The 57,214-nt window shown below is 62.7% G+C and carries 53 protein-coding genes and 2 pseudogenes (2 of these 55 only partly in view); 23 read left to right on the forward strand and 32 right to left on the reverse strand.

Translation table 11 applies throughout. The features are described from left to right. Positions 1-842, forward strand: the 3' end of a protein-coding gene (locus QN219_RS18460) for an amylo-alpha-1,6-glucosidase (RefSeq protein WP_284001267.1). 1,354 nt of this gene lie to the left of the window's left edge; 842 of the gene's 2,196 nt are visible here — the last part of the coding sequence; its start codon lies off the left edge, out of view; it ends in the stop codon at positions 840-842. A 65-nt stretch (positions 843-907) separates the two neighbouring features. On the opposite strand, the gene QN219_RS18465 is transcribed toward QN219_RS18460, so the two are convergent. The 7 genes and pseudogenes from QN219_RS18465 to QN219_RS18495 all read right to left on the reverse strand — a co-directional run bounded on the left by QN219_RS18465 (position 908) and on the right by QN219_RS18495 (position 8,206). Continuing rightward, complete coding sequence (locus QN219_RS18465; protein ID WP_284001268.1) at positions 908-1,687, reverse strand: ATP-dependent Clp protease proteolytic subunit; 780 nt, start codon at positions 1,685-1,687, stop codon at positions 908-910. Beyond that, positions 1,674-2,981, reverse strand: a complete 1,308-nt coding sequence (locus tag QN219_RS18470; protein ID WP_284001269.1) for a hypothetical protein — start codon at positions 2,979-2,981, stop codon at positions 1,674-1,676. The genes QN219_RS18465 and QN219_RS18470 overlap by 14 nt, the downstream gene beginning before the upstream one ends. A gap of 296 nt (positions 2,982-3,277) precedes the next feature. After that, entirely contained in the window at positions 3,278-3,628 is a 351-nt protein-coding gene (locus QN219_RS18475) for a cyclophilin-like fold protein (RefSeq protein ID WP_405052168.1), read from the reverse strand. A 98-nt stretch (positions 3,629-3,726) separates the two neighbouring features. Beyond that, positions 3,727-4,916, reverse strand: a pseudogene (locus QN219_RS18480) (MFS transporter). A gap of 91 nt (positions 4,917-5,007) precedes the next feature. Continuing rightward, the gene (locus QN219_RS18485; protein ID WP_284001271.1) at positions 5,008-5,505 is read right to left on the reverse strand and encodes a cytochrome c family protein; all 498 of its coding nucleotides are present in this window, start codon (positions 5,503-5,505) and stop codon (positions 5,008-5,010) included. Continuing rightward, complete coding sequence (locus QN219_RS18490; RefSeq protein WP_284001272.1) at positions 5,502-7,745, reverse strand: xanthine dehydrogenase family protein molybdopterin-binding subunit; 2,244 nt, start codon at positions 7,743-7,745, stop codon at positions 5,502-5,504. Before QN219_RS18490 ends, QN219_RS18485 begins: the two co-directional genes overlap by 4 nt. Positions 7,746-7,759: 14 nt before the next feature. Continuing rightward, the gene (locus QN219_RS18495) at positions 7,760-8,206 is read right to left on the reverse strand and encodes a (2Fe-2S)-binding protein (protein ID WP_284001273.1); all 447 of its coding nucleotides are present in this window, start codon (positions 8,204-8,206) and stop codon (positions 7,760-7,762) included. A 165-nt stretch (positions 8,207-8,371) separates the two neighbouring features. Between QN219_RS18495 and QN219_RS18500 the strand changes: the two genes are divergently transcribed. Next, complete coding sequence (locus QN219_RS18500; RefSeq protein WP_284001275.1) at positions 8,372-9,271, forward strand: LysR family transcriptional regulator; 900 nt, start codon at positions 8,372-8,374, stop codon at positions 9,269-9,271. A 29-nt stretch (positions 9,272-9,300) separates the two neighbouring features. On the opposite strand, the gene QN219_RS18505 is transcribed toward QN219_RS18500, so the two are convergent. Continuing rightward, the gene (locus tag QN219_RS18505) at positions 9,301-9,801 is read right to left on the reverse strand and encodes an NUDIX domain-containing protein (RefSeq protein WP_284001276.1); all 501 of its coding nucleotides are present in this window, start codon (positions 9,799-9,801) and stop codon (positions 9,301-9,303) included. A 165-nt stretch (positions 9,802-9,966) separates the two neighbouring features. Here QN219_RS18505 and QN219_RS18510 point away from each other — a divergent pair, with 165 nt between their 5' ends. Next, positions 9,967-10,950 carry a zinc-dependent alcohol dehydrogenase family protein gene (locus QN219_RS18510; RefSeq protein ID WP_284001277.1) on the forward strand — a complete coding sequence of 328 codons (984 nt, stop codon included), beginning with the start codon at positions 9,967-9,969 and terminating at the stop codon, positions 10,948-10,950. 55 nt (positions 10,951-11,005) lie between these two features. Here QN219_RS18510 and QN219_RS18515 read toward each other — a convergent pair whose 3' ends face one another. Continuing rightward, positions 11,006-11,668, reverse strand: coding sequence for a TetR/AcrR family transcriptional regulator (locus QN219_RS18515; protein ID WP_284001278.1), 663 nt, complete (start codon positions 11,666-11,668; stop codon positions 11,006-11,008). 378 nt (positions 11,669-12,046) lie between these two features. On the opposite strand from QN219_RS18515, the gene QN219_RS18520 reads away from it, so the two are divergent. The 5 genes from QN219_RS18520 (at position 12,047) to QN219_RS18540 (ending at position 17,860) form a co-directional block, all read left to right on the forward strand. Next, entirely contained in the window at positions 12,047-12,610 is a 564-nt protein-coding gene (locus QN219_RS18520) for a TRAP transporter small permease (protein ID WP_284001279.1), read from the forward strand. A gap of 10 nt (positions 12,611-12,620) precedes the next feature. Then, positions 12,621-13,901, forward strand: coding sequence for a TRAP transporter large permease subunit (locus QN219_RS18525; protein ID WP_284001281.1), 1,281 nt, complete (start codon positions 12,621-12,623; stop codon positions 13,899-13,901). 62 nt (positions 13,902-13,963) lie between these two features. Continuing rightward, entirely contained in the window at positions 13,964-14,980 is a 1,017-nt protein-coding gene (locus QN219_RS18530; RefSeq protein WP_284001283.1) for a TRAP transporter substrate-binding protein, read from the forward strand. A gap of 87 nt (positions 14,981-15,067) precedes the next feature. Further along, the gene (locus tag QN219_RS18535) at positions 15,068-15,928 is read left to right on the forward strand and encodes a shikimate dehydrogenase (RefSeq protein ID WP_284001284.1); all 861 of its coding nucleotides are present in this window, start codon (positions 15,068-15,070) and stop codon (positions 15,926-15,928) included. 42 nt (positions 15,929-15,970) lie between these two features. Next, on the forward strand, positions 15,971-17,860 hold the full coding sequence (locus QN219_RS18540) for a bifunctional sugar phosphate isomerase/epimerase/4-hydroxyphenylpyruvate dioxygenase family protein (protein ID WP_284001286.1): 1,890 nt from the start codon (positions 15,971-15,973) through the stop codon (positions 17,858-17,860). Between the two features lie 21 nt (positions 17,861-17,881). On the opposite strand, the gene QN219_RS18545 is transcribed toward QN219_RS18540, so the two are convergent. Next, entirely contained in the window at positions 17,882-18,655 is a 774-nt protein-coding gene (locus QN219_RS18545; protein WP_284001288.1) for a slipin family protein, read from the reverse strand. A gap of 128 nt (positions 18,656-18,783) precedes the next feature. Next, positions 18,784-20,151, reverse strand: coding sequence for a nodulation protein NfeD (locus tag QN219_RS18550; protein WP_284001289.1), 1,368 nt, complete (start codon positions 20,149-20,151; stop codon positions 18,784-18,786). 382 nt (positions 20,152-20,533) lie between these two features. Between QN219_RS18550 and QN219_RS18555 the strand changes: the two genes are divergently transcribed. Beyond that, positions 20,534-21,706 carry a Gfo/Idh/MocA family oxidoreductase gene (locus QN219_RS18555; protein ID WP_284001290.1) on the forward strand — a complete coding sequence of 391 codons (1,173 nt, stop codon included), beginning with the start codon at positions 20,534-20,536 and terminating at the stop codon, positions 21,704-21,706. 92 nt (positions 21,707-21,798) lie between these two features. Here the strand turns inward: QN219_RS18555 and QN219_RS18560 are convergent, their stop codons facing one another. The 3 genes and pseudogenes from QN219_RS18560 to QN219_RS18570 all read right to left on the reverse strand — a co-directional run bounded on the left by QN219_RS18560 (position 21,799) and on the right by QN219_RS18570 (position 24,657). Then, positions 21,799-23,262 carry an FAD/NAD(P)-binding protein gene (locus tag QN219_RS18560; RefSeq protein WP_405052169.1) on the reverse strand — a complete coding sequence of 488 codons (1,464 nt, stop codon included), beginning with the start codon at positions 23,260-23,262 and terminating at the stop codon, positions 21,799-21,801. A gap of 498 nt (positions 23,263-23,760) precedes the next feature. Further along, a pseudogene (locus QN219_RS34185) lies at positions 23,761-23,859 on the reverse strand (shikimate kinase); the annotation flags it as partial. Between the two features lie 30 nt (positions 23,860-23,889). Next, the gene (locus QN219_RS18570) at positions 23,890-24,657 is read right to left on the reverse strand and encodes an SDR family oxidoreductase (RefSeq protein ID WP_284001292.1); all 768 of its coding nucleotides are present in this window, start codon (positions 24,655-24,657) and stop codon (positions 23,890-23,892) included. A 385-nt stretch (positions 24,658-25,042) separates the two neighbouring features. Between QN219_RS18570 and QN219_RS18575 the strand changes: the two genes are divergently transcribed. Beyond that, complete coding sequence (locus tag QN219_RS18575; protein WP_284001293.1) at positions 25,043-25,714, forward strand: protein-L-isoaspartate(D-aspartate) O-methyltransferase; 672 nt, start codon at positions 25,043-25,045, stop codon at positions 25,712-25,714. Positions 25,715-25,964: 250 nt separating this feature from the next. Here QN219_RS18575 and QN219_RS18580 read toward each other — a convergent pair whose 3' ends face one another. Next, complete coding sequence (locus QN219_RS18580; RefSeq protein WP_284001294.1) at positions 25,965-26,972, reverse strand: MBL fold metallo-hydrolase; 1,008 nt, start codon at positions 26,970-26,972, stop codon at positions 25,965-25,967. A gap of 295 nt (positions 26,973-27,267) precedes the next feature. Here QN219_RS18580 and QN219_RS18585 point away from each other — a divergent pair, with 295 nt between their 5' ends. The 3 genes from QN219_RS18585 (at position 27,268) to QN219_RS18595 (ending at position 28,989) form a co-directional block, all read left to right on the forward strand. Further along, the gene (locus QN219_RS18585; RefSeq protein ID WP_284001386.1) at positions 27,268-27,816 is read left to right on the forward strand and encodes a GXWXG domain-containing protein; all 549 of its coding nucleotides are present in this window, start codon (positions 27,268-27,270) and stop codon (positions 27,814-27,816) included. Between the two features lie 249 nt (positions 27,817-28,065). Then, positions 28,066-28,344: a hypothetical protein gene (locus tag QN219_RS18590; protein ID WP_284001295.1), complete on the forward strand. Its 279-nt coding sequence runs from the start codon at positions 28,066-28,068 to the stop codon at positions 28,342-28,344. A 366-nt stretch (positions 28,345-28,710) separates the two neighbouring features. Beyond that, entirely contained in the window at positions 28,711-28,989 is a 279-nt protein-coding gene (locus QN219_RS18595; protein WP_284001296.1) for a hypothetical protein, read from the forward strand. A gap of 325 nt (positions 28,990-29,314) precedes the next feature. Here the strand turns inward: QN219_RS18595 and QN219_RS18600 are convergent, their stop codons facing one another. Then, positions 29,315-30,046 carry a GntR family transcriptional regulator gene (locus QN219_RS18600; protein WP_284001297.1) on the reverse strand — a complete coding sequence of 244 codons (732 nt, stop codon included), beginning with the start codon at positions 30,044-30,046 and terminating at the stop codon, positions 29,315-29,317. A 218-nt stretch (positions 30,047-30,264) separates the two neighbouring features. On the opposite strand from QN219_RS18600, the gene QN219_RS18605 reads away from it, so the two are divergent. Both QN219_RS18605 and QN219_RS18610 read left to right on the forward strand, forming a co-directional pair. After that, on the forward strand, positions 30,265-31,278 hold the full coding sequence (locus tag QN219_RS18605; protein WP_284001388.1) for an SIS domain-containing protein: 1,014 nt from the start codon (positions 30,265-30,267) through the stop codon (positions 31,276-31,278). Positions 31,279-31,460: 182 nt separating this feature from the next. Continuing rightward, positions 31,461-32,273 (forward strand): PfkB family carbohydrate kinase, encoded by an 813-nt coding sequence (locus QN219_RS18610; protein ID WP_284001298.1) that lies wholly within the window; start codon positions 31,461-31,463, stop codon positions 32,271-32,273. Between the two features lie 24 nt (positions 32,274-32,297). Here the strand turns inward: QN219_RS18610 and QN219_RS18615 are convergent, their stop codons facing one another. The 10 genes from QN219_RS18615 to QN219_RS18660 form a co-directional block, all read right to left on the reverse strand. Next, positions 32,298-33,050: an amino acid ABC transporter ATP-binding protein gene (locus QN219_RS18615; protein ID WP_284001299.1), complete on the reverse strand. Its 753-nt coding sequence runs from the start codon at positions 33,048-33,050 to the stop codon at positions 32,298-32,300. Between the two features lie 15 nt (positions 33,051-33,065). Next, positions 33,066-33,953, reverse strand: a complete 888-nt coding sequence (locus QN219_RS18620; protein ID WP_284001300.1) for a DMT family transporter — start codon at positions 33,951-33,953, stop codon at positions 33,066-33,068. Next, the gene (locus QN219_RS18625; RefSeq protein ID WP_283976527.1) at positions 33,943-34,914 is read right to left on the reverse strand and encodes an amino acid ABC transporter permease; all 972 of its coding nucleotides are present in this window, start codon (positions 34,912-34,914) and stop codon (positions 33,943-33,945) included. The genes QN219_RS18620 and QN219_RS18625 overlap by 11 nt, the downstream gene beginning before the upstream one ends. Positions 34,915-34,933: 19 nt before the next feature. Further along, positions 34,934-36,214 (reverse strand): FAD-binding oxidoreductase, encoded by a 1,281-nt coding sequence (locus tag QN219_RS18630; protein WP_284001302.1) that lies wholly within the window; start codon positions 36,212-36,214, stop codon positions 34,934-34,936. Between the two features lie 59 nt (positions 36,215-36,273). Further along, positions 36,274-37,101: a transporter substrate-binding domain-containing protein gene (locus QN219_RS18635; protein WP_284001303.1), complete on the reverse strand. Its 828-nt coding sequence runs from the start codon at positions 37,099-37,101 to the stop codon at positions 36,274-36,276. A gap of 301 nt (positions 37,102-37,402) precedes the next feature. Next, the gene (locus QN219_RS18640) at positions 37,403-37,768 is read right to left on the reverse strand and encodes a DUF2188 domain-containing protein (protein ID WP_284001304.1); all 366 of its coding nucleotides are present in this window, start codon (positions 37,766-37,768) and stop codon (positions 37,403-37,405) included. 196 nt (positions 37,769-37,964) lie between these two features. Then, the gene (locus QN219_RS18645; protein ID WP_284001306.1) at positions 37,965-38,615 is read right to left on the reverse strand and encodes a hypothetical protein; all 651 of its coding nucleotides are present in this window, start codon (positions 38,613-38,615) and stop codon (positions 37,965-37,967) included. Positions 38,616-38,770: 155 nt separating this feature from the next. Beyond that, entirely contained in the window at positions 38,771-39,139 is a 369-nt protein-coding gene (locus QN219_RS18650; RefSeq protein WP_284001307.1) for a PRC-barrel domain-containing protein, read from the reverse strand. A gap of 123 nt (positions 39,140-39,262) precedes the next feature. Then, the gene (locus QN219_RS18655; RefSeq protein WP_284001390.1) at positions 39,263-41,260 is read right to left on the reverse strand and encodes a glycosyltransferase; all 1,998 of its coding nucleotides are present in this window, start codon (positions 41,258-41,260) and stop codon (positions 39,263-39,265) included. Next, on the reverse strand, positions 41,242-42,474 hold the full coding sequence (locus tag QN219_RS18660) for an efflux RND transporter periplasmic adaptor subunit (protein ID WP_284001308.1): 1,233 nt from the start codon (positions 42,472-42,474) through the stop codon (positions 41,242-41,244). The genes QN219_RS18655 and QN219_RS18660 overlap by 19 nt, the downstream gene beginning before the upstream one ends. A 437-nt stretch (positions 42,475-42,911) precedes the next feature. Here QN219_RS18660 and QN219_RS18665 point away from each other — a divergent pair, with 437 nt between their 5' ends. The 5 genes from QN219_RS18665 (at position 42,912) to QN219_RS18685 (ending at position 47,811) form a co-directional block, all read left to right on the forward strand. Beyond that, entirely contained in the window at positions 42,912-43,712 is an 801-nt protein-coding gene (locus QN219_RS18665) for a class I SAM-dependent methyltransferase (RefSeq protein WP_284001309.1), read from the forward strand. A 418-nt stretch (positions 43,713-44,130) separates the two neighbouring features. Beyond that, positions 44,131-44,874 carry an SDR family oxidoreductase gene (locus QN219_RS18670; protein ID WP_284001310.1) on the forward strand — a complete coding sequence of 248 codons (744 nt, stop codon included), beginning with the start codon at positions 44,131-44,133 and terminating at the stop codon, positions 44,872-44,874. A gap of 29 nt (positions 44,875-44,903) precedes the next feature. Continuing rightward, positions 44,904-45,746, forward strand: coding sequence for a fumarylacetoacetate hydrolase family protein (locus QN219_RS18675; RefSeq protein ID WP_284001311.1), 843 nt, complete (start codon positions 44,904-44,906; stop codon positions 45,744-45,746). A gap of 125 nt (positions 45,747-45,871) precedes the next feature. Next, the gene (locus tag QN219_RS18680; RefSeq protein ID WP_284001312.1) at positions 45,872-46,588 is read left to right on the forward strand and encodes a FadR/GntR family transcriptional regulator; all 717 of its coding nucleotides are present in this window, start codon (positions 45,872-45,874) and stop codon (positions 46,586-46,588) included. A 20-nt stretch (positions 46,589-46,608) separates the two neighbouring features. Beyond that, positions 46,609-47,811 (forward strand): mandelate racemase/muconate lactonizing enzyme family protein, encoded by a 1,203-nt coding sequence (locus tag QN219_RS18685; RefSeq protein WP_284001313.1) that lies wholly within the window; start codon positions 46,609-46,611, stop codon positions 47,809-47,811. A gap of 131 nt (positions 47,812-47,942) precedes the next feature. Here the strand turns inward: QN219_RS18685 and QN219_RS18690 are convergent, their stop codons facing one another. The 6 genes from QN219_RS18690 to QN219_RS18715 form a co-directional block, all read right to left on the reverse strand. Further along, positions 47,943-48,947, reverse strand: a complete 1,005-nt coding sequence (locus QN219_RS18690; protein WP_284001314.1) for a TRAP transporter substrate-binding protein — start codon at positions 48,945-48,947, stop codon at positions 47,943-47,945. A gap of 47 nt (positions 48,948-48,994) precedes the next feature. Then, positions 48,995-50,272, reverse strand: coding sequence for a TRAP transporter large permease subunit (locus QN219_RS18695; RefSeq protein ID WP_284001316.1), 1,278 nt, complete (start codon positions 50,270-50,272; stop codon positions 48,995-48,997). Next, positions 50,272-50,805, reverse strand: coding sequence for a TRAP transporter small permease (locus tag QN219_RS18700; RefSeq protein ID WP_284001317.1), 534 nt, complete (start codon positions 50,803-50,805; stop codon positions 50,272-50,274). The genes QN219_RS18695 and QN219_RS18700 overlap by 1 nt, the downstream gene beginning before the upstream one ends. Positions 50,806-50,827: 22 nt before the next feature. Further along, on the reverse strand, positions 50,828-51,994 hold the full coding sequence (locus tag QN219_RS18705) for a fumarylacetoacetate hydrolase family protein (protein WP_284001318.1): 1,167 nt from the start codon (positions 51,992-51,994) through the stop codon (positions 50,828-50,830). 217 nt (positions 51,995-52,211) lie between these two features. Then, the gene (locus QN219_RS18710) at positions 52,212-52,919 is read right to left on the reverse strand and encodes a FadR/GntR family transcriptional regulator (protein WP_284001320.1); all 708 of its coding nucleotides are present in this window, start codon (positions 52,917-52,919) and stop codon (positions 52,212-52,214) included. A 44-nt stretch (positions 52,920-52,963) separates the two neighbouring features. Beyond that, positions 52,964-54,355 (reverse strand): FAD-binding oxidoreductase, encoded by a 1,392-nt coding sequence (locus QN219_RS18715; RefSeq protein ID WP_284001392.1) that lies wholly within the window; start codon positions 54,353-54,355, stop codon positions 52,964-52,966. A 201-nt stretch (positions 54,356-54,556) separates the two neighbouring features. On the opposite strand from QN219_RS18715, the gene denD reads away from it, so the two are divergent. The 3 genes in view from denD to QN219_RS18730 are tightly spaced (each overlapping or abutting the next) and all read left to right on the forward strand, a layout consistent with a single transcriptional unit that may run on beyond the window. Continuing rightward, entirely contained in the window at positions 54,557-55,540 is a 984-nt protein-coding gene (denD, locus tag QN219_RS18720) for a D-erythronate dehydrogenase (protein ID WP_284001321.1), read from the forward strand. Then, on the forward strand, positions 55,540-56,451 hold the full coding sequence (locus QN219_RS18725) for an NAD(P)-dependent oxidoreductase (protein WP_284001322.1): 912 nt from the start codon (positions 55,540-55,542) through the stop codon (positions 56,449-56,451). Before denD ends, QN219_RS18725 begins: the two co-directional genes overlap by 1 nt. Beyond that, positions 56,448-57,214, forward strand: the 5' end (the start) of a protein-coding gene (locus QN219_RS18730) for an IlvD/Edd family dehydratase (protein WP_284001323.1). Its footprint extends 1,018 nt past the window's final position; only the first 767 of its 1,785 coding nucleotides appear in the window; its start codon is at positions 56,448-56,450; its stop codon lies off the right edge, out of view. Before QN219_RS18725 ends, QN219_RS18730 begins: the two co-directional genes overlap by 4 nt.

Consider the following 57,214-nt stretch of genomic DNA (forward strand, 5'->3'; position numbering starts at 1 on the left):
CCGATGGGAGATTGGCCGAGGGGCCGATCGCGCTTGCCGAGGTACAGGCCTATGTCTTCGGCGCCTGGCAGGCGGCCGCTGGCCTTTCGCGGAAGCTCGGCCATGACGGGGACGCGATGAGGTTCGAGCAACGAGCGGAAGATCTGCGCATCCGCTTCGACAAGGCGTTCTTCGACGACGAGCTCGCGACCTATGTGCTGGCTCTCGACGGCGATAAGAATCCTTGCCGCGTCCGTTCCTCCAACGCGGGCCACGCGCTCTTCACCGGCATCGCCCTCCCCGAGCGCGCCGGAAAGGTCGTGTCGACCTTGATGGCGCAATCCTCCTTCTGCGGCTGGGGCGTGCGCACGATCGCTGCCTCGGAGGCCCGGTACAATCCGATGAGCTATCACAACGGCTCCGTCTGGCCGCACGACAACGCGCTGATTGCATCAGGCTTCGTGCGCTATGGGTTCCGTACCGAAGCGGCCAGCATCTTCGAAGGGCTATTCGCGGCATCGACCTATATAGACCTCAGACGCCTGCCGGAGCTCTTCTGCGGCTTCGCCCGCCAGCGGGCACGCGGTCCGACTTTCTACCCGGTTTCCTGTGTGCCACAGGCTTGGGCGGCAGCAGCACCGATCCATCTGCTTCAATCGATGATCGGCCTCGGTTTCGATCCCGACAGGGGACATGTGACCCTGAACGAGCCGACGCTCCCACCGTTTCTCGACGAGGTCGTGCTGACACGCCTGCGGACCAGTTCGGGGCTCGTCGACGTAGCGCTGAGGCGCGCGAGATCCCAGGTCGTTGTCGATGTACTGGAACGGAAGGGACAAGTGAAGGTAACGACGACGCACTGACGCCGCACAAGGCGCCGAGATTGTGTCAGTGAAATGATCTAAGCCGCGGCGGACTGCGGGAAGGCTTAACTCTTCTTCTTGGCAGTTGCGACCGGCTCGGTGGTCAGCTTGAAATCGGCCATCTCCTTCGCCGTCAGGTAATAGAGTCGGTCCGGCGGCGTTTCGAGGGCATTGATCCAGAGCCCGGCGCCAATGCCCATTGCATCGAAATGGCGGGCGACCCGGGCGGTGGTGGATTGCGCGGTTGACATGGCCTGTTCTGATGTCGACCGGTTCTTGCTGCCGTTGAAAAACTGGTGCACGCCGACCACCGCATCCTTTTCAGCCAGGCGCCCCACGCCGCCGGCAAAGACGATCGGGCAGGAGGAGGCGCAGAGGGCTTTTGACGCCACTTTGGTGTTGAGCTTCATTTCGCGGATCAGTTTCGAAATGGCCAGCGCGTCTTCCACCGAGCCGCCCGGGGAATTGAGCGCCACCGTCTTTACATATTCGCCGCGCGCCTCGATCTCCCGGGCGAAGCGCGCTCCTGCCCCAAGGTCGATGGTGCCTTCGGCGAGCAAGACGCCGCCGGATGTGAGCTCGAACCTCATCGGCTGGCGCAGCACTTCATGGGAGCTTGCCGGTTGTACCGATGGAGCGTTGGGCATGCCCTCCGTCAGGGCCGGAGGCAGGATGGGCTCATGCATCGGGCCGAAACCCGGCAGTTCGGCGTTCATTGCCGTGATGTCGCGCATGTCGATCAGCAGGAAGACCGCCGCAGCCGACAGCAAGATGAAAAAAGCGCCGCGCATCAGCACACCGTCGTCGAGCCGCATCAGCGCCTTGAACGGCTCATCGATCCTCATGCGGCCGATCCTTGACACGCGTTCTCGGGTCGAGACTGGTTATATTGCTCGGCTCCTCGATGTTGCTTTCGGTTTTCGTCTGAGCACCGATCTCCGCGAGGTCTATCCCGTTTGCCGTTACCGCTCGCTGCACTTGCAGCGCTTGCAGAAGTTCGGCAGCCGTGATGCGCTCGGCAAAGGGCAACCTCTCCTCCTGTTTGCGGATGGCCCCGTGCACGGCGGCGAGAATGAAGACCAACACGCCCGGCAGCAGGTCGATGGAAATGGCACCAGCCCAAGCGGGAATAAAATCAGTCGCATAGCGCAACACGGCTTCGGCCGAAGACAGTGGAACGAAGCGTCGCTCCGCCACCGGGGCCCGGGTAAGGATTTCGTCGGCCGCTTCGGAGAGCACCTTGGACTGGGCTGCAACCGAAGTCCGCACCGTCTCCATCACCGTGTCCTGCCGGTTGATGAGATCGGCATCACCGCCGTCAGCCACCGGTGCGATAAAGCCGAGGGACAGGTCGTCTGCGGCGCGACGGATCGAGGGCGCGATGGAAGTCTGTCCCAGCGAGGCTATTACGCCTGTGAGCGCCACCACTTCGGAGGAAAACTGGTCGGCACGCGGTTCGATAGCACCCGGCGCGGAGACCAGCGTGCGCATGGTTTCGAGCCGCTTCTGCCCTTCGTTGAACAGCATCGTGAGCTGTTCGCGGGAGGCGTTGATGCCATTTTCGAGCTCTTTCATCTGCGCCGACATTTGCGACAGAAGCTGCACCACGCTTCCCGATCCGGTCGTGCCGGTGAGCGCTCCCGATTGCCGCTCCGAGGCGGCAAGCTGGGCGAAGCGCTCGGATGCCCGCTGGATATCGGGCAGCAGGCTCTGGGCCGCAAGCGCATTCTGGTGCGCCTGGTCGAGGTCGGCGGTATAATCCTCCACAGTTTCGGCGAGATGCTGTTCGAGCGCGGCCGAGCCTGCCAGCGCCGCCGCATTGAGCCAGCTCGACATCGCAATGATCATGGCCGCGCCCAGGGCCATCACGCCCAACATGGCGGCCCGGCCCGTGTGGGTGGTCACATGCGGATAGAAGCGGGCCATGTAGGACCAGAAGGCATAGATGCCGACGGAGACCGAGGCCGAGTAGATGATCGCCGCGAAGAAGACCGCAGTCGGCGAGCCGTCGAGAATGCTGCGTACGCCGAGATAGGTATAGACTCCCGAGGCGAGCGCCAGCACTGCAAGCGCAAAACGCGTCATGGTTTCGACGGCCGCAACGCCGTCATGCAAACGTTGGGATGCGCCGAGCGCCATGGACAAGATCTCCGCAAAGGAATGTATTCCTTAACAGAAGATGAAGAAGCGGGCGGAATAAAGGCCGCCTTTCGGTGCATTGGACCGAACATCCGCGTTCGACCTGCTGCGTTAAGATGCGCGGCGCTGTAGAGCCGCATCAAACACGGGCAGCGTTTTGATCGCGCGGCGCTCGTCCATGGCATGGTAGTCTTCCGCCACATCGATGAACGGCACTCCGCCGCGTCCTCGCAGCGGATGTCGCCCCTGCCGTGCAGGACGGTCGCTCGGACGATTTCTGCTCTTTTCAACGGATCTCAGGACTGGCGCTCGATGCGAAGCGGAAACTCGCCGCGCGTGAGCAAGGGTTCGAAGACGCCATCCAGATGGCCAAGGCGGATCAGGTCGCTTGAAGAGCGGTAGTTCCCGTAGAAGAAGGCAAGGTTGCCCCACGGGATATAGTAGCAGAGGTCGCCGGGAGCCGCATCGGGGAACGGTCCTCTGGCCTCCTCTTTGAGCTTGCGTGGAAGGTAAGCGATCTTTTCGTTGTTTGAGAAATCCGAGATCGTGAGATCGAGCGGCAGCATCGAGGTGAAGTCGCGGGCTGACGGGTTGTCGTATAGCGTCGCCGTGAAATCTTGATCGGCAAAAGCGATGCGTATCTTCATGTTCGTCTCCTTCTGAGCCCATGCAAGACGAGGCATGACCGCACCGGCGACGGCAGCTCCGATGAGAGTTCGGCGGGTGAGCGAGCGTGATTGCCGCTTCATCGCGAATGCTCCCATTCGGTCCAGGCTGCCCAGCCGGCCAGTGCGGATCCAAGCAACAGAAAAGCGGCGAAGGCGAAGGAACTCCACCATCCTGCCCAATCGAACAGCAGGCCACCGGCTGCCGCACCGATGGTGATGGCAAACTGGATGACCGCCACCTGAAGACCGCCGCCGGCCTCCGCATCGTCGTGCAGAACCCGGCTGAGCCACGTTCCCCAACCGACCGGCGCCGCCGTGCCAAAAAAGCCCCACGCGATCAGCAAGGCTGCGACCGGCAACTTGAGAGAACTCATGGCGATCAGCAGAAGTGCGATCGCGGCCATTACGAGCGGAATGACGATCATGAACGAATAGAGGCGCGTGGAAAGCAACCGGCTGATGCACCAAGTGCCTGCGACGCCGGCGAGCCCCATCAACAAGAAAACCAGCGACAGCGCGAAAACCGAATAGCCGGAGACCGCCTCCAGGAAAGGCCGGAGATAGGTGAAAAGAGCAAACTGTCCCATGAACAGCAGCAGGATTGCCGTCATCCCCAGCGCAATCTGACGGCGGCGCAGAAGGCGAAAAACGTTGCCTTTTGCCGTGCGCCGGCGCGGCGGCAGCCACGGCATGCTCATCCATTGCCAGAGAAGTGCGATGAGCGCCAAAGGCACCACGAAGAAAAACGCACCTCGCCAGCCAATGTAGGCACCCAGGAAGCTGCCGAGCGGAGCCGAGATCGTGGCCGCGATGGCATTTCCGGCGTTCAGCATCGCAAGACCCTTCGGCACGGCACTCTCCGGCAACAGGCGCATGACGAGCGCTGTGGACATCGACCAGAATCCGCCGATCGCAATGCCGAGCAACGCCCGCCCGCCAATGAGGGCCGCGTGATTAGGCGCGAAGGTCACGATGAGACCGGAGACGATCAGCAGCAGCGAGAAAAAGGACAAGACGACCTTGCGATCAATGTTTCGCGTGAACCCCGCCACGGAAAGACTGGTGATCACCGCGAACAGACCCGAGATCGAGATCGCCTGCCCGGCCTGCCCCTCGCTCAGGCGAAGATCGCTAGCGATCGGCGTCAGCAGGCTGACCGGCATAATTCCGAGGCAATGAGCACCGAGACGCAAAGCGCCATGGATACGACGGCGCCCCAGGCGGCTGTGGGTTTCGCCAGACTCTCGTCGAATGTTGCATTAGCCATGTGTCATATCCTCAAGGACCGGGTCTCAGGTTTGCCGCGCCCCATTAGCAGCCATAGATCGATGGGATTAGCTGCCATAATTCGCTTGGATTTATCGATATGGCGCATAAGTGTGGAGACGCGCTGCGAACCTCCCGAGTTCACGCTCCCTTGCCTGCAATCCGCGTGGCGGCGCCGCTGGTGGCAACGCCGCCGCATCGAAAGGCTGGTTCCAGACCTGATGTGACCCCAGAAACTCTATGATCGCGCGCCGCTCGTCGGCATTGCTGAAGCGCTGGGTCATGCGCGTGCCGCGCACCATTGTGGTCGGGTTGGTCAGGAATGTTTCCAGCGTCGCCGGAGTCCATGTAACGCCGGAGTCCTTGAGCGCAGGGGAATACCTGAAGTCTTCAACGGCGCCGGCTGCTCGCCCGACGATGCCCTGCAGACTCGGCCCCACGCCGTTTCGTGGCGTTGCGATCTGATGACAGCCGCCGCAACGTTGCTGAAACAGCCTCTGAGCCGACGCGGCGTCCGCCCCCTGAGAGAGGGCGGGCGGCGCGACCCCGGCGGCAATGAGAAAAGTCAGAGCAATGGCTAGTTTTTTCAACCGTCGACTCCCTTGCGATCGAGTTTGGACAACGGCAGGCGTCGAACGCGGCGGCCTGCCAGCACAGAGACGGCATTGGCGACGGCCGGTGGCACTCCGGGCAAGCCGGGCTCGCCGATGCCGCCCATGGGTGCGCCGCTTTCCACGATCCGCACGTGTACCCGCGGCATGCGATCGGGCGTGAGAATCGGATAAGCGTCGTAGTTGCGCGCCTGCGGCATGCCGTCGACATAGACGACTTCTTCGAGGAGAGCGGAGGAAAGGCCAAGCGCCACGGCCGAGTTCACCTGCGCTTCAATGACCGCGGGGTTGACGATGCTGCCCGGATCGATCGCGACCCATACATCGTGTACGACGATCTGGCCTTGCTGCAAGGACACTTCGGCAACCGTCGCGACTTCGCTCCCAAAGGGTGAGGCCATGGCCACGCCACGGGCGCGCCTTGTCCCGTCTTCGGCCGTGAACGGCCCACGTTTCCACCCCCGGGAGAGGTCCGCTACCTCTTCCAGCAGCGTTCTTTGGCGCGGACTGTCAGCCAGCAGACGATGTCGCAATTCATAAGGATCCTGCTGACCCGCATCGGCCATCTCGTCGAAGAAGGTCTCATAGAAGAAGTCGTTCATCGAATGGCCGACAGAGCGCCAGAAGCCGATGATCGCCGGGTCGTCCACATGGATCTGCCCAACGCGCCGGTTGGGGATCTTATAGACTTTGCCTGCGATGCCTTCGACGGCAGAACTGTCGACCTTGTCCGGCCGGCGGCCGAACCAGCGGCCGGTCGGTCCTTCTCCGACCGAGACGGCAGAGAGTGCCACCGGCATTCCGTTGGAATCCAGCCCGGCGCGGAAGCGGACCGCCGCCATCGGGCGCAGCGTATCGCGCAGGAATTCTTCCTCGCGGCTCCAGAGGAGCTTGATCGGACGTCCAACGGCCTTTGCGAGCAGGATTGCCTGCGGATACGGGTTGGCAGTCTGGTAGAGGAAATGCCTTCCGAAGAAGCCCCCGAGCATCGGCGAGTGGATGATCACCTCTTCCGGCGCGATGCCGGCCACCTTGGCGGCGTCGGCCTGGAACATTTCCGGCGCCTGGTTGGGAATCCAGAGCTCGAGCGATCCGTCGTCGTTCCAACGCGCGAGCGCGGATGGCGGTTCGAGCTGGCCGTGGGCCAGATAGGGCGCGTCATAGGTCGCCTCGATCACGCGGTGAGCACCGGCGAGCGCACCCGCAGCGTCTCCCTCTGTTTCAAAGACAACTCCGTCGCCGGTCGTCGCCTTCAACTTCGCCATGTGCGCTTCGGTCGAGAAATTGGCCGGCATGGCATGCGCTGTTTGAGGGGCGACATCGGTCCAGGTCACCTGCAGAGCCTCGACCGCCATGCGAGCGCGCCACCAACTGTTGGCGACCACTGCAACGGCTCCTGGCAACCTGTGAACGGAATGGACACCGGTCATGCCGCGAACGTCCGCTTCATTCACCAACGCATCCGGCTCGCCGCCGAGACGCGGGCTGTGCTGGACGGCGGCATACAGCATGCCGTCAACCGTCAGATCGATCGTGTACTGGGCCTTGCCCGTCGATTTGTCGCGCACATCAAGCCGTGCCACCGGCTTGCCGATCCAGCGGAAGTCCGCGCGAGAGCGCAGCACGACGTCGGTCGGAACCGGCAGCTCTGCCGCTGCATTCGCGATCTCGCCGTAAGAAATCGTGTGACCCGAAGCGGCGTGCACCACGCGGCCCGGCTCGGTCGATAACTCCGATACCGGCACACCCAGCCGCGCCGAGGCTGCCTGAAGCAGCATCTGGCGCGCCGATGCGCCGAGCCTGCGCATGGTGTCGTAGCTCATGCGCACCGACATGCTGCCGCCGGTAAAGCGCCCGCCGCCCGTCAGCAGATAATCCGGACCCGGAGGCGCGCCCTCGATCACGAATTGCGTGGGATCGATATCGAGCTCCTCTCCGACGATCTGCGCCATGGCGGTGAAGATCCCCTGCCCTCCTTCGATGAAGGGGCTACGAAACAGGACCGTGCTGTCGGACCGGATTTCCAGAAAGGCGCCGACCCGCGTGCCGGGTGTGACGGATGCGGCGGCTGCCTGCGCCCCGGCTCGACCGGCGGGCAGTGTGACACCGAGCACGAGCGCGCCGAGCGAGGCTCCGAGAAAGCCGCGCCGGGACAGCTTGAAGGGCTTGCCGTTTTCGCTGGTCATGATTTCAGAGGCGACGGGTGTCATGTCGTTCATGGTCTGCCCCAACATCAAGATTGAGCAGCGTGCCGGACGGCAGCCGCGATTGCGTTGTAGGTGCCGCAGCGACAAAGATTGACCATCGCGCCGGCAATTTCGTCATCCGTCGGTTGCGGGCTCTCCTTCAGAAGCGCTGTCGCGGCCATAACCTGGCCTGACTGGCAGTAGCCGCATTGCGGGACCTGATTGGAAACCCATGCCTCCACCACCTTCTGGCCTACCGGGTCTTCGGTGATCGCCTCGATGGTCATGATCTCGGAACCCGCAACGCTTTCCATCGGCGTGACGCAGGAGCGCGTCGCCTGTCCATCGATGAGCACCGTGCAGGCGCCACATTGGGCGAGACCACAACCATATTTGGTGCCGGTCATGCCCAGTTCGTCGCGCAGAACCCAGAGCAGCGGCGTGTCCAGCTCGATATCGACTTGGTATTTCGTACCATTGATGGTGAGTTCCATGGGGCGTCCTCGAGGCGGTTGCGTACCAACGGGATGTCGAAACAGACGGCGAACTGTTTCAGAGGAGACGCTAGCAGAGGCGATGCATATGGATTAGTGGCCATAGTTCGCTTAGATTTATCGATGTGCGGCATAAATCGAAGACGCGCATCCGGACGTAGGGCGATGGCCAAGGAAGACTTCAACGATCTGTTATGGTTCCTGGCAGTTGCCGAAGAACGCAGCTTTACGAAGGCGGCTGCCAAGCTCGGCATCACCCAGTCGACCCTCAGTCACACGATCAAGCGCCTGGAAACGCGCATGGGCCTCAGGCTGTTGGCCCGGACCACCCGGAGCGTTGCGTTGACGGAAGCTGGCGAACGCCTGCTGCATTCGCTGGCGCCGCGGGTATCCGCCATACGCGACGATCTAGCGGCACTCATGGCCCTTCGCGACAAGCCGTCCGGCACGATCAGGATCACGCTGTCTGATCATGCACTGGAGAGCCTGGTCTGGCCCAAACTGCAGCCGATCCTCTCGCAGTATCCCGACATCAAGCTTGAACTCAGCAGGGACAACGGCTTGCGGAATATCGTGGAAGATGGGTTTGACGCAGGCATTCGCCTTGGCGAGAGCATCGAGAAGGACATGATCGCGGTCCGGATCGGGCCCGACTGGCGCCTTCTGGCCGTCGCGTCGCCCGAATATCTGGAAAATCGCCTGCCACCGCGGCATCCCCAGGAACTGATCCAGCACAACTGCATCAATCAGCGCCAAACAACGAGCGGTGGGCTTTATGTCTGGGAGTTCGAGAGGGACGGGCAAGAGCTCCGCGTCAGGGTCGACGGACAATTAACCTTCAATAGCTCCTACTCCATAGTCGATGCCGCCCTGAACGGTCACGGCATAGGCTATGTGCCGGACGACCTTGTCAAGGAACACATCATAGCGGGGCGCTTGATACCCCTACTCGAGTCCTGGTCGCCTCCTTTCGCCGGGTACTACATCTATTATCCAAGCCGACATCAGAACTCCCCAGCATTCAAGGTTGTAGTCGATGCGTTGCGTTACCGCGAAGATCATTGATGCCTGCAGTATCGCCCATCCACTGAAGGTCATTCAGGGGACAGCTTCTTGCCGTGCAACGTTTCAAGGCGATCTACGTGCAACGTTTCAAGGCGATCTATAAACGGCCGCTGGGACGCGTTTATCTTCTCCCGCGCTTCCGGCACGCTGAACCATCCGGCACGATCGACTTCCGGAAAGGCCTGCGTCTTTCCGCTGTGAGGCGGCCATTCCATCTCGAACATATTGCTGCGGATATCGGTGATGTCGACATGGCTCTCGCCGGCATAGGCGGTGACGAGCTTGCCGCTTTTCTGGCGCAGTTCCCCAAGGAGTTCCAGCGCCCCGTTCATCGCGATGCCGGTTTCCTCGAGGAACTCGCGCCGAGCGGCTGCCTCCGGTTCCTCGTCCGGGTCGTATTCCCCCTTGGGGATCGACCACGCACCAAGGTCCCTGTTGCTCCAGAAGGGACCGCCGGGATGGACGAGCAGGACACGGAGTGCCCCATTCTCATGTTTGTAAAGCAGGATGCCCGCGCTTCTTTTCGGCATTTGCGATCCTTCCGAAGCCGGTGGCTACCTTGATGACACCGGTGAACTGCGACGCGATGGAAAGAGGCTATCCGCCACCCATCACGAAAGGATATCATTGCCGAGCCGCGTTTCGAACAGCACGAACTGCGACGAGACTTTGCAACTGCAGGGAGGCCGAAGCGGATGCGCGCGATGGTCCTCGAGAGGATCGGTGAACCCTTGCAAGCTGTGGAGCGGCCGCTTCCCGAGCCGCTTGCCGGTGAGATCCGGTTGCGCGTCGAGGCCTGTGCCGTCTGCCGCACCGATCTGCATGTGGTCGATGGCGACCTGCCGCAGCCGAAGCTGCCGCTCGTTCCGGGTCATGAGATCGTAGGCATCGTCGAAGCCGTCGGCAGCGGTGTCGATCGGGCACGCATCGGCCGGCGCGCGGGTGTCCCCTGGCTCGGCCATACCTGCCAAAGCTGCTTCTACTGCCGATCGAACGCGGAAAATCTCTGCGATGATCCGCTGTTCACCGGCTATACCCGCGACGGCGGCTTCGCCACGGATGTCATCGCGGATGCCAACTATGCTTTCGATCTTGATCCCGATGGCGATCCCGTGTCACTTGCACCGCTCCTCTGCGCGGGCCTCATCGGGTGGCGCTCGCTGAAACGGGCCGGCGACGGCAGAAGGATCGGGATCTACGGCTTTGGCGCCGCCGCGCATATCATCGCCCAGATCTGCGTCTGGCAAGGGCGGCAGGTTTACGCCTTTACCCGCCCGGAGGATGCGGCGGCGCAACGTTTCGCGCTCGACCTCGGCGCGCTTTGGGTTGGTGGCTCGGCCGAGTTGCCGCCGGAGCCGCTCGACGCGGCAATCATCTTCGCGCCGGTCGGAAGCCTCGTGCCCGCAGCGCTGAAGGTCGTCCGCAAAGGCGGTCGGGTGGTCTGCGGCGGTATCCATATGAGCGATATCCCCGCCATGCCCTATGCCGTCCTTTGGGGCGAACGCGAGGTCGTTTCGATCGCAAACCTCACGCGCCAGGATGCCCGCGAGTTTTTCGCAATCGCGGCAGAAGCCGGCGTCAAGACGCACACCATCGTTTACCCGCTTGAGGAAGCCAATCGTGCCCTCGCCGATCTTCGTGCAGGCAGGCTCAGCGGGGCGGCGGTACTCGTTCCCTGATTGCAGCGCCGCGCGTCTTTTGAGACGCACCAAGGAACGCGGCTGTGCCAGGAGATTACGCAGAAGTAGGCTCGTCTTCCGCCGATTTCAGATAGCTTATGACCGCATCGGCGATCATCGTGCGGTGCCGTTCGATCGTCGTTTTTTCCGAGAGATCGCGGCGGAAAATCGTGCCGAATGTATAGCGGTTCGAGACACGGAAGAAGCAGAAGGCGCTGATCAGCATGTGGACGTCGATCGGGTCGGCCTTGCGGCGAAAGGTACCGTCGGCGAGACCGCGGGCGATGATGGCCTCGATCATCTGGATGACCGAGACGTTGAGGTCGCGGATCGCCTCCGAACGCAGCATATGCGCGGCATGGTGGATGTTCTCGATGCTGACCAGGCGGACGAAGTCGGGATTGGCTTCGTCGTGATCGAAGGTGGTTTCGATCAGGGTCCTCAGCGCCTTTTCTGGTGGCAGGTTGGCGAGTTCGAGATCGGCCTCGAGCGTGCGGATCCTGCGATAGGAGCGCTCCAGCACTGCGAGATAGAGCCCCTCCTTGCTGCCGAAATAGTAATAAATCATCCGCTTCGACGTGCGCGTGCGTTCGGCAATTGCGTCCACTCTCGCGCCGGCGAGCCCGTGCGTCGAAAACTCTTCGGTCGCTACCGCAAGGATATCCTCTTGCGTTCTCTGTGGATCGTTCTTTCTGCCGTTTCCCTGCCGTTCCGCCATTTTCCGTACTGCTTCCCGCCTCGACAGGCAATTGAATCATCGCGCTTATTGCCTGCAGCCTAGACGCGCCCCGTGAACGTCCGAAACGCCTCGTCTTCCGATCGGAGACATTCTGCCTCGCCGAAGACCGCTGCCGATTTTCGACCCGAAGCTGTGGCCCGCAAGGGCAATGCTTCAAGTCATATTCACGTTATCATCCTCTTTCAATAGCACGGCGCTTGACATTCGAACTAGTTAGTACATTTTAGAAATCAGATGCCGCACCGTGCTGAGGAGCGTGGGACGGCCGCCGGCGGACCGCCGCGCGTTGGAAGGAGCAGGCTTGCCACTGGCGCGTCGGCGACGTGCCGGCACGCCCTATCGCTTTGGGAGGAGCGAATGGCCCGCATCATCGAATTCTATTTCTTCGGACTCAAGGTAACGATCGCCATGCTGCTTGCCGGCATGCTCGTGCTTGTCTTCGGCAATGTCGTCCTGCGCTACGCTTTCAACCAGGGCATCACGGTTTCCGAGGAGCTGTCGCGGATGTTCTTCGTCTGGCTCACCTTTCTCGGCGCGGTCGTCGCCATGCGCGAGCATGGCCACCTCGGCGTGGACTCCCTCATCAAGCGCTTGCCGCCGTCTGCCGCAAAGGTGGCCGTGCTTTGCGGCCATGCGCTGATGCTCTATGCCACATGGCTGGTGATCAGCGGCAGCTGGACGCAGACGCTGATCAACCTCCATGTCGGCGCGCCGGCGACCGGCATTCCGATGGCCTTCTTCTATGGCGCCGGTCTCGCCTTCGGCATCCCGGCCTTCCTGATCCTTCTTTCCGACGCCTTCGCGATCGCGACCGGCCGCATCGACGTGACGACGGTCGACCTCGTGCGCGAGAGCGAGGATGAGGCCGCCCTCGACGATCTGCCCGAGCCCGTGCTCGGCCAGCTTTCGCCAAAGCATTAAGGAGGCGACGATGACGGTCACCATCTTTCTCGGCGCGCTTCTCGGACCCATGGCACTCGGCGTGCCGATCGCCTTCGCCCTCATCCTGAGCGGCGTCGCACTGATGCTCTATCTCGGCATGTTCGATGCTCAAATCGTCGCGCAGAATGTCTTGAACGGCGCCGACAGCTTCCCGCTGATGGCTGTCCCCTTCTTCCTGCTGGCCGGCGAGGTCATGAACACCGGCGGCCTTTCCCGCCGCATCGTCGCGCTCGCGATGGCGACGGTCGGCCATATCCGCGGCGGCCTCGGATTCGTGGCGATCTTCGCAGCCTGCATCCTTTCTAGCCTCTCTGGCTCGGCCGTCGCCGATGCGGCCGCACTCGGCGCCCTCCTCCTGCCGATGATGCTGAAAAGCGGCCACAACCCGGCGCGTGCCGGCGGACTGCTGGCGTCGGCCTCTGTGATCGGCCCGGTCATTCCGCCGTCGATCGGCTTCATCCTTTACGGCGTGGTCGGCGGCGTCTCGATCACCAAGCTCTTCCTCGCCGGCATTTTCCCTGGGCTGATGATCGCCGCCGCCCTTTGCGTCACCTGGCTACTCGTCGCCCGCAATGAGCAGTTCGAGCTACCGCCGAGAGAAAGTGGCGCCGTGCGCCTCAGGGCCTTCATCGACAGCTTCTGGGCGCTCATGCTGCCGGTGATCATCATCGTCGGGCTGAAGTTCGGCGTCTTCACCCCGACGGAAGCCGGCGTGGTCGCTGCTGTCTACTCGCTCTTCGTCTCGATGGTCGTCTATCGCGAATTGCCGCCGTCGCAGCTCTTCCACGTATTCGTTTCGGCCGCGAAGATCACCGCTGTCGTCATGTTCCTGGTCGCCTGCGCGGCAGTCTCGGCCTGGTTGATCACCGTGGCCGATGTGCCCGGCGCACTGGCCGCGCTGGTCGAGCCGCTGATGGACAACCAGACGGCGCTGCTCATCGCCATCATGGTTCTGATCGTCATCGTCGGCACCGCCATGGATATGACGCCGACCATCCTGGTCATGACGCCGGTACTTATGCCGATCATCAAGCAGGCCGGCATCGACCCGGTTTACTTCGGCGTACTCTTCATCATCAACAACTCGATCGGCCTCATCACGCCGCCCGTCGGCACGGTCCTGAACGTCATCTGCGGCGTTTCGAAACTGTCGATGGAAGAGCTGATGAAGGGCGTGATGCCCTTCCTCATCGCGGAGCTGATCGTTCTTTTCCTGCTCGTCCTGTTCCCTCAGCTGGTGACCGTTCCGGTCTCCTGGTTCGGGCACTGACGGGCGTGAATTCTGACTGTCAACACGGCCGGCGTGACACCGGTCCAACCTGGGAGGAAAACATGTTGAACAGACTGACGAAACTGGCATTGGGCCTTGCCCTGCCACTGACACTGTTGACGGCCGGGCCGGCGCTGGCGGAAATCCGCGACCAGACGATCAAATTCGCCTCGGCCAACAACAAGGGTCACCCGCAGGTGACCGGCATGGAGAAATTCGCCGAGTTGGTGAAGGAAAAGAGCGGTGGCAAGATCGAAGTAAAGCTCTTCCCGGGCGGCACGCTCGGCGGCGACGTCCAGACCGTTTCGGCGCTGCAGGGCGGCGTGATCGAGATGACCGTGCTCAACGCCGGCATTCTTGCGAGCAACGTCAAGGAGTTCGGCGCGGTCGACCTTCCCTTCCTGTTCAACAGCGGCGAGGAGGCCGACAAGGTGATGGACGGCCCGTTCGGCACAGGCCTGATGGAGCGCCTGTCCGACACCGGGCTCGTCGGCCTTGCCTATTGGGAACTCGGTTTCCGCAACCTCACCAACAACCGCCACGCGGTCACCAAGCTCGAAGATATCAAGGGACTGAAGATCCGCACGATCCAGTCACCGATCCCGGTCGAGCTCTTCAACTCGCTCGGCGCCAACGCGGTGCCGCTCCCCTATACCGAGCTCTACACCGCGCTCGAAACGGGAACCGTCGACGGCCAGGAGAACCCAGCCGCGAACATTCTCAACGCGAAGTTCTACGAGGTGCAGAAATACATGACGCTGACCCGTCACCAGTACAACCCGCAGATCGTGCTGATCTCGAAGAAGTTCTGGGACGGCCTCAATGACGAGGAGAAGACGGTTCTGCAGCAGGCCGCGGTCGAGGCGCGCGATTTCCAACGCAAGGTTTCGCGCGAGCAGGATGCCGCAGCGCTCGAGGAAATCCGCAAGACCGGCATGGAGGTCAGCGAACTCAGCCCCGAGGAGACGCAGCGCCTGCGCGACGCGGTCAAGCCGATGATCGAGAAGTTCAGCGCCGACATCGGCCAGGAGACGGTGCAGGCCCTGCTCAAGGAAATCGGCGCCGTACGCGGCCAGTAACGAGGGAAGCCGCAGGCCCGTCTCGCGAAGGGACGGGCCTGCCCAGCGCCCGCGGACGCGTGGTACGAACACATGGAACCGGAGACCATGACCGATACGCTTGTAAGATCCTTGAAGGCCGGCCTGATCGGCGCCGGCATACAGGCCTCGCTGACGCCAGCGATGCACATGACGGAGGGCGCGGCCCAAGGGCTCGACTATGAATACGAGCTGATCGATCTCAATATGCTGGGCGCGAGCGAGAAGGACCTTTCGCGACTGCTCGCCGACGCAGAGAAGCGAGGGCTTGCCGGCGTCAACATCACCCACCCGTGCAAGCAGGCGGTGATCCCGCACCTCGACGAACTCGCCGCCGAGGCGCGATCGCTCGGCGCCGTCAACACCGTGGTGCTGAAGGGCGGGCGGCGCTACGGTCACAATACGGACTGGTGGGGTTTTGCTGAGAGCTTCCGTCGCGGCCTCCCCGGAGCCGACCTCTCCTCGGTCGTGCAACTCGGCGCCGGCGGCGCAGGCGTCGCGACAGCCTATGCGGCACTGTCACTTGGCGTGCGGCACCTCACCGTGTTCGACCGCGAACCGGAGCGGGCGCCGTCCCTCGCCCGCATGCTCTCCGGATATTTCCCGAATGCTGAAATCGTGGCGGGAACCGACCTCGCTGAAGCCATGCGAGCAGCCGCCGGACTCATTCACGCGACGCCGACGGGCATGGCCAAATATCCCGGCCTGCCGCTTGATGCCGAACTTCTCGAGCGCCGCCACTGGGTGGCGGAGATCGTCTATTTTCCGCTGGAAACGGCGCTTCTGAAGGAGGCGCGTCGGCTCGGATGCCGCACGCTCGACGGCGGCGGCATGGCAGTGTTCCAGGCGGTCGGCGCCTTTCGGCTCTTTACCAGGCTCGAGCCCGACGCAACGCGCATGCTCGGCCATTTCAGGACGATGACCGGCTGAGCGCGGGCGCATCCGACGTTCAGCCCAAACGAGGACAGGACGATGAAGACCTCGATAGCCACGGTTTCGCTCAGCGGCGATCTCAAAGACAAGCTGCAGGCAATCGCCAATGCCGGCTTCGACGGCGTGGAAATATTCGAGAACGATTTCCTCGCTTTTGACGAAGGCCCGCGCGAGGTCGGCCGCATGGCGCGCGACTTCGGCCTCGACATCACCTTGTTCCAGCCGTTTCGCGACTTCGAGGGCATGCCGGAGCCGCTCCGCACACGGACCTTCGACCGTGCCGAACGCAAGTTCGACGTGATGCAGGAGCTTGGCACCGATCTGGTGCTCGTCTGCTCCAATGTATCGCCGGCGGCCCAGGGCGGCATCGACCGCGCGGCCGCCGATTTTCGCGAGCTCGGCGAGCGGGCGGCCAAGCGGAACCTCAGGGTCGGCTACGAGGCGCTCGCCTGGGGACGGCACATCAACGATCATCGCGATGCCTGGGAGATCGTCCGGCGCGCCGATCATCCCAATGTCGGCCTCATCCTCGACAGCTTCCACACGCTTTCCCGCAAGATCGAGGTCAACTCGATCCGCTCGATCCCGAAGGAAAAAATCTTCATCATCCAGCTCGCCGACGCACCGCTGATCGACATGGACCTGCTCTACTGGAGCCGGCATTTCCGCAACATGCCCGGCGAGGGCGACCTTCCCGTCACCGACTTCATGCGTGCCGTCGCGGCGACCGGCTACGATGGCTACCTGTCGCTGGAAATCTTCAACGACCAGTTCCGCGGCGGCAACGCTGGCGCCATTGCTGTCGATGGCCGCCGCTCGCTGATCTATCTCGGCGATCAGGTCAAGCGCGCCGAGCCCGATACACCCTTGTCGGTACCGGCGATGCCGGCGCCGGCCGAGGTGAAAGGCGTCGCCTTCATCGAATTCGCGGCCGACGAAGAGCAGGCGGCCGAACTGGAAGCGCTGATGAAAACGCTTGGTTTTCGCAAGGCCGCGAAGCACAAGACCAAACGCGTCGCGCTTTACCGGCAGGGCGCAATCAATCTCGTCATCAACACCGAACGCGAGGGTTTCGCCAACGCCTCCTACCTGGTGCACGGCACCTCCGCCTACGCCGTTGGGCTGATGGTCGACGATGCCGCGGCGACCGTCGAACGCGCAAAGGCGCTCGGCGCCGAACCCTTCGCACAGGCCGTCGCCCCCGGTGAGCTTTCGGTACCGGCCATACGCGGCGTTGGCGGCGGCATCATCTATTTCCTCGATGAACGGTCGGAGCTTGCGCGCATCTGGGAGATTGAATTCGAACCGGCGGAGGACGACCAATCGACGATGCCGGCCGGCCTCCTCTCCGTCGACCATGTCGCGCAGACCGTCAAATACGAGGAAATGCTGACCTGGCTTCTCTTCTACAACTCCCTGCTCGACGTGCATAAGACGCCGATGGTCGACATCATCGATCCGGCCGGGCTGGTGCGCAGCCAGGTTGTGGAGAATGACGCAGGCTCGTTGCGCATCACGCTGAACGGCGCGGAAAACCGCAATACGCTCGCCGGCCATTTCATCGCCGAGACGTTCGGCTCCGGCATTCAGCATCTCGCCTTCGCCACGAACGATATCTTCGCAGCGGCCGAGGCATTGCAGACGAATGGTTTTCGCGCGCTGCCGATCTCGCCGAACTACTACGACGACATCGAGGCCCGCTTCGCGCTTGAGCCGGAACTGATCGAGCGCTTAAAAAAGGCAAATATTCTCTACGATCGCGATGAGCATGGAGAGTATTTTCAGCTCTACAGTCCGACATATGGCGAGGGGTTTTTCTTCGAGATCGTGGAGCGACGCGGCTATCGCGGCTACGGCGCCGCCAATGCCATCTTCCGCATCGCCGCGCTAAAGAAACAATTGCGGCCGGCGGGTTTGCCACGAAATTGAGCAACGTGTTCCTCGTGGGCTTTATTGCGAGGAATCGCCCGTCTTGGTTGCGAGAATGTTCGCCAGCTCCATCGGGAACGGGAAGACGATCGTCGAATTCTTTTCGCCGGCGATGACGTTGAGCGTGCTGAGATAACGCAGTTGCATCGCCTGCGGCTGCTGGGCGAGGATCTGCGCCGCTTCAAGCAACTTCGCCGCCGCCTGCTGTTCACCCTCGGCGTTGATGACCTTCGCGCGGCGTTCGCGTTCTGCTTCTGCCTGCCGTGCGATCGCCCGGATCATGGATTCATTGATGTCTACATGCTTGATCTCGACCGTGGCCACCTTGATGCCCCAGGCATCCGTCTGGACGTCGAGTATCTTCTGGATATCGTCGTTGAGCCTGTCGCGCTCGGCCAGCATCTCGTCAAGGTCGTGCTTGCCGAGCACGGACCGCAAGGTCGTCTGTGCGAGCTGGCTCGTCGCAGCCATGAAGTCCTCCACCTGGATCGTCGACTTTTCCGCATCCATGACCCGGAAATAGATAACCGCACTCACACGAACCGAAACGTTGTCGTGGGAGATGACGTCCTGGCTCGGAACATCGAGCACACGCGTCCTGAGATCGACCCGCACCATCTGCTGCACGTAGGGAACGAGCAGGATCAGACCCGGACCCTTGACGCCGGTGAACCGGCCCAAGGTGAAAACGACGCCCCGCTCGTATTCGCGCAGGATCCTGATCGCGTAGGCAATGACGATGAGCAGCAGCACAAGCGCCGCAATGAAGGGGGCGAGACTTCCGACTATGTCCATGACCTTCTCCCGGCTCCCGGAGCCCGTTGGATCATTTCATTGTTTCATCGAAACGGTGAAATGGTCGAACTCTTTGAAACGACGCAATTCCGGACGGAAAACCGTCACACACTTTTCCGGGACTTGCTCTAGGTTTGCGGCACGCTGCGCGCGACTTTGAGCGTCAATCCGTTGCGGCCGACGACGGTCACATCTTCTCCCGCCGCGAGCGGCTCACCGCTGACGGCCTTCCAGCGTTCGCCATGGGCGATGACGTAGCCTGTTGCACCCGTCCAGCTATCGACCGTGCCGGAAATGCCGATCATCTGCTCCGCGCCGGTGACGACCTGGTGCCGGCGCGAGATAAAAGCTAGGCGCGCAACGAGTATGCTGAAAGCGAGGCTCGCTATCGCGACGCCGCCGAGAACGGGCCAGGAGACCTGCAGGCCCGGCACGTCCGTGTCGAACAGGATGGCGGCGCCCAGCACAAGTGCGACCCCGCCGCCGAGCCCGAGCGCCCCGAACGACGGCGCATGCGCCTCGGCCACCAGCAGCCCTACGCCCAGGATGATCAGCCCAATGCCGGCATAACTCACCGGTAGCACCGCGAGTGCGTAGAGCCCCAGCAGAAGGCTTATGCCGCCGATCGTGCCGGGCAGCACCGTCCCGGGCGTCAGAAACTCGAAGATCAACCCGTAAATGCCGACGATCATCAGAAGTAGCGCGACATTCGGATCGGTAATCACGGATAGGAGACGCGTCCGCCAATCCGGGAGAATGTCCTCGACGGCGAGGCCTGCCGTGTCGAGGCGGATGTCCGCCTGGCCGACGCGGACCACGCGGCCATGCGCCTGCTTCAGGAGGTCGCCGACGGTGGCGGCGGTGAAATCGACGACCTTTTCGCGAACGGCGGCGGTCGACGACAGGCTCGCGGCCTCGCGCACCGCGCGCTCCGCCCAATCGGCGTTGCGGTCGCGCAGCTCGGCAAGCCCGCGAATATAGGCGACCGCATCGTTGATCATCTTTGCTTCGCCGACGCTCGATGGCGGTTTGGCAGCCTCCGGCGGGCTTGTCTTGTCCGAACCCTCCTTGTCGCTCTCGTCGTCGCCGCCGAACAGACCCCCGCCAATGGCGATAGGCGTGGCCGCGCCCAGATTGGTACCGGGCGCCATCGCTGCAATGTGGCTGGCGTAGAGGATATAGGTACCGGCGCTCGCCGCCCTCGCCCCGCTCGGCGAGACGAAGCTTGCGACCGGTACGGAAGAATCGAGGATGGCGCGAATAATGTCGCGCATCGATGTGTCGAGGCCGCCGGGCGTGTCCATCTGCAACACGACGATGGATGCGCCACGCGCCCTGGCCCGATCGAGCCCGCGCGTCACATACTCGGCCGTTGCCGGGCTGATCGCGCCGTTCACGTGCAAGACCACCGCCCGGCGCTCGGCTCCGGATGCAGGCGGGTCGGGAAACGCGAACACCGATAACAATGTCATGAGCAGGATGAGGATTCGGGACATTCGCCGCCATAACCTCAGGGTCGTTTCGGATCACGGTGATCTCGAACCTGAACGACCCGCATGTAAACGTGATCGCCCTCTAATATAGGTCAGAACTGCCGAAAGGGGTAGGCGTCTCGCAACCTGCCGTGGAAGTCCTGCTGAAAGCGCAGCCAGCGCGGCGGGTCACGGCAACAGCGGCGCAGACGAGCATTGATCACGGATCGTCCGACGCAGTTCATCGCCCCGGCGAGTTCCGCCCCTTCGGGCTCCCTCTTCGCGGCATTCCGTGCGTGGTCGTGTTCGCACCGGCACGCAGCGTTAAAGCGACTTTGATTGACGTTATCGGGGGGCTCTCATACGCTGATTTCGCGGTTCCGCTACACCTCCTCGGGAGGAGAGAATGGAAAGCAAGGCTATCGCCGTCATCGGCGCCGGTATGATCGGCGCAGCGCACGCATTCGGCTACCGGACAAATTTGCCGCGCTTCAAGGACCGCATTCCCGGTCTGCGCCTTGCGACCGCCTGCGACGGCAACGAGGCGCTGGCCGGCCGACTTGCCGCAACCTGGGGCTTCGAAAAGACGGAGACCGACCTCCATGCGGTTCTCGACGATCCTGAAATCGGCATCGTCAGCATCTGCCTGCCGAACGCGCTCCATGCCGAGGTGACGCTGGCGGCGATCGCCGCCGGAAAGCACGTCCTTTGTGAAAAGCCGCTCGCCCTCAATGCCGATGAAGCGCTGCGCATCCATCGCGCCGCGACGGCATCGCCGGTCGTTTCCGCGACGGTCTTCAATTACCGCCGCATTCCGGCCGTCGCGGCGATGCGCGACATCATCATTGCAGGAGAAATCGGCGATCTCGTCAACGCCCTGATTCAGTACGAAAGCGAATACGCGGCCGATCGCAACCTGCCGCACAGCTGGCGTTATGAGCGCAGCCGCGCCGGCCCCGGCGCGCTGCTCGATCTCGGAACCCATGCGATCGATACGGCCCGCTTTCTCTGCGGAGAAGTGTCAGACGTTGTCGGCGCCATCGCCACGATTGCCGTCAAGGAGCGGTTTCTGCCGGCGTCCGCCAGCATCGGTCACGACAAGGTTGCGCTCAGCACCGAAAGCAGACCGGTCGACAACGACGATGTCACATCGGCCCTGCTTCGCTTCGAAAGCGGCTGCCAGGGCATGTTCATGGCAAGCCGGGTCGCGGTCGGCATGGGCAACACGCTATCCTTGTCGATCACCGGCACCAGGGGTGCGCTGCGCTACAACTCCCGCCTGCCATCCCATTATGAGATCGCGCGTTTCGACGGGAGCGGGCAATCCCCCTTTGCACTCGTCGCAAACAATCCGGCCCTGCCCTATGCCGGCCTGCTTCCCGTTCCCCACGTCGGCGTCGCGATCGGCTACGCGGAAGTGTTCGGGTTCATGATCCACGAGTTTCTCGAAGCGATCGCCGAGAACCGCCCGATGCGGAACGGATCGACACTCGATGGCCTGCGCGCCGCCCAGATTCTCGACGCGATCCAATTGGCCGCTGACACCGGTGCAGCGACGAAGGTATCGCACGCCGAGTGAGACGCGGCTGCCGCGTCGATCAGGACCCCGGGCAGACTGCGGTCGCCCCGACTTGTCGCAGTTTCATCTGGCTTCTGCGCAAGGGGCGGGCGTCAACTGATGGTCGTTGCAGCACGTAACGTCTCCGATCCGTCGTCTCGCGACAGGGCGGCATTCGTCACTCTTTGTCCCCGCGCGAGCGCAGCCACCTGTGCCGCCACGAAGATCGCGTGATCGTTGACCTGCGGCAGCCCCATCAGTTCCCCGAAGGTTCCGCGGGCGAGCGGTCCGGCGATGAAAAGGGCCGTTTCGCGGCCTTGCCTATCGAGCGCCCGGCTCGTCTCGCTGCAGGCAAGGCCGAGCCCGACCGCGTCCGGCTGCAGATAGCCATCCGCCGAAAGTGTTTCGAGCCAGATCTGGCTCTTCAACACGGATTTGTGTGCAGGACCGGTAGTGATGACCACGGCATCGACATTCCAGCGCTCGATCCCGGCCGCATGCCGGCGCCGGAACGTGGCAGCGATCTCGTCGCCGTTTCGCTCGAGCCGATCGATCGAACCCGCCAAGATGCGGATGTCGCCCGACTGCAATCCGGCTCTGACGATGGCGTCGATTTGCGGCGCGACGCGAAAGCGGTGAACGTCCCAGAAGGGGCGTAGATGGCGTAGCAGCCGCCGCTGTTCCGCCACCGGGAGATTGCGCCAGATCTCTCCGCCTTGGCTGCGCAGCGCATCGAACACCGCATGCCAGGAAAAGCCGTCCGCTTCCGCACGTGCGACAACCCTGCGCACCCGCACGAGGAGATCTGTCGCCGTCGCCGATAGCGGCGACGTGAAATCGCCATAGGGGTCCTGAGCGCGGCTCGCGTGCCCGCGCGAGCGCAGGCCGCGGCGGGAAAAGGCGGTGATCGGGCCTGTTCGGCCCGTCGTGCGCAAGGAGGCGATGACGTCTGCCGCGGTGAGGCCGGTGCCGATGATCAGGACGTGGTCGTTGGGGCGAATGGCCGCCAGGGCGCCGGGCACGGTGGTATCCGCCACATAGCGCGGGTGCCCCCGCAGCACGTCGTCGATGCCCGCTGGCGCCGCAGGGGCGGGATGCGTGGTCGCGACCACCAGCACGTCGGCGCGAACCGTCGTGCCGGCGTCCCCACGGATTTCCCAGCCGGCGCCGCGCCGCTCCACGCTGATGACCCGCTGCCGGTGGTGGGTGATGCGGCCGTTGCCAAGGAACGGCGCCACGGCATCGGCGACATAGCGTCCGAAGAGGCCGCGGCGCGGATAGAGATGGCCGTCCGGCGCCAGCGCCTCTACGTCGCCGCGCGGTTCTCCCCGAAGCTGCATCCAGCGGACGAACTGGTCGGCGTCGTCCGGATCAAGGCTCATGCGCCCTGCCGGCACATTGACCCGATGGGCCGGATCGTCGGTGCCGTAGGCAAGACCGCAGCCGAGACGTTCGCGTGGCTCGAAGACGTCGATCTGCCATCCTTCCATACTACTGTCACGTGCAAGACTTGCCCCGACGACGGCCCCGGTAAAGCCGCCGCCGATGATGACGACCGAGGGGCGCGGTTCGATCACGATTGCGAGACCTTGCTCTGGCCGACGGAATCCATTCTCTCGAAGACCTTCTCTGCCGCAGTGATGGTTTCGTTATCGACATACTGAAATACGGTTGTCCGCCGCCTTTCAGGGCGCCTCGACGGTCGCGCGAAGCGCTTCGGCAAGAACTCGGACTTCTGCGATCTTTTCGCCACCTCCTGCGGAGGCTCGCCCCATGTCAGGTGTTTGTCAATGGTGCGCGCCGCCACCTGCTCGCCGATGCCTGTGGAACCGCCGCAAAAGAGCGCCGGATCGAGCGGCTGGTTTGCGTGAAGAGCAACTTGCCGCCCTCGCCTCGGCGACCGCCCGGCGCTGCGATTGGCCGCTTTGTCCGAGAAAATGGCTACCGCGGGTGGCTGGTGGCCGAAGCGGAACAGGACCCTGCGCCCGCCGCGCCCCGCCGTCGCGCGCGCTTTCGACCATATCCGGGGCGTCTTTGCTGGCTGAACGCATCTGAGCATGGCGCGGGTTCGTTGTGGCGGCGCGATGCAGATTATCGCCTTCCACGAACGGGCAATCGAGATAACTGGCAAGACGCTCCCCGACCGAGCTTTTGCCGCAGCCGGATACGCCCATCACCACGATCGGGCCGAAGGCGCCCTCCGCCTAGAGGCTGATCGTGATGCCACCGTCGACATAGAGCGTGTGTCCGTTGACGAAGGAAGAAGCCTCGGCTGCCAGGAAGACCGCCGCGCCGACCAGTTCGTCGACATTGCCCCAGCGGCCGGCCGGCGTGCGGTTCTCCAGCCAGGACGAGAACTCGGTGCTGTCGACCAGCGCCTGATTGAGCGGTGTCTTGAAATAGCCAGGCGCGATCGCATTGATTTGCAGGCCGTATCGCGCCCAATCCGTACACATGCCGCGCGTCAGGTTCTTCACCGCCCCCTTGGTCGCCGTATAGGGGGCAATACCGGGACGGGCGAGTTCACTCTGCACCGAAGCGATATTGATGATCTTGCCCCGCCCTCGCCCAATCATGTGGCGCGCAACCGCCTGGCCGACATAAAAGACGCTGGAGATATTGGTCTTCAGCAACTGTTCCCAGCGATCGGCAGGAAAGTCTTCGAGCGGGGTGCGGAACTGCATGCCGGCATTGTTGATCAGGATGTCGATCGGTCCGATATCCTTCTCGATTGCATCGACCCCCCGCCCAACGGCAGCATGGTCGGTCACGTCGAAGTCGGAAACCGACACCTCGTGTCCGGCGCCTCGCAGCGATTGGGCTGCATTCTCGAGCTTGTCGCGGCCGCGGCCGTTCAGAATGAGGGCCGCACCGTGCTCGGCCAGACCGCGCGCGAGCGCATAGCCAATGCCCTGGGACGATCCCGTCACCAACGCGCGGGAACCGGAAAGATCAAATAGAGGGAAGGTCATGAAACCTCCTTGCGAGGATAGAAATGGAAACTCCACACGGCGGCAAGCCCGGCTCGGATGTCTACGATCAGCCCTTTGGCCTTCAAACCGATTCCAGCTTGCTGACGTGATCACCGACTTACCCTGTTTATAGGCTTCAATATAGCCGGCCTCTCCTCGGGCCCGGGTGGGCTCCACCGGCATGATGATGCAGCGGTAAGTTCAGCAAGTGGCGCAGAGCGGTCCCCAGATGATTCGCGTGTACGGTCGGCTCCCGTCCTTCTGAGATGTCGCGCGCCTGCTCGTTGAGGCCATCGTTCAGCTTTTGATCTTGCTATCGTCTATCCGTGGCCGTTTAATGTTGAAAGGCCGCTGGCGGCAAACTGGCGGAGGAGAGCCCGCGCTCATGAAGCCAATGACCGAAAAGCACCTCGCGGTTCTGCGCAGGCATATGGTCGAGGTTATCGAAATCCAAACTGACCTTGCAAGCGAAGAACTCGGCAAGGCGGCGCTCGAAGAGCGGGTGTTGGCAGCGATGCGGCAGGTGCCGCGGCATCTCTTCGTGCCTGCCGCGGTTGCACCTTTTGCCTACGAGGACATGCCGCTGCCGATCGGCTTCGATAAAACCCTGTCGCAGCCCTTCATCGTTGCTCTCATGACTGATCTCCTTGCACCCCAACCGCACGAGTCCGTGCTCGAGGTCGGCACCGGGCTTGGCTATCAAGCCGCAGTCCTCGCCGAACTCGCCGGCCAAGTTTGGAGCGTCGAAATCATCGAGGAGTTCGCAAGCCATGCCGAGGCTCTCCTGCAGCGCCTCGGCATGTCAAATGTGGGCATTCGTATCGGCGACGGGTCTCGCGGCTGGCCTGAGCGCGCCCCATTCGACAAGATCCTGGTCACGGCAGCGGCTGAGGAGGCGCCGCCGGCTTTGCTTGAGCAGCTCAAGCCGATGGGCCGTCTGGTTCTTCCTGTGGGCTCGGAACAACAGTTGCTGACTGTCATCGACAAGGATTCGACAGGACAACTCGAGGCCCGCCAACTCATCCCGGTTCGATTCAGCCAGCTTGAGGCGGTCTGAGGCGCGTGTGTTCTGCGTGCTCCCTCAAATTCACGAAGCTGTTGAGTTTATGCTTGCATAAACAGCAAGCAGAGAAAGACCCTCGCGGCCGTAATTCACCTTGCTGGCGTCAATGCCCTTCTCTCTCATGAGCTGCAGCATCAGCGACCATCTCAACGACGTGACGCCGCCTCGAAATGGATCGCCTTGACTGATTTCGCTCGGCGACGACCGAATCAAGCTCATGGGCTGGCGATTGTGTCAGTTTAGCTCAAGGATCCGCATGAGGAGCTTGCTCGGCAAGGCCTGCCCGGAATTCTTCGATCAGCGATTGTTCCCGACCGAGATAGCGCGGTGAGAAATGCATGGGAACGGCCCTTGCCACCCGCGCGGCTACGGCGATACTGCCGGCCTGCAATGCCGTCAGATGCCTTTTGGAAGCCGCAATGGCCTTGTCCTCATCAAGGAAGCCGCCCTCGATGAAGAGGTAGTCCGACCCTCCCGCCAACGCGAGCAAGCGCGAGACGTTTGCGTCGGTAAATGCCAGGTCCGTTGCGTAGCAGACTCGTTCTCCCGGGCCGGTGACGAGCGCCTTGGCACTGAGGAGGTCGCCCAGCGTCATGTCGCCGTGGCCGGGAATTTGCACGAAAGCGCCCGGGCCCCCGTGAGACCTCACGAGACGTTTGGCCTCCGTCAGCCAGGGCCCTACCGGAAGGCCAAGCTGATCCAGCACCGTCTTGTGCACGTTTACCCGCAGGCTCTCCTGAAACGCGAATGCCAGGCATGGAATTCCGTGATCGAGCTCGATCGCTTCGATGTGGAAGTCGGGCTCCACAAGGAGACGCGGGGAAGCCAGCACCTCGACGCCGAGCGTCTCTCGATCGAATCTACCGCGTGCCTTGAACCGGGATCGGGTCAGCTCATCCTTGAGATTCCACTCTGCCGCAATGATCGAGAAATCCTCGGAAGTCTCATCAAGAAGATTCCACGTGTAGGATCGTAGCTTTGCCTCGACGGCGTCTGTCAGACCGGGAGGGCCGAATATTTGAAGCTCCGCCGTCCGGTTGAGGAGAAGCCGGAGCATCCGGTCGAAGCCGGCGAAATGATCCATATGCATGTGAGACACGAATACGTGACGGATCTTGGAAACGGTGCCAGCCGGAAGAGGAGACAAATCGCCGAGATCGAACAGGATCGCACGCGACTTGAAAGTGAAATCAAGCAGGACGCCTGCATCGCCGAAAGGCTCATTGACCAGCCTGGGTTGAACAAGGAACACCAAATGCCGCTCCTGCAGAATACGCACCGGCAAACCGCGCTGCTGCGTGGAATCCTGCGTTCGGGAAACGCTGCGGAGCGCAGTTCTCAAGTCATCTGACGCCCACAGGCTCGCCTGTGTCAACCGCCCGGCCCCTGGAGCGCCGCGCGTCCACCGGACGCAAAGGCAGTTGCAGCACTTCGTGCGCTGCATGTTCTTGTCCCTGTCTGCTCCGGTGGACGATCAAGGATGCGCGCCCTAGATAAAAGGCGGCGTGTGTAGCGACTTAGGCACGTTGTTGAGTACGCACATGAAGATGGGCTCCCAGCACGAGGCCCTCGCCTACTTCGATAGCCTGGACGCGGTGCCGGTGACCGAGATGGTGGGGCTTTGGAAAGGCCGCGGAATTGCGACCGGGCATCCGCTGGACGGGGTGCTGGAGAACCTGGGCTGGTTCGGCAAACGCTTCCGCGCCGATATGCGCGCCGACGCTCTGTTGTTCAATACATATGGCAACCGCCTCGTGCCGATCGATCCATCTCCAATCCCGCTTCATCTGGCCCTTCGCTTCCACCGGTTAGGCCGCACCAGCGCCGCGAGAAATTTGTTCTCCCATTTGGTCAAACATCTGCGCGCGCGAGGCCCGACAGCCACTCTGCGGACGTCACGCTTTCGAGACCGGACCAGCGCGGCCATGCTCTACGACCGCAAGCCCATCGTCGACCATTTCCGCAGGATCGGTCCGGAAAGGGTGCTCGGGTTGATGGCCGTAGAGGGGGACGGCCGCTGCTTTTTCTTTCAGCTCGACTACGTGAATGATCCCGGTCCGTCGCTTCGGTACGACTACAGCACCGCGCGCCTGTGATGTCTTTGCTCCATCTCACCGGAGCAGCGCCGTGCCAAGGTACAGCGAGTGGAGCCCGACGGGCGTTCGCGACATGCGCCAGCCGCATGGTAGCCATTCCTTGCATTCAGCGCCCTTGATCCCGATCTTATGGCCTTGGGGCGGCCTTCGGCCTCCCGGACACCAATCATCGAAAATCAACGCAATAGACGTCCGTCCGGCTGCCTGGCCGCGCGACCAATTCCGACTTAGAGAACAGAGGAGCTAGCCATGAGGGATTCTGCCAAGACCCTGGACGCGATGACGCTTCGCGAGCGTTCGGACATGATGACATTGGTCGCAAACGCGCTTGAGGCGACAGCCGAGGAGGCGCACGAAATCGGCGACGACAGGTTTGCAGCAAACTCGATCAGTCTGGCCAGGATCATAAGCGGTTGCGCCAGCGAGGTCGTGACAAGGGACCTGCCGGCGGCTGAGCTTCTCTTGCAGCACGGCATTGCGCTGATCGCGCAATTTCAGGACCGGGCGCCGCGGTCCACCGTGCACTAAAGCGTGCAGGCCACCCGCGAAACCGGCGTGATGGGCTCGCGAGGGAACCGATCCGCTGCCGGCTGTGTCATCTCGCGCGGAACAGTCTCGGCAACCAGTCGTTACCACGTCTATGACGATATGTAGGAATGTGCAGAAACGAGCTGGTGGACGAAGGTCCACCAGAGCGCTTCTCCGCATTATTGCATCGGGGGGCGTCCCCGGCGCCGATGCCCGCGACCGGAATGCGAGACGAGTGCAGCCCTGCCCCCATTTGCCGGTGGTGGAGCTACTGCTGGAGGCCGCAACGGGCGCGAAAATCCATGGTCGGACACAGTGATGTAGAGCAGGCTTATTGCCGGTCCTGCTGCCGTTCAGGAGGAAGTAATGTTAGATGAGAGACAGAAGTTGCTACTCGAGGAAGAAGTCCGCAGGGTCCTGCAGGAGTTCGATCAGAGCGGTGCGGCATTCACGCCCTCAATGCTTATTTCCGCAATGAGGGAAGCTGGAAGACTTGCCGATGGCAACGCGCTTGACGAGGATGATGCCGAGGCCTTCGTAGCCGATGTCGTAAACCGGCGGCTGGACGAACTGGAAGGGCGCCGGAGACAGATCGTTTCGCTGGAAAGCGAGCCCGAGCAGAAATGGGGCTTCAAGGATGCCTAGCAATCCGTGCGGGTAGAAAGTTTCTCGGTCGACTGCCCCTGGCAAGCTGCTCCGTTTCGTTCTCTACATCAACCGGCAAGTCGTCAGGCTGTCTCGTAGTGCCGATTGAAAATCGCGGTCGTGATCTCGCTTCCGCTCATCACCAAGCTTGAGGTGAGCTAGCAGTGCAATTTCACGCCGGGGCGGCAATGAGAACAAGTCGATGTGAGGAGGCCGCGTCCTGCCTGCCAAGTTCGAAGTGCTACAGCGTCCTTTGCGCGTCTGATAAAACGCGGCGCTGTGGGATATTGATCCACTTACCGGGGCAGTTCTCTAATAACCCAGCTCACTTGCGCACGAGGCTGAAGGAGAAATGACTGCCGCGGTGATAGTCGATCGCGTAGATCACCGGCATGCCTGCAGCGTTGAAGCAGGTCTCGGTGATGAGCAGCGCCGGCCCGAAGTCGCGCAGGTCGTTGCGTTGGACGACCTCGTCGGGCAGCATGACGGCAGAGACCGTGGCAGCCGACATGCGCGGCCGGTTCTTGTGTGCCTCGAGCAGGGAAAGCAGCGAACCGCTCCAGTCGATGTCATAGAGCCTGGTCGGAATGATGCTGCGCGGCACGTAATCGAGGCAGTAGAGGATCGGCTCGTCGCCCTGCAGCCGCAGCCGCTCGATGCGGATGACGCGGTCCGTCGCCGTCAGTTGAAGCTGCGTGGCCACGTGCTTGTCAGGGGTCTCCTCAGCGATCGAAAGCACCTTGCTGACCGGCCTGTAGCCGTAATGGTGCGCCATGTCGGTCACGCTCTCGAAGACCGTGATAGGCCGGTCGACGTGGACGGCGGAGATCGCCGAGACGAAGCGGCCCCGGCCGTGCTCGACGTAGATGAGGCCATCCTGTTCCAGCAGCTTCAGCGCCTCGCGCAGCGCAGGCCGGGAGATCTTGAAGCGCTGGGTCAACTGCGCCTCTGTCGGCAGCTTGTCGCCCGGCTTCAGGCCTTCGCTGCGGATGAGATCGGCGATGCGGTCACGAAGCTGGATCGCCAGGGTACGTGAATCGCGAAGAGGTTCGTCCATGGCGGCCTCGGGCAAGAATGATCTCAGTCTTGTTCTTGTCTGACAAATTCGAGGAGGTCAAGCGAATGAGGAGCGTTCGGTTCATCAGCGGGACCTCTTGTCACAGGTAACTGCAGCGGAAATCCTAGGTACGGCTTGACTCGATCCCGTCGCGATGTCAGTTGTCTTACAACATTGAAGCACCGACAATCACCACCCGTTACACCGAGAGCAAGACCATGCTGAATTTTGACGAACAGAGATTTCTCCGCATCCAGTCGGGGGCCATCGCGCTGCAGAAGCGCCTCGAAACGGTGGTCGCGTCCTGCCTTTCGGCCGGCGCCGAAAATATCTTCTTTCTTGGCACCGGCGGAGCGGCGATTCTGATGCAGCCGGCCGCTCAGCTACTGCAACGCCGTTCGCGCTTCCCCGCCTTCGTCGACATGCCGGCCGAACTCGTCGTTACGGGCTGCGCGCATCTGACGGAGAAGTCGATTGTCGTGATGCCGTCGCTCTCCGGCACGACGAAGGAGAGCGTCGCGCTACTTGGCAGGCTCAAGGAGATCGGGGCGACCGTCGTCACGTTGGTCGGCCACGAGGAAACGCCATTAGGCAAGGGCGGCGATCATGTCTTCGTCAACTTCGCCGAGGACGACACGTCCTGCGAGTCCTTCTATCTGCAGTCGCTCTTCATCGCACTCGCCATCCTGAAGCAGCGTGGCGAGATTGCGAACCACGACGGGATCGTCGCCGAATTGGCTCGGATGCCGGAACTGCTTCTCGATGTGAAACGCGCCTACGAGCCGAAGGCCGAGGCCTTCGCGAAAATCCTCGCGGGGTCCGACTACCACATCATCACCGGCGCCGGGAACGTATGGCCGCAAGCCTTCTACTACGGCATGTGCATTTTGGAAGAGATGCAATGGATCCGCACCCGACCTGTGCATGCCTCCGACTTCTTCCATGGCACCCTCGAACTGGTCGAAAAGGGCGTCAGTGTCGTCCTCTTCAAGGGCGAGGATGCGCTCCGCCCGCTCGCCGAACGCGTCGAGAACTTCGCGCCGAACTACACCGACAAGCTGACGGTACTCGACACGGCGGATTTTGCGCTATCTGGCATTTCGCCCGAGGTCCGCGGGCTCGTCTCGCCGGTGCTGCTCGCCACCGTGCTCGAACGCATCAGCGCTCATCTGGAGGTTATGCGCAACCATCCGCTCACGACTCGCCGCTACTACAAACGCGTCGCCTACTGACGCCGACGCTTGACTCCCGAGGCCGCTGCAGCGCGGCGCGTCTAGACGCGCAAAGGTCGCTATAGAGCTTTGAGTCTCTGCATGATTTTGTCCTTAAATCGATCCCGATTTAAGGAATCAGGCAGTAGCCGCGAATGCACATCGTCGCATTCGCGGCTTTAATGTCCGATCACGAGGCCTGCATGAAACCCCTTTGCTTCGCCACAGTCGGCGACAATTGCATCGACCGCTTCCAGCCGCCCCTCTCGCAGTCACTCGTCGGCGGCAACGCCGTCAACGTTGCCGTACAACTCGCCCGGAAGGGGCATGTCGCCCACTACTTCGGCGCGGTCGGGCGTGATGCAGACGGGGTGCGCACGCGCCGCCTGCTGCAGAGCAACGGCGTGGTCCTGGACCACCTTCAGGAGCGGTCGGGCATCACCGCCTATACTGATATCGACGTGCTGCCGTCGGGCGAGCGCATCATTTCCTACGAGGATTTTGGCGTCTGTGCCGGCTATGCACCGGACGACGCGGAGGTGGCCGTGCTTAAGACGTTCGACCATGTCCATATCGGCTGGATGGACGACGGCGGCGCGCTAAGGCGCAGGCTGGTGGCGGAAGGCGTCAGCCTGTCGCAGGACGTTTCGGTGAATGCCGCCCCGGACGATCTCGGAGTTGCGGGGCTTGCTATCGCCTTCGCCTCGGCCGGACCGGACGAAGCGGCGGCGGAGCGGATGGCGGCCGAACTTCTGGCGCAGGGTGCCCGTATCGCCGTCGTCACGCGCGGATCGAATGGTTCCATGGCAACCGACGGAATCATCCGCGCTGAAGTCGGCATCAGGTCAGTCGCGGTCGTTGATACGACGGGCGCCGGCGACAGTTTCATCGCTGCGTTTCTCGCGGCCCATGTCGCCGGAAAGCCGCTCTCTGCATGCCTGGAGGCCGGCCGGGACTGGGCCGCCGAGACCTGCACCCATGTCGGCGGTTTTCCGCAGGAACCCTTGCCGTTCTAGGCCGAGGGGAGCGCCGGAGCCGCCTCAGTGGAGGAGCTGGCTGAGGAACAGGCTTGCACGCTCCGTCCTGGGGCGCGCGAAGAACTCGTCCGGCGCGCCCTCTTCGACAATCCGGCCACGGTCCATGAAGATCACGCGGTCGGCGACCTGGCGGGCGAAGCCCATCTCGTGCGTGACGCAGACCATCGTCATGCCCTCGCCGGCAAGCGCCACCATCGTATCGAGCACTTCCTTGACCATTTCCGGATCGAGCGCGGAGGTCGGCTCATCGAAGAGCATGACGCGCGGGTTCATGCAGAGCGCCCGGGCGATCGCGACGCGCTGCTGCTGGCCACCGGACAGTTGGCCCGGATATTTGTTCGCCTGTTCGGGAATGCGAACACGCTCCAGGAAATGCATCGCAATCTGGCGCGCCTCCTTCCTCGGCATCTTCTTCACCCACATCGGTGCCAGCGTGCAGTTTTCGAGGATTGTCAGATGCGGAAAGAGGTTGAACTGCTGAAAGACCATGCCGACCTCGCGGCGGATCGCCTCCACCCGTTTCTCGTCATGATCTAGTTCGACACCCGCGACGACGATCCGGCCGCTTTCATGCGCCTCCAGACGATTGACGCAGCGGATGAGCGTCGACTTTCCCGAGCCCGAGGGGCCGCAGATCACGACTTTTTCGCGCGGAGCGATCGAAAGGTTTATGTCGTCAAGCGCATGATAGTGGCCGTACCACTTGTGAACGCCGCAAAGCTGGATTTCCGACAGTCCTTCGGTGGACGTGGGCATGATGAGTCTCCCGGATCACTTGAGTACGAGCCAGCCGGACAGAACGATGATCCCGGCGCCGACCAGCGTGTGGAATTCGAGGGGTGTTGCGAAGAGGAGCACGCCGTAGAGGCCGCCCCAGACGATTTGGCTATATTGGAAGGGAGCGACAACCGAAGCTTCGCCCATGCGGAAGGCCCGGACGAGCAGAGCATGGCCGCCAAGAAGTAGCGCTCCGCCGGCGAACGCGAGCGCGAAGTCTTGCGTGCTGACGGGGACGATGCCCCCGCCGACAAGTGCCACGCCGAGCGAAAGCGGCGTCAGAACGACGAGCAGGCTCGCGACGAGGGCCTCATCGGTCTCCGCCGTCTTCGTCCGGCGCAGGAGAACGAGCGAGAGCGCGAAAAGAACCGCCGATCCGAGGGCGGCAGCATGGCCGAGGTTAAGCGGCGCGACGCCAGGCTTCAATGCCACCGCCACGCCAGGGAAGCCGATCACCACGCCTGCCCAGCCGATCGACGAAAGCCGTTCCCCAAGCAGCACGAATCCGAGCACTGCCACGAGAATCGGCGTCAGGAAGGCAAGCAGATAGGCCTCGGCGAGCGGCAGGGCCGCAAAGGCATAGTGGATAAGCAAGGTGTCGCCCGCCAAAAGAAGGGCACGCAACAGCGCGAGACCGGGCTGGCGCGGCACGAGCCGCCGGAGGCGTCCGGCGATGCCAGCATGACAGAAGAGGATGAACAGCGCCGCCGCCGTTACCAGAAACGTCACCTGCGGGGCCGTGATTCCGGCGGCAAGCACTTTCACGATCGCGTCCGTGCCAGAAAAGACGGCGAAGGCAAGAAGCACCACGAGCGCGGCCCGCCCGTTGGCGGGCGCGGGCGCCGCACTGTCGGCACCCGCGGTGGAGACCTCAGCGGACATCGAAGCGTCCGAAGCGTTCCTCGATGCGAGCCTGGGCGTATTCGAGGCAGATCGAGAGGATCCAGTAGATCATCGAGGCGGTGATCAGCATCTCGATATGGCGGAACTCGGTCTGGCCTTGGGTACGCGCGAGATACATGATTTCCCAGACGCCGACGACCGACACCAGCGAGGAGTCCTTCAACATCGCGATGAACTGGTTGCCCGTCGGCGGGATGATGACGCGCATCGCCTGTGGCAGGATCACGAGACCCATTGTCTGGGCAGGGCTGAGGCCGAGCGCGGTCGCGCCTTCCGTCTGACCGCGTGGAATGCTCTCGATTCCGGCGCGGAAAATCTCGGTCATGTAGGCGCCGTAGCAGAGCGAGAGCGCCAGGATGCCGGCGGGAACAGCGCTGATCACGTAGCCTACCTGCGGCAGACCGAGGTAGATGATGTAGATCTGCATGAGCAGCGGAAGGCCGCGGAAGAGCGAGGTGTAGAAGGTGGCGAGCCCGTAGACGACGCCGTTTCTGGAGAGCTTCGCAATGGCGCCGGCAAGCGCAATGACGGTCGCGATCACGATGGAAATCGCTGAGATGTAGAGCGTCGTCACGACGCCCTGCGAGATGAGGAATCCGATCTTCTTTGCGATGAAGGCGAAGGACAGATCGAAGGAATAGAAGAACAACATCAGGAGCGCGAAGAGTTCGGCCCAAACGGCGACGATCTGCTGACGCCGGGAAAGCTGGCGTAGCGCCTTCCAGTTCGCCGCCACGATCAATGCGATCAGGAGTGCCGAGACGAGGCGACCGGCCGCCGGGTTCTCCCCGAGCCACCCTTGGGACGCCGGCAGCAACCGGCCGATCCAGGCGGAGCTTATGCCGAGCTGGTAGAGCGCAAGCGTCACGAGGGCGAGCACGAGAAGGGCGCCCGCGCGTCGCGATGCTTCCGGATAGGTGAGGATCAATCGACCGATCATGGTTGTGGTCTTTCCTGTCTCAGGCGGCGCGTTCGCGCCACCAGTCCTGCGCCTGGAGTTTCCAATAGGTGAGCTGGGCCACGGCGAGCCCGGCGAGCCCGCCCGCCCAAACGAGCCCGAAGGGCTGATAGAGTTTGTAGCGCTCCGATTGGCCGAGGATGCCCTCGGCGACGACCTTGCCGCCGATCGCGGTCGTGTTGAGCCCATGTCCGCCAAAGGCCGTGCAGTACCATACACCCGGGCTCATCCGCCCGATCTGGGGCATCAGGTGCCGGGCATAGGACATGAGACCCGACCAGGCGAGCTCGGTCTTCAGACCGGAAAGCTGCGGATAGGTGCCCACCATCTCGGCCCTCAGTTCCCGGACGAGCGCATCCGTCGAGGCCGCGCGCGTGGTGATACGCCCACCCCACAACAGGCGCTTCCCGCCGTCGACGACGCGGTAGTAATCGCCAGCACGGCGGTTATCGCCGATCGCGTCGGCGGTCGCGATCGCCGACGCGATGAGATCGGGCGCTTCCTCGCTAACCATCACGTAGGTCGCTATCGGCAGGAAGGCGCGCTTGAGCCTGCCGTGAAGCGATCCCGTGTAGCCGCCCGTCGTGAACACGACGGTGCGGGCGCGGACCTCGCCACCCTCGGCCAAGACCCGCTTCTCGGCGCCGTCGAGCACCACCCTCGTCGCAGCAGTGGACTCGTAGATCAGGCCACCAAGGCGCTCGATCTCGCCGGCAAGCGCACGCAAATAGTTGAGCGGATGTATGTGGAAGGCCCGCCTGTCGCGCAGCGCCTGGAAATAGCGATCGGACTTCAGCACTGAGCGCACCTGGTCGCGGTCGAGGTAGTCGAGTTGGTAGTCGTAAAGCCAACGCATCGTCTCTGCGTGCGCCTTGAGGCTGGCACCGTCCGCGTAGCGCAGCACGCTTGTGATTCCGCGTGTCGGCAGGGCATCGCGGATGGCCAGCGCCTCGATCGTCTCACGCACGAAGTCCATGCCTTCGATCGACAGCAGATGGAGGCGGCGGGCGGCATCCTCGCCGGCAATCCGGGCGATCTCGGCGGTGCCGGTCGCATAGCCGGGACTGACGAAGCCACCGTTACGGCCGGAGGCTCCGAAGCCGATGCTCTCGGCTTCCAGGACGGCGACCGCCTGCCCGCCCCGCGCAAGCTGTAGTGCCGTGGTGAGGCCCGCGAGGCCCCCGCCGACGATAACGGTGTCGCAATCCACGTTGCCCGCGAGCGACGGGCGCACCGTCTGGTCCGCCATGGTTCGTCTGTAATAGCTGTCTGGGTAGGTCATGCCGTGCCGGTCCGCTGAAAATGCAGGGGCGCGAGCGAAAATCGCCCGCGCCCATCCTGTCAGTCCGCGCTGTAGTCCTTGCCGTACCACTTGGTGGTCAGCGTCGCCAGCGTTCCGTCCTTCTTCATCTCTTCGATGATGCCGCCGACCTTCTCGGTCCACTCCGGATCGACTTTCTCGGCGATGACGACCAGCGGCTCCTTGAAGGCGTATTCGCCGTCCATCACGCGCAGCGGATAGCCGTTCTTGATCGCGTTGAGCGCGGTCTGCTCAGGCGCGATCACCGCATCGAGGCGTACACCGTTGCCGAGGCGCAGGTCATCGAAGGGCAGCATGGAGTCGGCAAAGGTGCGCACTTCGCCCGGCTCCAGCTTGTACTCGATCGGCGGCAAGCCCGGCGCGTCGATTTCGAGCCGGCGGTTGATGAAATCTTCCGAGGTCGTCGCCGTCTCGACGCCGATAATCTTGCCCTTCAGATCGTCCACCGCCTTCGCCTCGCTGTCCTTGTGCAGGACGTAGACGTATGGGCTGTAGTAGTAGATGCCGGCGAAATCGATGACCTGGGCGCGCGCCTTGGTGGGTGTCACCGAGCCGACGCCGAGGTCGTAGCGGCCCTGCCAACGGCCGCCGGTGAGCGTCGCCCAGTCCGGCGTCTCGAAGCTCACCTCGACGCCGAGGCGCTTGGCGATCTCACGCGAGACATCGATGTCGAAGCCGACCATCTCGTTGTTATCGTCCAGATAGCTTTGGGGCGGCCAGCCGCTGTTGGTCGCGACGACCATCGCCTTCTTTTCCATGACCCGGTCAAGCGTCTGCCCCGCATGGGCAGAGACCGCAGCAGCGACGAATACAACCCCGATGGCAAGTCGTGCGATGAGCTTTTTCACATGATCCTCCTGTTCGATCCGTCAGCCACGATCCCTCTTTATGTAAGATGTCTGACAACTATATGTGTAAAGGCGCGCCGTCAGGAGTCAAGGGCAATGCCAGACGCGAATCATGAAACGATTAGATGAGACGATGCAATTCCGTGATGAATGATGTTGACGTTTGCAGGCCCGCACGAGCGAGACAAATCGGCCGCAATGCTCCGCCGTTGCTCGTTGGAACCGACCGGTATCTCGGCTGTGAGTGCGAAGCGCCAGCGCTAGGAAAGCGAGATGGCAGCACGAATGAGCGGCCCCTGAGTTAACGCCGTTGGGTAGGACGAAGGACGTATCCGACCGCGAAGCCAATACCGGCGAGCAACAGGACAGTGCGAAGTGCACTGCGGTGCTTCGCCGTAGGATGTCCTATCCCGTGCTGAACGCTTGCTGTATCGACGACTTCGGTACGTGGACGGTCGAGACCGGAGGCGACTTGCTCTTGCCAGCGGCCGGCGGAATCCTGGAATTCGATATTCTCGGTCGAACCGGGAGCCTCATGGTGACGCGCCGCAATTTCCGCTGCGGCAAGTGCGTCGGCGTGGTTGGGAAAAGTTTCAGAGAAGACGTCATCGACCTTGTAGGCCCACCCCCCGTCGTGCTCCACGACCTCATATCGTACCTTTGCCATCGCGCTGCTCCCGTTGAATGAAGCAAAAACATCTGACACCGATCTTGGTTCCGCGGGATCTCAGGATCCGAAAAATACACCTCACGAGCAGATGCCGACCCGAGAACTGATCGCCGACCGCCGGCGCGCAGATCTTCTGGAAGGTTCCCGAGCAGTTGTTCGAGGCGTTCAGAGCGGCGCACCGTGCTGCGGACCATTACGACTCGGGCGAGCCCGGGAAAAGCGTCGGCAACTTGTGCTCGGCGGCAGCCCAGGCGCGCATGTGGTAGCGCCGTAACAGCAAGCTGCTTGTTGCAAAAGCACAAATCCCGGAGATTACGCCGAGCACCATCCCCGAGCTGAATAGGGACGTTGCCACTATTCCCGCGAAAACGCCTGCGATTGCGCCGTTGATCGTACTCACCATGCCCGAGACACTCATGAAGTACTGCTGGGGCGATGGTTTAAAGCCTTTGTCGACGAGCACCGCCGAGCGATCGTCATGGGTGGAGTGGATCAGATACTTCTGCATGACTGGCGCGAATTCGGTGTAATAGTGCCGGATTCGCGCCATGCCGCGGGCGTGCACCATGTCCTCTATGGCGACCTGCACGGCGCGCACGAAGGTGACCAGGCCGATGAAAAAGAGGCAGGGTAGCAGAATCAGGCTGAACAGCACGAATGGCGGGCCCATCTGAGTAACCTGCGCGACGAAGGCCAGAGCGATCGTTGCGCTCGAAACCGAAGTCAGGAACAGGTTGGCGCGCTGGTTTGCTTCCTGAATTGTGGCTGTGCGGGCGGTCTGCAGCACGAAATGCTCGGTCGTCATGCACTGCAAGACCTGCTGCGTGTTGTCGCCTTCGGTCATTGTGTTCTCCTTGATCGACCTCGCCACTCACGACCGGGCGACTATGAGCGACTACCCGCTTCGCGTCTCACGTGGTCGACCCGGAGGTTTTCGGGCCCGAACTCTTTCTCGAAGATGCTCCGGAGAAAAGTCAAGGGCCCGAAAGGCTCGCTTGATCACACCCAATAAGGCGGAACTCCATAGTAGTCATAGACGCGGCGGCCGCTCTCGGGACTCCAGTCAAATTCCTGGTTTGCCGAATACCGGGGAGCTCCTTCGACCTGCTCTCTGGTGATGTTCACCTGAAAGCCGCCAAGATCCGTGTTGTAGTCGAGCATTTCCCAGGGAAGCGGATAATGGTCATGCCCAATTCCCAGGAAACCGCCGAAGCTCATCACCGCATAGGCGACACGTCCGCCGCGTTTCTCGAGGATTATTCTCTCCACCGATCCGATGTGGTTGCCGTTCATGTCGTAGACGTTTGTCCCCACCACCATGTCGCTGGCAATGAGATCATGAGATTGACGCAGATCAGGGTTAGCCATCGTCGTTCCTCCTTCTGGTCAGCCAACGCTCGCGCAAACCAGTTGTTCCCTGAAAAGGTCACCCGCTTTGGCCGCGTGTCATCCAGCCAGCCCAGCCCCAGCGTGACAAGCGTGAAGCCCCGGCTACGAGGCGACACGTGTGCGTCCGAAAGCGCGCAGCAACAGGCTCACGGACACCGCGATCTTATCGATATCGGGAACCTCCCGGGAATAACGCCCGGTATAGAGTTTGATGATCATCTTATCGCGTTCGAAGCCGCGCAGATCGAAATGGAGATGAAGGTAATAGCGCCGCTTGTCGCCCGAGCGGGTGATGTCCCCGCGCCTCTGGGTGACCTGTTTCAGATCTGCCTCGAGCGGCGCAAAGCCTTCAAGGTTCAGGAGCACGCGGGTCGACCTGAAGCGCGTCTCCGTCGGAACCGCGACGACCGCCTTGTCCAGGGAAAGGCTGACCAGGCGCCCTGCGGCACCGTCGACTTCCACCGCCTCGTCGAGCTTGAACGCCTGAAGGAGGCGTCGCGGCTTCTCGAAGCAGATCAGCGAGGCAATGACAAGCACGACGATGTTGAGCCCGGACCAGAGCGCCGCGATCGTCGAAAACGAGCCGCGCGTGCGCGCAGTTTCCGGAACGATGTTGATCAGCAGGCCAAGCGCAGTGACGACGATGAAGCCCGCGATCCAGGTGAAGGTATAGGCGTCGAAGGCGCTCGCCTCGTTGCCGCTGCCCTTGGGGGTCACCTTGAAAGGCTTGCCGAACGGTCGCACGAGGCTCGAAAGAACCGTTGGCAGCATCCGGAAGGTCGAAAAGGTGCCGACCGCGGTGGAGACCAGCGGCAGGTAGCGGGTGGGTGTGAGCCATAACATCAACAGGAAGTAGGCGGCCAGCACTGGCACCTGATGGGAGAGATAATCGCTGACGCCCGTGAAATGGAGCGGGAGCGCGCCGAACCAGAGGTAGACGATCGGTACCACCAGCACCGTAAAGCGGACCAGATATTGCACCAGCCAGGACATCGGCAGGAACATGATTCTCTGGAAGAGCGACAGTCCAGGCCCGCGTAAGGGGCCGTTGTGCAGGTAGAGTGTCTGGATGCCGCCCTGGCACCAGCGTTCGCGCTGAACGAAATAGCCGGTCAGGTTCTCGGCCGCCAGGCCCATAGACAGCCGCTCGTTGAGGTAGCGGGTCTTATAGCCCTTGTTGAGCATAGAAAGCGTGGTCAACAGGTCCTCGGTGATCGACTCGGTCGGGAAGCCGCCGATCGCATCAATCGCCTTGCGGCGCGCGATCGAACAGGAGCCGCAGCAGAAACTCACGTCCCAGCCGTCACGGCTTGGCGCGATCTCGTCGAAAAACAGGCGTTGCTCATCCGGCCAGACGTTTTCGAGGCCAAGATTGGACTGCACCGGATCGATGTTGAAAAAATGTTGCGGCGTCTGCACGATGCCGATCGTCTCGTCCGAGAAGAACGGCAATGTGCGCCTGAGGAAGTTGCGATAGGGGACGAAGTCCGCGTCGAAGACCGCAATGAAATCGCCGGAGCTGACGGCGAGCCCACTGTTCATGTTGCCGGCCTTGGCGTGGGCGCTGTCGCTTCGGATCACATGAATTGCGCCCCGTCCTTCGCAGAAGGTCCTGAGCCAGTCGCGGCGGCCGTCGTCGAGTACGTAGACCGAGAGCTTGTCCTTTGGATAGTCGAGCGCCAGCGCCCCGACAATCGTTCTCTCCAGGACATCGAGAGGCTCGTTATAGGTCGGGATGAAAACGTCGACGGTCGGGAGATCGCTTGGCTTTCGCGTGAAAAACACCTGTCCGAGCCGGTTCGCCTCGACGCTCCGGTCGACATACCGGCTCATCAGGATGAGGAACAGCACGACCTCCGAAAAAGCGAGCATCTCTACTATGAACACCACCCAGACCCAGTAAAAGTTGGGGCCGTCACTGGGATAGGGAAGAACGGTCTCTGTGAAGCGCCAGACCAGATACCGCATGGCAATGAGAGCCACCAGGGCACAGGTGACCGCCCGCGCCCAGGTCCGGTGGCGCGACCAGTTGAACGGCCCGAGCAGAAAGAAGGCGATGACCAGCAGGGTCGGAGCGAGCGCTAGAAGAGACTGAACCACAGGCTTTTGATCCACTGTGTGATCCGGAGGTTGTGTTTGGAAATACGCACCTGCACGGTCCGCCCAACCTGGCAGAAATTCGCGAAGTCCGTATTGAGCGCCGACGGTCCAAGCAGAATGCGGATCCGGGCGTTGCGCTCGTCGGTTTCGGGCTCGTTGGCGGCAAGAGAGTCCTTCTCGATGACGGCGGAGGAACCCTTGAGCGCTTGCACCTGCCCCTTGAAGACTTCACCGCGTCCGAAGAGCCGGACCTCCGCGTCTCGTCCAGGATAGATCTCATCGTAGTCGACCTCGGGAACGAGAATGTCGACGAACAGCTCGCGGCAATCGAGGATCCGCATCATCTCGTTGTTCAGGACGACGTTCGAGCCGCCGACGATGCTCCTCGCCCAAACAACCCCTTCGAACGGCGACGGGACCGTCGCCGATTCGAGGCTGCGAACGCGCTTTTCCTCCTCGATCATTTGCTCTTCGGTCTGGCTCGCCCGTGTCCTGTTCTCGGCTATGCGGGTGTTGAGATCGTTGATGCGGACGATCACTTCGTCCTGGCGCTGGCGGGAATACGGCACATCGTTCTGGCCGTCAGCGACGACGAATATGTCCTGACGCACGGCGTCGAGGCGTTGCTGCAGCAGTTCCACCGTCAGGTTGCTGATCTCGACTTCGCCTCCGGTCGCGGCGCCGGCAGCCTCAGCCGCCTCCACCATCTTGCGGGTAAAGATTCCCTTCGACTCCAGCTCTTGCCGACGGTCGAGATCCACCCTTGCCACCACATCCTGGGCGCGCGATACCTCGACACGCTTCCGCAGGATGTGAAGCTCCCGTTCCAGACTGGCGATGGTCGCGCTCTTGAACACGGCGAGCCGTTCGGCAAGCTGGTCGCGCAGGCTCACAAGCTCGTCACGCTCCCGTTCCAGCGCCGCGACGCGATCGACGGCAGTTCGGTGTTCGGCACGCAGCGCCGCCAGGACGGTCCGATTGACGCGCTCGTTGCGAATGATGGCGAGTGTCTCGCCCTCGGCTACCGGCGTCCCGATCCGCGGCGGCGGTTCGGCAATCTCGCCGTCGATCGGCGCATTTATGGTCGCAAAGCGCGCATTGACCGTCCCGTCCAGGCTGGTAAACCCGGTCAACCCGGGCAACAACACGGCGGCCACAAGCATCAGGAGCAGAATGCCAACCGTGATGCGCGTCATGCGATGGTTCAGGATCATGTCGACCGCCCTACTCACTGCCTTGGCAGCGCAGACTCGGACAATTTTCGCTTGCTGCTGGCACGACCGCTTCTGCGCGAACCGGCCGCATTAAGCGGGAATCGCCTCCTCGCTACAGCCGCCACGTGTTCAACATTCATCGGCACGTGACATCGAACAACCCCTAGAATTGACTGTTTCAATGGTGAATCTATGAAAATCCTGGCTGGCGCGCCCGCCGAGCGTCATCGACCGCGACACCTTCCGCGATAGTCTGTGACTGCACGACTGCGTTGGGAACAACATTGACCTGGGTCAACGCATGAGGTCGGAGCTGAAAAGGAGGGAGACGGCTCGAACGACGAGCAAAGCGCCACCGCACCTCGCGTGCCTCACGCGGCGCGCCTTGGCAACCTCCCTGTCGAGGTCTAGCATATGCCCTGCTGAGGGAGGGTAACATGATCTCGAGTTTCAATGTCCACGACGCGGCCGGCTATGAGCAGCTCATGGGCCGCTGGAGCCGAAAACTTGCGCCGCTCTTCATTGACTTCGCGGGGCGTGCCGATGGCGAAAAGGTTCTCGATGTCGGCTGTGGCACCGGCAGCCTGACCTTCGCGCTCGCCAGCACCGCCGATCTCCGCGAGATCGCCGCGATCGACTATTCGCCGGTCTTCGTCGAGGAGGCAAACCGGCGCAATACCGACCCCCGCATAGAGATCCGCCAGGCGGATGCCTGCGCCCTGCCCTTCGAAGACGGTACGTTCGACCGCGCCTTGGCGCTGCTCGTGCTCCACTTCGTGCCCGAAGCCGAAAAGGCGGTCGCCGAGATGCGTCGCGTCGTGCGCCCGGGCGGTGTTGTCGCGGCGGCCGTCTGGGACCACCTCGGCGGCATGCCCGGGATGCGCATGATGGTCGACACGGTGGCCGCACTCAGCGAAGGCGGGCGCCAGCTGCGCGCACGCTATTGCTTTCAGCCGATGATGCAGCCCGGCGAAATGAACCGGACTTTTGTCGAGCAAGGCCTCGTGGATGTTGCAGAGACCCAGCTGATGATCCGCATGGACTACCAAAACTTCGACGACTTTTGGGGGCCGATTGCCGCGGGCGAAGGACCGCTCGGAAAATACGTGGCAGCACTCGATCCCACGGAGCGGGCGCCCACCGAGGCGGCCGTGCGCGACGCCTATGAGGCCGGCCGGCCCGACGGCCCCCGATCTTTTGCAAACGTCGCCTGGGCCTGCCGGGGCATCGTTCCCTGACCCAACCGGGCACAAGAGCTTCATCTGCTCGCCTCCGGGCGCCTCCTCCTCCGATCGGACGCACTACGCCATTCCGGACGGAAACCGTCACACACTTTTTCCTGGAATTTGCTCTACGCGGCATCCGGGTTCGTCACGAGACGGCCCGCTATGAAGCATTCCATGGAAAGTCGGGAAAATCGGGTTTCAAGCGAGCCGTCGCCTTGACCACCTCGCCGGTATCGCCCGCAACCGCCCGCGCAAGTACCAGGAACACAAGCACGTCGGCGAATGCGACGCGCTTCCTTGGAGCACCACAGTCGCCTCCGCATGCGCCTGCCGACCAAGAAGAGGATGCGACCCTGCCTGAAAACGACATTGACAGATCGGTTCTGCGCGTGGAAGTCTGACAACCTGATATCTGGAGGAAGCACGCGCCATGACGTCCCTGAAAGGCAAGAAAGCCGTAGTCACCGCCGCCGGGCAAGGCATTGGCCGCGCGAGCGTCATTGCCTTTGCACGCGCCGGCGCCCGTGTTCTTGCGACCGACATCAACGAGGCCGCACTCTCGACGCTCGCAGCCGAAGCCGGCGCCGGCACTCTCGTCGAGACAGCGGTGTTGGATGTCTTGGACGAGGCACAGGTCAGGTCCGTACTCGGCAGCTTCGGCGACGTGGAGGTGCTGTTCAACTGCGCAGGCGTGGTTCATGGCGGCAATGTCATGGAGATGGCCGACAATGATCTCGACTTTGCCATGGACCTCAACGTGCGCGCCATGATCCGCACCATCCGGGCAGTTCTTCCCGGCATGATCGCCCGCGGTGGCGGTTCGATTATCAACATGTCCTCGGTCGCTTCCAGCGTTAAGGGCGTGCCGAACCGCTGCGCCTACGGCATTTCCAAGGCGGCCGTCATCGGCCTCACCAGGTCGGTCGCCGCCGACTATGTGGCTCAGGGCATCCGCTGCAACGCTATCTGCCCCGGCACGGTGGAAAGCCCTTCCCTGCAGGATCGCATGAAGGCCCAGGGCGACTATGACACGGCTCGTGCGGCCTTCATTGCCCGCCAGCCGATGGGCCGCCTCGGAACCCCGGAAGAGATCGCCGACCTCGCTCTGCATCTCGCCGGCGCCACCTACACCTCCGGCCAAGCCTACGCCATCGACGGCGGCTGGACCATCTGACGACAACGAAGACAGGAGAAACACTTAATATGAAGCTCATGCGCGTCGGCCCGCTTGGCCAGGAGAGACCCGCCCTGCTCGACAGGAGCGGCACGATCCGCGATCTCTCCGCCCACGTGAAGGACATAGGCGGCGCCGATATCTCGCCCGAAGGTCTGGCGAAGATTGCCGCCATCGACCCGGCCTCCCTGCCGGAAATCCAGGCGGACCGCATCGGTGCCTGCGTCGCGGGTACGGGCAAGTTTATCTGCATCGGCCTCAACTACTCCGATCACGCCGCGGAAAGCGGCATGACGGTGCCACCGGAGCCGGTGATCTTCATGAAGGCCACCTCCGCCATCTGCGGCCCGAATGACGACGTGCTGGTCCCGCGCAAGTCCGAAAAGACAGACTGGGAAGTCGAGCTCGGCGTCGTCATCGGCAAGACCGCAAAGTACGTCTCCGAAGCAGAGGCCCTCGACTACGTCGCCGGCTACTGCGTCAGCCACGACGTGTCCGAACGCGGCTTCCAGACCGAACGTTCCGGCCAGTGGACCAAGGGCAAGTCCTGCGACACCTTCGGCCCGATCGGCCCGTGGCTGGTCACCAAGGACGAGATCGCCGATCCACAGAACCTCGGCATGTGGCTGACCGTGAACGGCGAGAAAATGCAGGACGGGACCTCCGGGACCATGGTCTACGGCGTCGCCTTCCTCGTGTCCTATCTTAGCCAGTTCATGTCGCTGCAGCCCGGCGACATCATCTCCACCGGCACGCCTCCTGGGGTCGGCATGGGCATGAAGCCGCCGCGCTACCTGAAGGCCGGCGACGTCGTTGAACTCGGCATCGAAGGCCTCGGCACGCAGAAGCAGACCTTCAAGGCCGACGTGTGATCGAGGCGAGGCATTGGAGGAAGGGGTGGCGCTTCGCCGCCCCTTTTTTCGTTCGCCGTTATCGTTTCGCTCTTGGCTTTTGTGCGAACCTATAATACAGGTTGGCGAAAGCCATAGGATAGAGAATGAGCGAAACGGACACGATCACGCCATCTTCCGGTGACCTCGTCGCAGGCGCGGTCTCGCAGATTTCCGCCTTGATTCGCAAGAACCAATTGAAGCCGGGGGATCGCCTGCCCTCCGAAGCAGCCCTGACGGAAAGCCTCAACGTGTCCCGCACCGTGGTTCGCGAGGCTCTGCGTTCGCTGGCAGCGATGCGACTGATCGACCTCGGCGCCGGCAAGCGGCCCACCGTCGCCGAGCTCGACGACAGTTCCATCGCGATGACCTTCCGGCACGGGCTTTTCACCGACCAGATCGATATCCGCCAGATCTATGACGCACGCCGCACCATCGAGGGGCGCACGGCAACGCTCGCCGCCCTGCTGCGCACCGATCAGGAGGCCAACCAGATCCTCGGCTTCGCCCGCGCCATGCAGAACCGCCTCGACCAACCGGCCGCCGTCATGGAAAACGACCTCGCCCTTCACCTGGCGATCGCGCGCGCCTCGAAGAACCCCGTCTTCGCCCTGATGATCGGCGCCTTTCAAGGCGTGATCGTCGAGAGCTGGCCGATCGGCTGGAAGGCCCGCGCCACGGACGACGAACGCGAAGCCGTGAACCGCCTGCACCTCGACCTCGCCGAGGCGATCGCCGCCGCCGATCCTCAGGCGGCCTCGACCATCATGGACCGGCATTTCGATGAGAGCCTCAGGGCTCTCGCCCGTGCCGGCCTGACCTGAACCAAGAAACTGGAGTTCCCATGAAAATCACAGGTCTCGAAACCGTGCGCGTCGCCGAGCGCGCCAATCTCCTCTGGCTGCTCGTGCACACCGACGAAGGCTTGACCGGTCTCGGCGAAACCTTCTTCGGCGCGGAGACCGTCGAAGCCTACATCCACGAGTACATCGCGCCCCGCGTGATCGGCCGTGATCCGCTGGAGATCGACCGCCTCGCAGCCGACCTTGTCGGCTATATCGGCTTTCGTTCCTCCGGCGCCGAAGTGCGCGGCAACTCCGCCTTCGACATCGCGCTCTGGGATATTTTCGGAAAGGCGACGGGGCAGCCTATCGCCCAGCTTCTCGGTGGCTTCACGCGCCGCGAGATCCGCACCTATAACACCTGCGCCGGCAGCGAATACATCAAGAAGGCGACCGGCCAGACCACGTCCAACTACGGCCTTTCGACCGGCAAGGACTATGACGACCTGAACGGCTTCCTGCACCGCGGCGACGAACTGGCGCTCTCGCTGCTCGAAGACGGCATCACCGCCATGAAGATTTGGCCGTTCGACGCGGCCGCCGAAAAGACGCGCGGTCAGTACATCTCAGTCCCCGACCTCAAGCAGGCACTCGTTCCCTTCGAAAAGATCCGGGCGGCCGTCGGCGACAAGATGGACATCATGGTCGAGTTCCACTCCATGTGGCAGTTGCTGCCGGCCATGCAGATCGCCAAGGCGCTCGGTCCCTTCAACACCTTCTGGCATGAAGATCCGATCAAGATGGACAGCCTTTCGAGCCTGAAGCGGTATGCCGAGGTCTCCCCGGCCCCGATCTCGGCCTCCGAAACGCTCGCCACCCGGTGGGGTTTCCGCGACTATCTCGAAACCGGCGGGGCCGGCATCGTCATGCTCGACATATCCTGGTGCGGAGGGCTCTCGGAAGCCCGCAAGGTCGCGTCGATGGCCGAAGCCTGGCACCTGCCCGTCGCCCCCCATGACTGCACCGGACCGGTGGTGCTCTGCGCCTCGACCCATCTGTCGCTCAACGCGCCCAATGCATTGGTCCAGGAAAGCGTGCGCGCCTTCTACAACACCTGGTATCGCGATCTTGTGACCGCGCTGCCGGAAGTGAAGAACGGGATGATCACGGTTCCCCCCGGTCCGGGGCTTGGCATGGAGCTACACCCCGACATGGAGAAGATATTCACAGTCAGCCGCCGCATGTCCGATGCCTCGGGCATCTGACCGACGTGACGGCATTTGTGCGGGGCAAGCCTTATCGAGACGCACAACATAACAACATAGAAGAAGCCCGCAGCGGCGACCGCTGCGAGCTTCTTTCTTGGCGCGGTCCCGAAGGACCGCCACCAGGGAGATTACTTGCGGATCTCGGCGAGTTCGGCCAGGACTGCGTCCACGACGGCAGCACCGATCTCGTCCATGTGCTTTTGGTAAACAACCATCGACTTCTCGCGGATGCGGGTCTGTTCTTCCGGAGACAGGACGTTCACTTCGAGACCGGCAGCCTTGATCTTCTCCAGCGACTTCTTGTTCAGGTCGGCGATGACCTGACGCTCGACGTCGCGGCCGACGACGGCGCATTCACGAAGGGCTGCCTGCTCTTCCGGGGTGTAGGTGTCGAAGATGGCCTTCGAGAACAGGAAGAGGAACGGCGTGTAGGCGTGGTTGGTCTCGGTGATGTACTTCTGCACTTCGAAGAACTTCGAGGTGTCGATCGTCACATACGGGTTTTCCTGGGCGTCGATCGTTTTGGTCTCGAGAGCCGAGAACACCTCGCCGAAGGCCATCGGCGTGGCGTTCGCACCGAGGTTCTGGAAGGTGTCGAGGAAGATGTTGTTCTGCATGACGCGGACCTTCAGGCCCGAGAAGTCTTCCCACTTCGTGACCGGGCGCACGGAGTTCGACAGGTTGCGGAAACCATTTTCCCAGTAAGCGAGGTTGACGAGACCGACGGCTGCCAGCTTCTCGTCCATCATCTCGCCGAACTTGCCGTCGAGAACCTTGTAGGCTTCCTCGGCATTGGCGAAGAGGAAAGGCAGGTCGAAGACGCCGAGAGCCGGCTCGATGCCGACGAGCGGCGACGACGAGGTCACGACAGCTTCCTGAACGCCCGAACGGAGCGCCTGGGTAGCCTGCAAGTCGCCGCCGAGAGCACCGCCCCAGAAGGCGGTCAGCTTGAGCTTGCCGCCGGACTTCTCGTCCAGGCACTTCTGCATGGCTTCGATACCGTTGCCGACCGGGTGGTCGGCGTTGATGCCGTTCGACACCCGGATGTTGCGGTCGTTGAACTCGGCGAATGCCGGAGCAGAAGCCATGCAGGCGAATGCAATGGCGGTCGTGGCGAGTAGAAGTTTTCTCATGATATCCCTCCCGAGGATCGTTGTTTGAGAAGATTGAGGGTTGTCCATCACCGCAGCCATTGGGCGGGCACGGTGATGATTTCAGGGAACAGTACGAGCAGCATCAGCAGCGCCGTCTGGGCCAGCAGGAAGGGCAGAATGCCGATCGTGACCTTTCCGAGCGGAACTCGACCGACGCCGCTCACGACGTTCAGAACGACGCCCACCGGCGGGGTGATCAGGCCGATGCAGCAGTTCATGACGAACATCACGCCGAAGTAGATCGGGTCGATGCCTGCCTGCTTGATGATCGGCATGAGGACGGGCGTGAGGATCAGGATCGACGGCGTCAGGTCGAGAGCCGTGCCGACGATCAGGACCAGGATCATGATCGCGAACATCAGGAGCCTCGGGCGGTCGATCAGCGGCTCGATATAGCCCGTGATCTCGGTCGGAATGTTCGCGGCCGTGATAAGCCATGCGGAGACGAGCGCCGCGCAGACCAGGAACATGATGACCGCAGTCGTCTTGGCGGCCTGCAGGATGACCCGCGGCAAGTCGCGCGGCTTCAGTTCGCGGTAGATGAACATGCCGACGAAAAGAGCATAGAAGGCCGCGATCACGGCAGCTTCGGTCGGCGTCACGACCCCGGCCTTGATACCGCCGAGAATGATCACCGGCATGCCGAGCGCCCAGGCGGCGCGCCCGGTCGCATTGAGGCGCGCGGACATCGGAGCCTTGGGCAGCGGCTGGATGTTGTCCTTGCGTACGACGAACTGCCAGGTGAGCATCAACGACAGGCCCATCAGCAGGCCGGGCACGATGCCCGCCATGAAGAGCTGGGTGATCGATACGTTGGCCGACACGCCGAACACGATGAACGCCATGGATGGCGGGATGACGGGGGCAATGATGCCGCCGGACGCGATGAGGCCCGCGGAACGCGGCACGTTGTAACCGGCTTTCGCCATCATGGGGATCAGGATTGCGGCAAGGGCAGCGGTGTCGGCAGCGGCCGAACCCGAAATACTCGCCATGATGACGGCAGCCATGATCGCCACGATGCCGAGACCGCCACGAATGTGGCCGACGCAGGCGATCGCGAACTCGATGATGCGCTTGGACAGACCGCCCGAGTTCATCAACTCGCCGGCGAGAACGAAGAACGGGATGGCCAGCAGCGTGAAGGTGTCGGCACCGATGATCATGTTCTGCGCGATGATCTGGCTGTTGAACATCCCCATGAACCACATGAGGACGACGCCACAGAACATCAGGGCGAATGCAACCGGCACGCCGATCGCCATGGCTCCGACGAGGGAGGCAATAAATACGAGAAGAGTCATCAGCTACGCTCGGCCAGATGTTCGAGGGACATGTTTTCGCCGGCGAAGGCGGCAAGTTCTTCCTCGGTCACGCGACCTGTCAGAAGGCGAATGAGGCGTTCCAGGGCGATGATCACGCAGCCGGCGCCGGTGAAGAAGCCGATGCCGTAAACGAAGCCCATGGAAAGGCCCGTCACCGGTGCACTCATGCTCCAGTTGATCGGGAACTGCTTCCAGGTGCCCCAGAAGAAGATGGCGGAAACGCCGATGATCACCACGTTGCTGACGGCCATGCAGATAATGCGACCCTTGCGGCCAAACAGTGCCACGAGGGTCTCCACGCCCATGTGCCCGTGTTCTCGGAACGCCACCACGGCGCCGATGAAGGTCACCCAGACGAAGAAGTAACGCGCCAATTCGTCCGACACGGTCAGTCCGGAATTCATGGCGTAGCGCATGACGACGTTGACGAAAACCATGACCGCCATCCCCGAAAGAAGGATGATCAGCAGGAATTCGAGAGCTTTGTAGAATAGATCGATTGCCTTTTGCACTCGGTCCTCCCCTATTCGAAAATTACAAGAGGCCGCGCTTGGCGAGATTTCGCATGAGGGCGCCGACCCCGAAAGTCCATTCCGGGCAGGCATCACAGCGATCAACCCAGTTCACCAGACGCCCGAGCTTCGGCATCGATATTTCCACCCGGTCGCCCACTTCGTGCGTGAAGCCCTGTCCGACGCCACGGCGATCTTTCACCGGCGCGAACATGGTGCCGAGGAACAGCACTGCGCCGTCCGGATACTGGTGATTGCGGTTGCGCAGTTGCGACACCAGGTTTTCCGGGCTGCGGCTGATCGCTTCCATCGGGCTTTCGCCGGTCATCTCGAAACCGTCCTCGCCCTTGACCAGCAGCGTGACGCGAACCTTGCGCAGATCGTCGATGGTGAAATTCTCGTCGAACAGGCGAATGAACGGGCCGATCGAGCAGGACGCATTGTTGTCCTTCGCCTTGCCGAGCAGCAAGGCAGAACGGCCTTCGACATCACGAAGGTTCACGTCGTTGCCGAGCGTGGCGCCGAGGATCGCGCCGTCGGAGCGAACTGCGAGCACGACTTCCGGTTCGGGATTGTTCCACTGCGAGATCGGATGAATGCCGACCGTGTCGCCACAGCCGACGGAGGACATGGGCTGCGACTTCGTGAAGATCTCGGCGTCGGGGCCGATTCCGACTTCGAGGTACTGCGACCAGAGATTCATGTCCTGCAGCAGCGCCTTGACCTTCGCCGCCTGCTCCGAACCGGCCACGAGACCGCGCAAGCTGTCGCCGAGCACCGGCGCCAGCCGTTCGCGGATTTCGCGTGCCCGGGAGGGATCGCCCTTGGCCTGCTCCTCGATCACCCGCTCGAGCATGCTGTCGGCGAAGGTGACGCCGGCCGCCTTGATCGCCTGAAGGTCGATCGGCGCCAGAAGTTCGCCTGCCTTGCCGGAGAGGAAATCGTCGAGAGGGCCGAGATCGGCAAGACCGGTCGCGGATTTCAGCCTGTCGACCAGCCGATCCTGCTCGAACAGGAAGGAAACGGTAGCGGCGATGGTTGTCAGGTCAAGCAAGCGTCCGTCGCGCAGCAGTACCGGGCAAGGGCCATCGACGGCCTTCGACCACACACGCCCGACCAGAACGGCCTGCGCTGCGTCTTCCGGCAAAATCGCGGCCGCGGATAGTGAATGCTTGGAAACCAAGTCCATCCTCCCTTTTCGAATGTCTCCCAGGCAGCGGCCTCCTGCTGCCTTGCCTTATTGTCAGGATGTCTGACAACGCTCCTCAATCGTTTTAGTCGGACTCCGTCGCACTGTCCAGCGTCCAAATCACGGCTTGTTCAAAAAGCCACCACGATCGAGGCTCTCACCACCGCTTCCGCAACCTCTCGACGGTTCTGGCCTCGAGTTCTAATCAGATGCGACCTCAATAGCTCTCGAGCGTCAGGTCGAGCCGCTTCGCCGCGCCCAACAGGTGCATCTTCATCGCTTCGCGCGCCCGCTTCGGATCCCGGCTGGCAATGGCGTCGCGCAAGGCGACATGCTCCTCGATCGTCACCTCGACGATCTCCTCGAGAACCGCGGCCGCCCGCGCGGCATCGATCGCCAGGCTGATGCGCTCCGCGATGAACCCGATGAAGACCGAGAAGTACTCGTTTCCGGTGGCGGCAGCGACTGCGCGGTGAAACGCGAGGTCGGCGACAATGCCTTCCGCCGTCCACTTTTCCCCGCCGCTCATGCTGGCGAGCGCCTCGTCGATACGCTGAAGATCGTCGGCCGTGTGGTGCAGCGCGGCCAGGCCCGCGGCCTCGATTTCCAGCGGCACGCGCAACTGAAAGAGGTCGCGGAAGCTTTGGCGGTCGGCCAGGTCATCCTGCTCGATGCGGATCGGCCGTGCGTGGGCCTCGGTGACGAAGGCACCGACACCCTGGCGCGTCTCGACCAGTCCTTCGTTGCGGAGCTGGGCAATCGCCTCGCGCACCACGGACCGGCTCACGCCCAGCGCCTTGGCCAGAAAGTGTTCGGTCGGCAGCTTCTCGCCGGGACGCATCCGGCCTTCCGTGATGTCGCGCGCAATCTGGCCGGCAATGCGTGCCGGCAGATGTTCACTTCGCCTGATATGTCCGAATTCCATGATCTTTACGTCCCGCCTCCTCCGCGTCACGTGAGGGTTTTCTATCAATCCCTCGCGAAACTCAATTGGCAACCGGGGTTCATCCGAAGATCCGGATCGATCGCCGTCTTCGCAGCGGTCAGCAGCCTGCGCCGAACCTCGGACAGACGCGTGTCGAAGTCGGACTTCTTCAAGCGGCCGATGCCGTGCTCGGCACTGATCGAGCCGTGATAGCCGTCGAGCACTTCGTTGATGATCTTCTTCGCCTTGTAGATCCGCGCATCGATCTCACTACGCGGCAGGTCACCCGGCGGCAGCACGTTCAGGTGCACGTTGCCGTCGCCGACGTGGCCGTAGGAGACGCAGACGCATTCCGGAAGCGCGTCATGGACGGCCTTCTGCGCATCGCGCACGAAATCGGCGAGCCGCGACAGCGGAACGGAAACGTCGGTGCGCAAGTGCGGACCGCGCTTGGCCTGCCCCTCGTTCATGCCCTCGCGGAAAAGCCAGAGATTACGGGACTGCGCCTTGGACGTGGCGACCACCCCGTCGACCACGAGACCGTCGCCCATGACACCTTCGAGGAAACGTTCCATCAGATCCGACACGTCGACCAGCCCCGAGCCCGAGATTTCGACTAGCGCATAGGCCGGGTGGTCGCCCGACATCGGCATCGCGAGGTCCGGCATCGCCTCGCGCGCCAGTGTGAAGGCGAGCGGCGGCATGAACTCGAACGCCGACAGAAGGTCGCAGCAATCGCGACGGGCACGGCGGTAGAGCGCGATCACGTCGTCGAGCGAATTCAGCCCCAGAAGGGCGGTGGCCACCTGATCCGGCATCGGCATCAGTTTCACCGCGACCGCCGTGATGATCCCGAGCGTGCCTTCGGCTCCGATGAACAACTGCTTCAGATCAATGCCGCGATTGTCCTTGCGCAGCGTCGACAACGCGTCGAAGACCGAACCGTCGGGCAGGACGACTTCCAGCCCCAGCACCAGCTCGCGCGTCATGCCGTAGCGCAGGACATTGATGCCCCCGGCATTGGTGGAGACATTGCCGCCGATCCGGCAGGACCCCTGCGCACCGAGCGCGAGCGGGAAGAACATTCCAGCTTCCTCGACCTTGTCCTTGAATTCGGACAGGATAGCGCCCGCCTCGACGACGGCCGAAAAATCGTCGACGTCAATCCGGCGGATGGCATTCATGCGCTCGAGGCTGAGCACGACCTGGCTTTCCGGCGCATCCGGCGTGGCACCCAGCACGAGGCCGGTGTTGCCGCCCTGCGGCACGATAGCGACCCCGAGTTCGGCGCAGACGCGCACCGCCTTCGAGACATCCTCGGTAGAGCGCGGACGAAGAACCGCGATCGCTCCGGTGGTCACATCGCCGTGCCAGTCTCGACAATAGCGCTCCACCTCATCCCCGAGGAGAACCAGGTCCGCCCCGAGGGCGTCCACGAATTTCCGCTGATATGACTGGATACTCACGCTCACGTGTCCCTCCCGGCCCCGGCGCTGACGACCTGTGCGGGATGCCAATTATTCTGTTTTCAAACGCACCATATAAGGTTATCAGACAACCTTACAATGTCTTTTTTCGGCTGAGTGCTTCGCATCTTCGTCGGAAGCTGGGAACGAAAGCATGGAGGAGGTAATCACATGCACATTCTGATCATCGGCGCCGCCGGCATGGTGGGTCGCAAGCTCGCAGCGCGTCTTGCAAAGGACGGAAACCTGGACGGCCGCGCCATCGACGCGATGACGCTGATCGACGTCGTCACCCCGGAAGCGCCGGCGGGTTTCACCGGCAGGACCGTCCTTGAAACCGTCGACCTTTCGTCTGTCGGAGAAGCGGAGCGCCTGGTCGCCGGACGGCCGGATGTGATCTTCCACCTCGCCGCCATCGTGTCGGGCGAAGCCGAACTCGACTTCGACAAGGGCTACCGCATCAATCTCGACGGCACTCGTTACCTCTTCGACGCGATTCGCATCGCCCACGGCCAGGACGGCTACAAGCCGCGTGTCGTCTTCACCTCGTCGATCGCCGTCTTCGGCGCTCCCCTGCCCTATCCGATCCCGGACGAGTTTCACACCACTCCGCTCACCAGCTACGGCACCCAGAAAGCCATTTGCGAACTCTTGCTGTCGGACTATTCGCGTCGCGGCTTCTTCGACGGTATCGGCATCCGCCTCCCGACCATCTGCATCCGTCCGGGCAAGCCCAACAAGGCTGCCTCCGGCTTCTTCTCCAACATCCTGCGCGAGCCGCTGGTCGGTCAGGAAGCCGTACTTCCGGTCTCCGAGGACGTCCGCCACTGGCACGCCTCGCCGCGCTCGGCCGTCGGCTTCCTGATCCACGGCGCGACCATCGACGTCGAAAAGGTCGGTCCACGCCGCAACCTTTCCATGCCGGGCCTCAGCGCCACCGTCGGCGAACAGATCGACGCTCTGCGCCGCGTCGCCGGCGAGAAGGCCGTGTCGCTCATCCGTCGTGAGCCCGACGAGATGATCATGCGCATGTGCGCCGGCTGGGCCCCCGGTTTCGAAGCCAAGCGCGCCACCGAGCTCGGCTTCACCGCTGAAAAATCCTTCGATGAAATCATCAAGGTCCACATCGAGGACGAACTGGGAGGCAAGCTCTGATGACCGCGGACAGAGCGAATGCGGTCCGGCGCATTGCCTTTCTCGGCACCGGCCTCATGGGCGCGCCGATGGCGCGCCGCCTGCTGAAGGCAGGTTTTCCCGTCACCGTCTGGAACCGTGACGCCTCCAAAACCGAAGCCCTGGCGACCGACGGCGCAAGCCTCGCAGCCACGGCCGCCGACGCTGCGCGTGATGCCGACGTCGTCTTCACCATGCTGAGCGACGGAAACGCCGTCGGCCAGGTTCTGTTCGAAGCCGGCGTCGCCGAAGTCCTGAGGGCCGGCGCGACCGTCGTCGATTCCTCGTCGATCGCCCCGCCGATCGCCCGCGATCATGCCGCCCGCCTCGCTGAACTCGGCGTCGCCCACGTCGATGCCCCGGTCTCCGGCGGCGTCGTCGGCGCCGAAGCCGGGGCGCTCGCCATTATGGCTGGCGGCAAGGCCGAGGTTATCGCCGGCCTCACGGACGTCTTTGCCGCGCTTGGCCGCGTCACGCATGTCGGCCCCGCCGGCGCCGGCCAGGTCTGCAAGCTGGCCAACCAGCAGATCGTCGCCATCACCATCGGCGCGGTTGCCGAGGCGATGATCCTCGTGGAAGCTGGCGGCGCGGATCGCGGCAGGTTCCGCGACGCCATTCGCGGCGGCTTCGCCGAGAGCCGGATCCTTGACCTGCACGGCGCCCGCATGGTGAACCGCACCTTCGCGCCCGGCGGTCCCTCTCGGCTGCAGCTGAAGGACCTGGATGCGATTGCCGCCATGGCCGATCTCCTCGATCTGGAATTGCCATTGACGGCCGTGGTACGGAGCGAATTCCGTGACTTCGTGACCGATGGCGGCGGCGAAAAGGATCACAGCGCGCTTCTGCTGCATCTGGAGAAGGTCAACGGAAGAGAACGGGAGAAAGATCAATGACCGACGACAGGAAGGCAGCCCCGCGGCTGCGCTCGCAGGACTGGTTCGATAACCCCGAGCACCTGGACCTGACCGCGCTCTACCTGGAGCGCTTCATGAACTACGGCACCACACCGGAAGAACTACGGTCCGGCAAACCGATCATCGGCATCGCCCAGTCGGGCAGCGATCTCAACCCCTGCAACCGCCACCATCTGGACCTGGCGAAGCGCTTGCGCGACGGCATCCGCGATGCAGGCGGCATTCCGATCGAGTTCCCGACCCATCCGCTGTTCGAGAATTGCAAGAGGCCGACGGCGGCGCTCGACCGCAATCTCGCCTATCTCGGCCTGGTCGAGATCCTTTACGGCTACCCGCTCGATGGCGTGATCCTGACCACCGGCTGCGACAAGACCACCCCGTCGGCACTGATGGCCGCCTCGACTGTCGACATTCCGGCCATCGTCTTTTCCGGCGGACCGATGCTCGACGGCTGGAACGACGGCGATCTCGTCGGCTCCGGTACCGTGATCTGGCGTTCGCGCCGCAAGTATGCCGCCGGCGAAATAACCCGCGAGCAGTTCCTCGAGGCGGCCCTCGATTCCGCTCCCTCGGTCGGCCATTGCAACACCATGGGTACGGCGTCCACGATGAACGCCATGGCCGAAGCGCTTGGCATGTCGCTGACCGGCTGTGCGGCGATCCCGGCAGCCTACCGCGAACGTGGACAGATGGCCTATCGCACCGGCCGCCGCGCCGTCGAGCTTGTGCTGCAAGACATCAA

It is taken from the genome of Sinorhizobium sp. 8-89 (assembly GCF_030124325.1).
Classification (GTDB): Bacteria; Pseudomonadota; Alphaproteobacteria; order Rhizobiales; family Rhizobiaceae; genus Sinorhizobium.

Coding starts and splice junctions, on each gene's coding strand:
- QN219_RS18465 (WP_284001268.1), bottom strand. CDS start 1,687: ATGAGGATCGATGAGCCGTTCAAGGCGCTGATGCGGCTCGACGACGGT.
- QN219_RS18470 (WP_284001269.1), bottom strand. CDS start 2,981: ATGGCGCTCGGCGCATCCCAACGTTTGCATGACGGCGTTGCGGCCGTC.
- QN219_RS18475 (WP_405052168.1), bottom strand. CDS start 3,628: ATGAAGATACGCATCGCTTTTGCCGATCAAGATTTCACGGCGACGCTA.
- QN219_RS18490 (WP_284001272.1), bottom strand. CDS start 7,745: ATGAACGACATGACACCCGTCGCCTCTGAAATCATGACCAGCGAAAAC.
- QN219_RS18495 (WP_284001273.1), bottom strand. CDS start 8,206: ATGGAACTCACCATCAATGGTACGAAATACCAAGTCGATATCGAGCTG.
- QN219_RS18500 (WP_284001275.1), top strand. CDS start 8,372: ATGGCCAAGGAAGACTTCAACGATCTGTTATGGTTCCTGGCAGTTGCC.
- QN219_RS18505 (WP_284001276.1), bottom strand. CDS start 9,801: ATGCCGAAAAGAAGCGCGGGCATCCTGCTTTACAAACATGAGAATGGG.
- QN219_RS18510 (WP_284001277.1), top strand. CDS start 9,967: ATGCGCGCGATGGTCCTCGAGAGGATCGGTGAACCCTTGCAAGCTGTG.
- QN219_RS18515 (WP_284001278.1), bottom strand. CDS start 11,668: ATGGCGGAACGGCAGGGAAACGGCAGAAAGAACGATCCACAGAGAACG.
- QN219_RS18520 (WP_284001279.1), top strand. CDS start 12,047: ATGGCCCGCATCATCGAATTCTATTTCTTCGGACTCAAGGTAACGATC.
- QN219_RS18525 (WP_284001281.1), top strand. CDS start 12,621: ATGACGGTCACCATCTTTCTCGGCGCGCTTCTCGGACCCATGGCACTC.
- QN219_RS18530 (WP_284001283.1), top strand. CDS start 13,964: ATGTTGAACAGACTGACGAAACTGGCATTGGGCCTTGCCCTGCCACTG.
- QN219_RS18535 (WP_284001284.1), top strand. CDS start 15,068: ATGACCGATACGCTTGTAAGATCCTTGAAGGCCGGCCTGATCGGCGCC.
- QN219_RS18540 (WP_284001286.1), top strand. CDS start 15,971: ATGAAGACCTCGATAGCCACGGTTTCGCTCAGCGGCGATCTCAAAGAC.
- QN219_RS18545 (WP_284001288.1), bottom strand. CDS start 18,655: ATGGACATAGTCGGAAGTCTCGCCCCCTTCATTGCGGCGCTTGTGCTG.
- QN219_RS18550 (WP_284001289.1), bottom strand. CDS start 20,151: ATGTCCCGAATCCTCATCCTGCTCATGACATTGTTATCGGTGTTCGCG.
- QN219_RS18555 (WP_284001290.1), top strand. CDS start 20,534: ATGGAAAGCAAGGCTATCGCCGTCATCGGCGCCGGTATGATCGGCGCA.
- QN219_RS18570 (WP_284001292.1), bottom strand. CDS start 24,657: ATGACCTTCCCTCTATTTGATCTTTCCGGTTCCCGCGCGTTGGTGACG.
- QN219_RS18575 (WP_284001293.1), top strand. CDS start 25,043: ATGAAGCCAATGACCGAAAAGCACCTCGCGGTTCTGCGCAGGCATATG.
- QN219_RS18585 (WP_284001386.1), top strand. CDS start 27,268: ATGGGCTCCCAGCACGAGGCCCTCGCCTACTTCGATAGCCTGGACGCG.
- QN219_RS18590 (WP_284001295.1), top strand. CDS start 28,066: ATGAGGGATTCTGCCAAGACCCTGGACGCGATGACGCTTCGCGAGCGT.
- QN219_RS18595 (WP_284001296.1), top strand. CDS start 28,711: ATGTTAGATGAGAGACAGAAGTTGCTACTCGAGGAAGAAGTCCGCAGG.
- QN219_RS18600 (WP_284001297.1), bottom strand. CDS start 30,046: ATGGACGAACCTCTTCGCGATTCACGTACCCTGGCGATCCAGCTTCGT.
- QN219_RS18605 (WP_284001388.1), top strand. CDS start 30,265: ATGCTGAATTTTGACGAACAGAGATTTCTCCGCATCCAGTCGGGGGCC.
- QN219_RS18610 (WP_284001298.1), top strand. CDS start 31,461: ATGAAACCCCTTTGCTTCGCCACAGTCGGCGACAATTGCATCGACCGC.
- QN219_RS18615 (WP_284001299.1), bottom strand. CDS start 33,050: ATGCCCACGTCCACCGAAGGACTGTCGGAAATCCAGCTTTGCGGCGTT.
- QN219_RS18620 (WP_284001300.1), bottom strand. CDS start 33,953: ATGTCCGCTGAGGTCTCCACCGCGGGTGCCGACAGTGCGGCGCCCGCG.
- QN219_RS18625 (WP_283976527.1), bottom strand. CDS start 34,914: ATGATCGGTCGATTGATCCTCACCTATCCGGAAGCATCGCGACGCGCG.
- QN219_RS18630 (WP_284001302.1), bottom strand. CDS start 36,214: ATGACCTACCCAGACAGCTATTACAGACGAACCATGGCGGACCAGACG.
- QN219_RS18640 (WP_284001304.1), bottom strand. CDS start 37,768: ATGGCAAAGGTACGATATGAGGTCGTGGAGCACGACGGGGGGTGGGCC.
- QN219_RS18645 (WP_284001306.1), bottom strand. CDS start 38,615: ATGACCGAAGGCGACAACACGCAGCAGGTCTTGCAGTGCATGACGACC.
- QN219_RS18650 (WP_284001307.1), bottom strand. CDS start 39,139: ATGGCTAACCCTGATCTGCGTCAATCTCATGATCTCATTGCCAGCGAC.
- QN219_RS18660 (WP_284001308.1), bottom strand. CDS start 42,474: ATGATCCTGAACCATCGCATGACGCGCATCACGGTTGGCATTCTGCTC.
- QN219_RS18665 (WP_284001309.1), top strand. CDS start 42,912: ATGATCTCGAGTTTCAATGTCCACGACGCGGCCGGCTATGAGCAGCTC.
- QN219_RS18670 (WP_284001310.1), top strand. CDS start 44,131: ATGACGTCCCTGAAAGGCAAGAAAGCCGTAGTCACCGCCGCCGGGCAA.
- QN219_RS18675 (WP_284001311.1), top strand. CDS start 44,904: ATGAAGCTCATGCGCGTCGGCCCGCTTGGCCAGGAGAGACCCGCCCTG.
- QN219_RS18680 (WP_284001312.1), top strand. CDS start 45,872: ATGAGCGAAACGGACACGATCACGCCATCTTCCGGTGACCTCGTCGCA.
- QN219_RS18685 (WP_284001313.1), top strand. CDS start 46,609: ATGAAAATCACAGGTCTCGAAACCGTGCGCGTCGCCGAGCGCGCCAAT.
- QN219_RS18690 (WP_284001314.1), bottom strand. CDS start 48,947: ATGAGAAAACTTCTACTCGCCACGACCGCCATTGCATTCGCCTGCATG.
- QN219_RS18695 (WP_284001316.1), bottom strand. CDS start 50,272: ATGACTCTTCTCGTATTTATTGCCTCCCTCGTCGGAGCCATGGCGATC.
- QN219_RS18705 (WP_284001318.1), bottom strand. CDS start 51,994: ATGGACTTGGTTTCCAAGCATTCACTATCCGCGGCCGCGATTTTGCCG.
- QN219_RS18710 (WP_284001320.1), bottom strand. CDS start 52,919: ATGGAATTCGGACATATCAGGCGAAGTGAACATCTGCCGGCACGCATT.
- denD (WP_284001321.1), top strand. CDS start 54,557: ATGCACATTCTGATCATCGGCGCCGCCGGCATGGTGGGTCGCAAGCTC.
- QN219_RS18725 (WP_284001322.1), top strand. CDS start 55,540: ATGACCGCGGACAGAGCGAATGCGGTCCGGCGCATTGCCTTTCTCGGC.